We start from the raw sequence: 54,790 nt of genomic DNA, 5'->3' as shown, positions 1-54,790 counted from the left end.
GCCGAGGAAGATCAGGCCCACCGCGAACCAGCCGGGGATGTCGGCGAGCAGCACGCTGAACAGCGCGACCGAGCCGTCGCCGGGCAGCCCCAGCCCCACGAACGCCAGGCCGAACAGGCCCATCACGAAGATCATCGGCGCGCTCAGAAGGCCCCCGAGCAGGAAGCCCAGGGCCACGGCGCGGTTGCTCTGGGCGGCGTAGACCCGTTGCCAGTTGCCCTGGTAGAAGAGCCCGGTCAGCATCACGGCCAAAAAGAAGGTGAGGCCCGCCTTGAGCCCGCCCAGGTCGGTGATGTCCAGCAGCTGAGGCGCCGTCGCCTCGATGCCGGCGAGGGTGGGGCCAACGCCGCCGGCGGCCTGCCAGCCGACGATCAGCAGCACGGCGAGCAGCGGCAGGATCACGACCATCTGCACCTTGTCGGTGAAGATCGAGGCGCGCAGGCCGCCGTAGAGGGTGTAGAGCAGGGTGGCGGCCATCACCACCGAGCTGGTCGCCCAGAGCGGCACCGGCGCCAGCAGCCCGACCATCTTGGCGATGGCGGTGATCCCCGCGGCCAGGGAGATGAACAGGTAGAACAGCATGATCACCAGGGTGAAGGCGTACATGGGGCGCCCGTAGCGGCTCATCACGAACTCGGTGAGCGAGTGGCCGCCCGGCGAGAGCTCGCGTAGGCGCCGCCCCAGCGGGATCATCACCAGCCGCGGGGCCAGTGAGCCGAGCGCATAGCCGGCGATGGCGCCCAGCCCGCCCCAGGTGGCCGCCTGGGCGGGGCCGAACAGGATCCAGGTGCCCAGCGTCGAGGCCATCAGGGTCAGCACCGTGGCGGTGGCGCCCTGGCTGTTGCGGGCGATGATGAAGTCCTCGAGGCTCTCGGTGTGGCGGCGCGCGTAGAGCATGCCCGGTACGGCAAACAGTGCCGCGAAGGCGATGAGCCACCAGAAGGCATGAGTGGTCGGCAGCATGACGTTCTCCCTAGCATGGAATGGCCCGGGCGCGATGCCGAGCGTCGCTACGAGAGGACGCAGTTGCGTTGGGTGAGAAGCGTGGCCGGATGGCACTTCCTTCCCTTCGCCGGCATGATCCGGATCAGGTTCGAAGGGTTACCGGTCGTGCCGTCGAGGCACGGGGCCGGAATCTCAGTCCGCGAGGACTCCCCCAGGAATGCGCTCCAGCCTAGAGACCCGGCGTCACGGGGTCAACACGGCCCGCGACGCCCGAGTGAACGATGAGCATGCGAACTGTCATGCCGGTGGCGTAAGATGGAAGGTCGCGACGGGGCGCGCAGGCACCGGTTGCTGCGTGAGGTTCGGATCGAGCGGCGGCTCGAACTGCCACGTGAGCGGCGGCTTGAATTGCGCCGTGCCGCCCCCATCTCAGCGCCCCGTGTGCCGGGCCGCGAGCGGTGTTTTTTCCGGCGCGTGCCGGCATGGCACCCCATTCATCTTCTGTACGGGATCTTTCATGGCCGAACCGGCTCTCTCCATCCGTGGGTTGACCAAGGTCTACGGCAATGGCTTCGAGGCCCTCAAGGGCATCGACCTCGACGTCGCCCAGGGCGACTTCTATGCCCTGCTGGGCCCCAACGGCGCCGGCAAGTCAACCACCCTGGGCGTGGTCTGCTCGCTGGTGCAGAAGACCGCAGGAAAGGTCTCGATCTTCGGCATCGACATCGACACCGACTTCGCCCGGGCCAAGTACCACCTCGGCGTGGTGCCCCAGGAGTTCAACTTCAGCCAGTTCGAGAGGGTCATCGACATCGTGCTGGCCCAGGCGGGCTACTACGGCATGTCGCGGCGCGAGGCGATGCCCCGCGCGGAGGAGCTGCTGCGCGATCTGGCCCTCTGGGACAAGCGCAACGGCAGCGCGCGGATGCTCTCCGGCGGCATGAAGCGCCGGCTGATGATCGCCCGCGCCCTGATGCACCGCCCGAAGCTGTTGATCCTCGACGAGCCCACCGCCGGCGTGGACATCGAGCTGCGCCGCAGCATGTGGGAGTACATGCGCCGCATCAACCGGGAGGAGGGCACCACCATCATCCTCACCACCCACTACCTCGAGGAAGCCGAGAGCCTCTGTCGCCGCGTGGGCATCATCAACCACGGCGAGATCATCCGCGACACCAGCGTGCGCGAGCTGCTCGCCGAGCTCGACACCGAGACCTTCCTGCTCGATCTCGCCCATCCGGTGGAGGCGGCCCCCGAGGTCGAGGGCTTCGAGATCAGCCGGGTGGACGACGCCCAGCTGGCGGTGGTGGTGCACCGCGGCCAGCGCCTCAACGACGTCTTTTCGGCTCTCAGCGAGCAGGGCATGCAGGTGATGTCGATGCGCAACCGCGCCAATCGCCTGGAGGAGATGTTCGTCTCCATGGTGGAGGACGGCCAGCAGAAGGAAGCGCACACATGAATCCCAAGCAGATCGCCATCGCCCTCTGGACCCTGGTGGTCAAGGAGATCAAGCGCTTCACGCGGATCTGGCCGCAGACCCTGCTGCCGCCGTCGATCACCATGACGATGTACTTCATCATCTTCGGCAACCTGATCGGCTCGCGGATCGGCGAGATGGACGGCTACAGCTACATGGACTTCATCGTCCCCGGGCTGATCATGATGGCGGTGATCACCAACAGCTACTCCAACGTGGCATCATCCTTCTTCTCCAACAAGTTCCAGCGCTCCATCGAGGAGATGATGGTCTCGCCGATGCCCAACTGGGTGATCCTGTCCGGCTTCGTGCTGGGCGGCATGGCCCGCGGCCTCGGCGTGGGGCTGATCGTCACCGGGGTGTCGCTGTTCTTCACCCGCATCGAGATGGCCCATCCGCTGCTGACGGTCTTCGTGGTGGTGCTCACCTCGGCGCTGTTCGCCATCGGCGGCTTCATCAACGCCCTGCTGGGCAAGAAGTTCGACGACATCTCCATCGTGCCGACCTTCGTGCTGACGCCGCTGACCTACCTGGGTGGCGTCTTCTACTCGATCTCGCTGCTGCCGGACTTCTGGCAGGGCGTCTCGATGCTCAATCCCATCCTCTACATGGTCAACGTCTTCCGCTACGGCTTCCTCGGGGTCTCCGACATCCCGGTGGGCTGGGCGCTGGCGGCCGTGCTGGCCTTCATCAGCGTGCTGTATGGCGTGGCGCTGTGGATGCTGAAGCATGGCAAGGGCATCAGGAGCTGACATGACCCAACACCGACCCGACACCCTCGAGCACGCCCCGCTGGGGCGCGACTCCGCCTATCCCGAGCACTACGACGCCGGGCTGCTCTATCCCATCCCCCGGGCCGCCAATCGTGCGCCGCTGGGGATCGAGGAGGGCGCCTTGCCCTTCGTCGGCGAGGACGAGTGGCACGCCTTCGAGCTCTCGTGGCTCAACGCCCGGGGCAAGCCGCTGGTCGCCGTGGCGCGCTTTCGCCTGCCGGCCGAGTCGCCCTACCTGATCGAGTCCAAGTCCTGGAAGCTCTACCTCAACGGCTTCAACCAGACCCGCTTCGAGAGCCGCCAGGCGGTGATCGACACCCTGCTGCGCGACCTGGCCCAGGCGGCCGGCGCGCCGGTTGCGGTCGAGCTGCTCGGCCTGGACGACGCCGCCCTCGCGGTGAAGCGCCTGCCCGGCGAGTGCCTGGACGACCTGGACATCGAGGTGACCGACTACACCCCGAGCGCCGAGCACCTGGCGGTGGGGGAGGAGATCGTCGAGGAGACGCTCTACTCCCACCTGCTCAAGTCCAACTGCCCGGTTACCGGCCAGCCCGACTGGGGCAGCGTGCTGATCCGCTACCGCGGCCCCAAGCTCGACCGCGAGGGGCTGCTGCGCTACCTGATCGGCTATCGCCAGCACCAGGACTTCCACGAGCACTGCGTGGAGCACATCTTCACCGACCTGATGGCCCGCGCCCGGCCCGAGCGGCTGCTGGTGCTGGCGCGCTACGTGCGCCGCGGCGGGCTCGACATCAGCCCCTGGCGCGCCACCCCCGGTGAGCGGCCGCCCGAGCCGCTGCGCCTCTCTCGGCAATAAGGTCGTGCGGCCATAAGGGACGCGCGGCAGTGAGGGAGGAGGCGGGCGCCCGGCACGACAGGCGCCCGGGCAGCTGATAGAGTGACGAGAAAGATTCTCGTCTGAAAAACCCAAGGAGAGACTCAATGGACGCGCTGACGCTGCTGCACGAACGCAGCTCCATGGGCAAGCTGATGGGCCCGCCGCCGAGCCCCGAGCAGCTCGAGGCGATCTACCGGGCGGCCCTGCGGGCGCCGGATCACAAGGAGCTGCGCCCCTGGCGCTTCATCGAGTTCTCCGGCGAGGGCCTCTCGCGCCTCGGCGAGCTGTTCGCCGAGGCTGAGTTCCGCGAGGATCCCCACGCCAGTGACGCCACCCTCAACGCGGCCCGCAAGAAGCCGCTGCGTGCGCCGATGATCATCGCGGTGATCGCCAAGGTCACCCCGGACGAGCCCAAGGTGCCGAAGATCGAGCAGGTGATATCCGCCGGCTGTGCCGCCCACGGCATCCTGCTCGCGGCCCACGCCCAGGGGCTCGGCGCCATGTGGCGCAGCGGCAAGTACGCCTTCGATCCCACCGTGCGCAAGGGGCTGGGGCTCGCCGAGGACGACGAGGTGGTGGCCTTCCTGTATCTGGGCACCATGGGCGGGCGCCACAAGCCGCTGCCCGAGCACGACATCGACGCCTTCGTCGAGCGCTGGGACTGAGCCCATGCGCGAGATCGGCGTTCCCCACCCGCGTTTGCCGCTGCCCGCCGCCGGCGGCGAGGACGACATGGCCGCCTTCCTCATCTGGCTGGGCGACGCGATCCCCATGGTGGGGGCGCTCGGCATCCGCGAGATGACCCGCGACGACGAGCGCCTCACCTGGCGGCTCGCGCTCACGCCCAACCTCAACGACAAGGGCACCGGCTTCGGCGGCGCGCTCGCCGCCCAGACGACCCTGCTCGGCTGGTGCTGGACCACGCTCTGGCTGCGCCGTCGCGGCCTCGCCCGGGACGTGGTGGTGGCCGAGGCCACCCAGCGCTTCCTGGCGCCCGTGACCGGCGACTACCGCCTGGTCTGCGAGCCCGAGGTGGGCGACGGCCCCGCGAGCCTCGCCGAGCGGCTGGCGCAGCGCGGCAAGGGGCGCATCGCCCTGGTCCAGCGGCTCTGGTGCGGCGACACCCTCTGCCTGGAGGCCCGGGGCGACTACGCGGTGCTGCCCGAGACCTGAGCCGGGTCGCGTGGAAAGGGCGAAAACGGCTTGCATTCGCGGACTTAAGTCGTTAGTATATGCGCCGTTCTTGAGCAAAAGGCCACGCGCCACAGCTTTGGAACCACAATGCGGAGGGGTGTCCGAGTGGTCGAAGGAGCACGCCTGGAAAGTGTGTAAGTCGAAAGGCTTCGAGGGTTCGAATCCCTCCCCCTCCGCCACGAATATCGAAAAAGCCGCTGAGCAATCAGCGGCTTTTTTATTTCGTGCCGTGCTCCAGCCCATACCTCAGTCCATGTCTTGCATCTGGCTTCCCTTGATCCCTTCAGGACTCCGCTGGACACATCGATCCTGTGACCAAACCCTTGAAGTCCTCTTCCGAGGCTCTCTCCGCCGTGCATTTTTGGCGTTGCGATTCATGCTGCCAGTGGCTCACTGGCGCCGGAAAATGACCCATGCGACGCCGTAAAGCGGGAGACCGATCAGGACCAGTGCCAGGACATGCGGCCAGAGAATGTCGAGCCCCGTGCCCTTGAGAAAGATCCCCAGGGTGATGTCCAGGTAATGGCGCAGTGGGCTGGCCAGTGATGCTGCCTGCAGCAGGCGCGGCATGCTCTCCACCGGCACGAGGGTCCCGGACAGGAACATCAGCGGAAACAGGCCGAAGAAGGTCAACAGCAGCGCCTGTTGCAGCGTGCGGCTGATGGCGGCGACGAGGACGCCGAGCCCGATGGCACTGATCAGGAACAGGGCGGTGAGGCAGAAGAACAGCGCCAGGCTGCCTCGTACGGGAACGCCGAACCAGCCGACCAGCGCGAGGCTCGGGAAAAGTGCCACCAGCCCGACCAGCAGGGTCGGTAGCGTCTTGGCGAAGAACAGCTCCTCGGTGCGCACGGGCGTGACCATCAGTTGTTCGATGGTGCCGGCCTCCTTTTCTCGGACGATCGATGCCGCCGGATGGGCGACGCCGACCATCAGTCCCGCCAGGGTGATCATCGATAGCACCACGAAACTGACATTTGTCACCCCGGGGTTGTACCAGGTTCGCAGGTGGGGAATCACCCCTGGTGCTGGCGTCTCGGGCAAGGCGGCCCATTGACGCTGGAACGCTTCCACCGTCTGCAGCGCATAGCCCCGTGCCACGGCGGCGGTATTGGCATTGCTGCCATCCACCAGCAGTTGCAGTTGTTGTTCGCTGCCTTCCAGCAGATGGCGGGCGAAGCCTTCACCTATCACCAGCACCGCGCGCGCCTGTCCACGCTCCAGGTATCCGGTCACGGCTGCTGGATCATCCAGCTGTGCCACCAGGCGGAAATCGCCGCTCTCCGTGAAGGCCCGGACCAGCTCGCGGCTCGCCGGCGAGTGATCGGCATCGGCAACTACCAGCGGCAGGTCTTGCATGTCGAGTGACAACGCATAGGCGCAGATGACGACCTCGACGGTGTAGAGCCAGAGGATCAAAAACAGCACCACCCGGTCCCGGGTAAACTGAATCAACTCCTTGTGAAGCAGGCTCGGCAGGCGCATCAGGCCACCCTCTTCTTGAGTCGCCACGCGGCCAGCACGAGGATCAGCAGGGTATAGAGCGCCACGACGGCGATGCTGGGCCACAGGACCTCGACCCCGACGCCCTTCAGGACCACGCCCCGGGCGATATCGACGAAGTAACGGCCAGGAAAGAGCAGCGTGTACAGCTGCAGCAGGTAGGGCATGGTGAAGATCGGGAACAGCAGGCCGGAGAACAGGAAGGAGGGCATCAGGGTGATGATCAGGACGGCCAGCATGGCCGCCAGCTGGGTGCGGGTCACCGCGGAAACCAGCAGCCCGATGCCCAGGGTGCAGAGCACGTACAGCAGGGACACCGCCAGCAGGACGCCGGGGCTGCCGTGGAACGGCACCCCGAACCACAGGAGTCCCGCGGCGATCACCATGGCCATCTGCAGACAGGCGATGACGCCGTAGGGTACCAGCTTGCCGCAGAGAAATTGGGCGGCGGAGAGTGGCGAAGCATAGATCTGCTGGATCGTGCCGGTTTCCTTTTCGCGCACCAGGGCGAGTGCCGTGAGCAGCGGTGGAAACGCCATCAGGATGACGGCATACAGGGCGGGCACCACGGTGTGGACGCTGCTCAGCGAGGGGTTGAACCAGATGCGGGTATCCAGGGATAGCAGCGTGGAGCCTTCCTGCCGCTGGAAGCCTCTGGCGATAGCCATCGCCCGTTGGCTCACGAGCGTCGCCGTGGCCGAATAACTGCCATCCACCACCAGTTGTACCGGACTCGCCTCGCCCCGATACAGCCGGCGCTGGAAGCCTGAGGGGATGACCAGAACCAGCCGAGCCTCGCCCTCCTGCAGCGTCCTCTCCACCTCCCGGTGGTGCTGCAGGCTGGCCGACAGGCGGAACGTGTCGCTGGCGGTGAAGGCCTGTTGCAGCTGGCGGCTGGCGGGGCTGTGGTCCTCGTCCAGCACGCCCAGAGCTATGTCATCGACATCGAGGGTGATGGCGTAGCCGAACAGCAAGAGCATGATCAAGGGCATCAGCAGGGCCACGCCGAGAGTGATCGGATCACGCAACACTTCCCGTGCTTCCTTGGTCGCCACGGCGGCGATGCGCTTGAGCTTCATGCCGGTCGCCTCTGCTGGCGCTCGATACCGGCCATGAACACGGCCTCCATGTCGGCATCGTTCGGCAGGTTCAGTGTCAGGCGCAGCTGGGCCGGGGTATCGAGGGCGATCAGCCGGCCCTGGTGCATCAGCCCCAGCCGGTGACAGTAGTTGGCCTCCTCCAGATAATGGGTAGTGACGAACACGGTCATGCCGTGTGCGGCCAGGGCCAGGATCAGGTGCCAGAAGCGCTGTCGACTGAGGGGGTCGATCCCCGAGGTGGGTTCGTCCAGGAACAGCACCGCCGGTCCGTGCAGGATGCTGCAGGCCAGTGCCAGGCGTTCACGCACCGCCGCCGACAACGTGTGCACACGCCGCTCTTCCAGCCCCGACAGACGGGTCATGTGGCTGGCCCAGTCGATGGCCAGGCGTCGCTGTCGCCCCGCCAATCCGTAAACACCGGCAAAGAATGTCAGGTTCTCGGCCACCGAGAGGTCCGGGTACAGAGAGAAGTGCTGAGACATGTAGCCGAGGCGACCGCGGAGATCACGGTGCGACTCGGTCACCGACAGGTCGCCGATCCAGGCCTGCCCTGCGGTTGGCGTCTGCAGGCCGCACAGCAGCCGGATCAGGCTGGTCTTGCCGGCGCCATTGGGGCCCAGCCAGCCGACCACCTCGCACGGTGGCACCCGAAACGACACCTCGTCCACGGCCACGACGTCTCCGAAGCGAAGGCCCAGATGTTCGGCGCGAACCTCCACGCCGGTCGTGGTGAAGGCCGGAGGCATCATGGGGGGCCTGTCCGCGGGCGCGGCAAGGGGCGACAGGGCGATGAACGCCTCCTCGAGGTTAGGCTCGACCGCCATGAGCTGGCCCAGCTCGTCGAGATGCGCCTGGGCCGTCTCGGAGACGTCATGACCGGGGGAGAACTGGATGCGCAGTCGGTCCGCCAGGCGTTGCAGGCTCGTGACGCCGGGCCATGACCTGACGAAACCCTCCGCCTCGTCGAGACGAGGCGTCGTCAGTTGGTAGATGGGGCCGGCCACGCGTCGACGTAACCTGTCGGGAGTGTCGACCGCAAGCAGTCGCCCCTCGTAGAGAAACCCCAGTCGGTCGCAACGCTCCGCCTCGTCCATGTAGGGAGTGCTGATGACGACCGTGTTGCCCTCATCCCGGTGTCGACGCAGCAGACGCCAGAGATCCCGGCGAGAGAGAGGGTCCACGCCCAGGCTGAGTTCATCGAGTAACAGCAAGGCGGGCGCATGGATGAGCGCCGCACACAGCGACAGCTTCTTGCGCATGCCGCCCGAGAGCTGGCCCGCCCGGCGATGCCGGAAATCCCCCAGGCCGGCCATGGCCAGCAGTTCCTGGCTGCGAAGGCGAAAGTCAGCGGGGGTGACGTCACGGATGCGGGCGGCGAACTGCAGGTTCTCGATCACGCTGAGCCGGTCGTAGAGAGAGAATCCCTGGGTCATGTAACCGACACGCCCATTGACCTGCGCCGCGTCGCGGCGGGTATCGAAACCGAACACCCTGAGCTGTCCCTCACTGGGCTCCAGGATCGCTGTCATCATTTGCATCAGGGTGGTCTTGCCGGCCCCATCGGGGCCCAGCAGGCCGAAGATCTCCCCGTCCCGCACCTCCAGATCGATATCCGCCACGACCCGGCGTCCGGCGAATCGGCGCCCCACGCCGTCGGCATGGATCACCGTCGTCATGGGGGCACGACCAGGGCATCGGGCCAGGGCGCCTCGTCCTGCCAGCGGATCCAGGCATCGGCCGGCATGCCGGGCTTGAGGATGCCGTCGGGGTTGGCAAGCTGGAGGGTCACGCCGAACACGGTGCGTGCACGTTCCTCCGGCAGGTGGACATCGCGTGGGGTGAACTGGGCCTCGCTGTCGATGGCGGCGACCTCGGCCTCGAAGTAACGATCGGGAAAGGCATCGACACGAACGCGGGCGGGCGCGCGGAGGCGCACCTTGCCGAGCGAGCGCTCGTCGATGTAGAGCTTGAGTCGTGGGCGCGCCAGGTCGACCAGCACGGCCACGGTCTGTCCCGGGGTGACCACCTCGCCGACTTCGATGGCCTTGGTCAGCACGGTGGCCTCGAGGGGGCTGCGCAGCACGGTCTTGCTACGCCGATAGGTCAACTGAGCCCGACGCTGCTGAAGGGCGGTGAGGTTGGCAATGGCCTCGGCGCGTTGGGCCGTCAGGATATCGACCTCGCCCTGTGCCTCGCGCCGACGATCTTCGCTGCGTTCCAGTTGCTGCTGGGGAAGGCTGCCGCTCCGGCGCAGCCTGCGGGATCGTTCCAGGTCGGTCTCGGCGTTGGCGAGATGGTGGTGCGCCGTGTCGAGCATGGCCTCGACCCGTGCTACGGCATGTTCGGCGGCGGCCAGGCGGGCCGCCAGTTCGGCCTCCTCCAGCCGCAGGAGGTGATCGTCGAGGCGAACCAGTTCGCTCCCCTTGTCCACCGGATGCCCCTCGCGCAGCCGGCTGTTCACCACTCGGCCCGAGAGCTCGGCGGCAAGCCTCACTTCGGTGGCTTCGATACGCCCGCTGGCATAGAGGAACCCCGGTGTCGGCTCCGGGGGGCGCCACGCGAGATAGCCAAGATAGCTTCCGGCCGCCAGAAGCATGATGGCCACCAGGGTCCACCCTGTATGCTTCATCTCACCTCCCGTGACCCTCGCCGGCGGGCCCTGTGCTGGCCACCCTCTGAGGGTCCTTCGCCAGGCTTGCCACGTGGCGGATGTCTGCTGTTCGCGAGGGCGCCACTCTCGCTTCCCCCGATCCTAATACTAGCGTCCCCCTCGCTGTGGTCATGGCGTGATGCAGGGACACGCCACTGCCAACTCGTACATCCCGCTCAAGCCGAGCATGGCCTGGAGCACGCCACCGCTCGGCAAGCCGAGCGGATCAAAGCCTCGCTTCAGTTACGGTGATGGACGAGCCGACGGACAGCCGTAAGCCCCCTTGAAGGCCATCTCGCACAGGCTGTCGCGTGTCGTGCCGGGTGCCACTGGCGCAGCGTCTCCGCGGTCCACGGATTGACGGCCAGGCGATTCCCGGGGCCGACAAGGGTCTCGTAGAGCGCCACGTCAAACATGACCAGGGGCAGCAGGGTGGGCCACTGCAGCACGAAGCCGATACCCTGAAGGGGGCCACACCTGAGCGGGTATCGGCTCAGTCATCCGGACCGTCTCCCGGCTTGCCAGGTCCCTTGTGGCCTCCATGCCCGCGGTGCATGAACAGGTGCATGAGCGGGCAGGCCAGCACGACCAGCCAGGGCAGGGCGCCCAGCAGGTGCACTTGGTGCTCCTCCCAGAGCAGGAAGGCCATTATCGCCAGCGCAATGGCCACCATCAGCCAGAGGGTGCCCTTGCTCGGTTTTCGGTCCAGCCAGCGGTTGTTGTCGACCATGATCAGATCCTCATCCGACGCAGACGCAGTGAATTCATGACCACCGACAGCGAATACGCGCTCATCGCGAAGGCGATTTCAATGACGCTGCAGATCGCGCCTGCGTTGCTCATATTCCTCGCGGTCGATCTCGCCCCGGGCGTAGCGTTCTTGCAGAAGCTCCAGAGCGGTTGGCCGCTGGCGCGCGGCCTCGCTCCGGTCTCGGGTCAGGCTGCGCACCAGCAAAACGGCCAAGGCAATGACGGCGCCCCAGAACAGCACCATCATGAGTCCGCCGAAGAGCATGTGCCCCCAGCCGAAACTCTCCATATGCGCCATCATGTCGCCCCACATGGTCGGATCTCCTTTCATGTTGAATTATCCTGCCCTGATCTCAGGCTAAGACCTGTGGGTAACCCAAGGGTCAAGCAAGTTGGAGGGGGAAGCCGCGGCTCTTGATCCTGGTCAGCTTTCGGCCTCTTCGGTGACATGACATCAACGCCGCACGCCGGCGTTGAGGCGTCACTCCATGTTCGTGAAGCCCCCGGCTCATCGTGAGTATTGCGTGAGATATTCGCGAGCTTCCGCCTCTCTCCCCAGCGAGGGTCGCCGCCGATGGCCAGGTCATCGCCATCCGTCCGGCACCCTCAGCCGATCGTGGCCAGGGCCGGGAACCAGTCCACCAGGATGCTGGAGAGACGGGTGAGCGTCCCCGAGACGATCAGCAAGCCCATGAGGATAAGCACCACGCCGGCGATCGGTCGGGCATAGGCACTCCACTTGCCGAGACGGCCCCGATAGTGGCTGAACCTGTTGAGCAGCAGGGTGCTGGCCAGGAAGGGCAGGGCCAGCCCCAGGGAGTAGGTCGCCAGGTAGAGCATGCCGGCCTGGGCATTGGCGGTGGTCGAGGTGGCCATCAGGATAGCGCCCAGGATCGGGCCGATGCAGGGCGTCCAGCCGATGGCGAAGGAGATGCCGAAGAAGGTCGCCGCCATGGGGGAGCCCCCTCTCAGCTCGGGCGACCATTGAAAGCTGCGCTGCAGGACGGGCAGCCGGAACACGCCCGTCATGAATAGGCCGAGCACGATGACGATGCTGCCGGTGATCCAGTTGAGCTCCTGGCGATAACCGCGCAGCAGTTGGCCGATGCTGGTGACCCCCAGGCCCATCAGGATGAACACCACACTGAAGCCGAAGACGAAGAAGGTGCTCAGCAGCAACGCTTCGAAGCGCCGATCCGCCTTGCCGGCACTGCCGCCAGTGACCACCGACAGATAGGCGGGCAGCAAGGGCAGGGTGCAGGGCGAGAAGAACGACAGCAGCCCACCGACGAGGGCGCCGATCAAGCCGATAGAGGAGAGCGTTTCCACTGAGCTTCTCCCTGGGTGAAATGAAGGGAATGGCTATCGGCCGGCGATCGTCAGGGGTGCCGGCCTGGGTGCGGAAGCGGACTTCGTGGTCACCTACTCATGGGTCAATCGGGACGTGATGCCTCGAGAGATATCTGGTGACCGATGCCCCCCAGCTCCAGGGTCTGCAACACCTCGAGGGAATCCGGGGCGAGGATCCACAGGTGGGGTGCTGCGCTGCGCGGCTGGTGATCAGCACTCGCCCATCGGTGGGCACCACGGTGAGATGGTAAGGGGCCGGAGACAGCTCGGCGCTGTGTCGTGTGCCGTCCTCGAGGGAGATCCTGACGAGGCGGTTGTCGCCCTGACTCGTGGCATAGAGTCTCTGTCCATCCGGACTCAGGTCGATGCCGTGAGGTGCCGCGCCGATCTCGTATTCATCGGCCACACTCCCTGTCGCAAGATCCACCGCCAGGGCGTTCCCCCCGGTAGCATCGTTGACGTACAGGGATTGGCCGTCCTTCGAGAGCACCATGTGTTCCGGACTCCCGCCGACGCGCATGTTGCGCCGCACGAACCAGTGCTGAGGATCCACCTCGCTGATGGTGCCGTTACCGGCGTTGCTGACCAGTATGCTCCCCCCTTCCTCGTGCTGAACCAGGTAGTTCGGATTCGGCCCCGTGGCCAGGGAGGCGATGACCCGGCCGCTATCCAGTGACACCACGCTGATGCCGCCGCCGGCGGGATGGGTCGCGACGACGTGGCGGCCATCACCTGTCACCAGCACATGATGCACGGGCCCTGGCACCTCCAGGGTCCTGACGAGGCGGCTCGTGGCCGTGTCGACGACGTAGAGCAGGCCGGTCCTCGCTTTCTCCGGGGAGGCCGCTGCGCCATCGCCATGGTGGGCCGCGTGCTCGTCTTCCGTCACTCCCTCGGGCCGGGCGATCTCGCTGCCGGGCTCATGAGGGGTGAGACTGCCGAGGATGAGCTGCTCACCGTCGGGCGTGAGGGCGGAGCCGTGCGAGTTCATCGTGCCAGACACGGTGGAGATCACCTGGTGACGCTCCAGGTCGATGATGCCCACGGCATCTGCCGCTCCCATCGGCACGAATGCCCGGTCGCCGGTCGCCAGGGCGGCCGTCGAGGCGCCGAGGGCGATGCCGGCCACGAGACAAGCCAGCCACGGCCTCTGCAGACAGTCTTTCATGAGGTCCATTTCCTGAGTGTTGAGGCCCCTGAGGGGCGTGGGCGAACGTCAGCAGACGGTCGGGGCGCATGGAAAATGAATAGAGCGGTCAATGGCAGCTCCATGGCTCCTTGCTGGCATTGTCCTTGATGTTCTGGTCGACGAACCGGTAATGGTCTTCCTTGAAACGCGTCCACCAGCCATGACTGATCTCGATGGCCTGCCGGGCGAGGATCGCCTCGATATGGTCGATACACAGCCGCGACGCATCATAGGCCATGCTGAGCTTGCGCTTGTCGGTGTCATAGGTGACTCGCTCGAGCCCATACAGCGCATCGATCTTTCCCACGGCGACGCGCAAAGCCTCCTCATCGCAGGGCTCGAGCTTCAACTTGCGCGTCACCAAGTTGACCTCGGAGACGCCGAGACGGTGTTCGTTCTTTGACATACGAAACTCTCCCTTCTGCCATTTCGTCCTGCACGGGTAGATCCTCGTCTGGTGGAAGTGCGGAGCAATGTCCGTCACCGACACCGAGCTGATCGCCATGGCGATGCCGATCTATCCCCCTCGGCCCAGGGCATCCTTGATGCCGTCGCCGGCCCTCGGCTTCCGGCGATACCTGGCCGCTGGCAAGCCGCCGATTTGCTCGAAGCCTAACGCCCTTGGGTAACGCAAAGGTCAAGCGAGCGGGGAGCCCCAGGGGTGTGGATAGCTACGAACCTTGATCGACGTCATGCAATGCCCGGCTCCTTGAAACTCACCCATAGCCTGGGTGGCAAAGCTGAACCAGCACTGAATGGGCGGAGCCTGTTTGAGGCGTCATGCGCATCTCGATCAGGCATGACGGGTTACGCGTCCCGGCACCCCATGATTGACGGTTCAAGCAGGGCGCCGGGCGGAACTGAGACCCGGCTACCCGAGATGCAGCCAGCGCCTTAGGGTCGCGCGATAGCGCGCCGGCGCCGCCTTCCAGGCCAGGGGGAGCAGGGTGATGGTGCCGAGCGCGAGCACCGTGAGGCCCGCGCGGCGCAGATCGCTGGAGGCGAGCTCGTCACCGAAATGCGCCAGCAGGAAGCTCGCCGGAATGATCCCGAGCAGTGTCGCGACGGCAAAGCGCCAGGCCTTGAGGGGGGTGAGACCGGCCGCGTAGCTGACGACGTCGAAGGACAGGAACGGCATCAGCCGGGTCGCGAACACCGCGACCATCAGGGCATTCTGAGAGCCGATGAAACGGTGTAGCAGGTTCGGAGTAGGGCGCACGCCCAACCAGGTCCTCAGGGCGTCATACCCCATCAGGCGGGCAATGGAGAAGGCGATTAGCGCCCCTGCGCCTGAGCCGATTGCGACATAGAGCGTCCCCCAGGCATGGCCATAGGCGGCCCCGGCGGCAAGTGCGATCGGCGCGCTGGGGATCGGGCTAATGACGATGGCCAGGGTCATCAGGCCAATGACCAAGACCGGCCCCAGTGGGCCAAGCCGCATGACCGCCTCCTCGAGGGTGTTGCCCGTCAACAGGGTTTCAAGCGTTCCTGTGCGCCACAGCAACAGGGCGGTGGCAAGGAAGGCGACAAGCAGCCCCACGCCACACAGGAGGCGCCGCTTGGAGGCTTGGGGTAAGCGGGGAGGGACGTCTTCCTTGCGCTCCTGCTGTCTGGCCATGTTTACCAATCCCGATCTCCTGAGCCTGGTTGCTGTACCCACTCGGCTGCCATGAGAATCACGCGCCGCCGGTCGGCGGCTGCCACCGCAACGCTGCAGGACCCGTGGTGATCGGCCGGTGGTCTCCGGTCGAACAGCCTTGACCGGGGGCTTCTCGGCCCGACGTCCGCGACCCCATGAGACAGGCTCCTCCAGGAGTTGGGCCATGACTTGCTGGCATCGTCGCTGGAATTGGCAAAAGGCGAGTGCTCGATAGCAACGTTATCAGTTGTATTGAACCATTGGCATGGTGCGTATCGACGTAGGCCTGGCCAGCAGCCTATCGAGGTGGCCTCGCCAGCGGGCAGGATTAACGGTGTGCGCTAGCTGCCGCTGGTTTGCTTGCCTCCCCGCACTAGCCGACCTTAGTCGATCATTTTCTAATCAAGGAATGACAGCGGTTAGGCCTTTCTGTACCGTCAAGCTAAGTGACATTAGCGAAAGGAAGCGCTTGTGATGTCAGTTATCCATTCGGTGGCTTACCTGCAAGAGCATCGCGGCTCATGCATTCCGGCTGCCCATGATGCTCTTCAGAGAGAGACACACATCCTCCGAGGGTGATCCGGCTGCTCGTGCATGGCGAGCGGCGCATCAAGCGCGTGCAGCGCGTGGCCGGCGGCGCCTTGCTGCTGATCAGCGACAACCCGCGCTACGAGAAGGAATTGATCAAGCCGCAGGATATGAAGGATGTAGAGATCCTGGGGCGGTGTGAGATACGGATTGGACGGGTTTCGTGACTGTAAAACTGCATTCCTGTAAGGACAGGAGGCTGTAAGCGCGGCGCTTGCTCGACGTGCTCAATAAGAAAGCCCGCAAAGGGTACGACAACACAGACGCAAGGGAGACAGCCATGGAAGGACTGATTTTCTGGGTGCTGGCCGGTGCCGTTCTTGTCTTTATGATCCGGCGCACCAAACGCAAGGCGCGGGAGGCCGAGGCGGACTCTAAGCGGCGAAAGGAGGCGACCCTCCAGCACATCCAGGACGAAAACCGGCGCGCATCCCGCAGTGCCATCGCCCCTCACGACTGGAAGCGGAAAGCCAAGAAGGCGAAGTCCAAGGCGAGGGATGTAGATGTTGAGTACACACTTCGGGCCTCCTCCGAAGAAGGCGAGCCTTACAAAAATGCTTTCAGATCATCCGTTTCCTCAACTCAAGCCCCCTACCTTTCTGGCACATCGGCCCTTTCCGTGGATGGCCGGTTGCGCTTTATCTATGAAGACGCCAATGGCAACACATCGGCCCGTGAAGTATCAGATTTCTCGGATGATGGCGTTTACATCGAAGGTTTCTGTCACAGCAGGCGAGCAGTTCGGACGTTCCGACGTGACCGTGTCGTAGAGTACCTTGAGGGCGAAGAGCTTCTGGTACCGATGATTGATCCCGATGATATTGTCGATGAGCCCTTTGCTGATCGCCCTGGCATGGAAATTTTGTTCACTGGTTTCAGTGAAGACGAGCGATTTGACCTTGAATCAGATGCCGAGGAAGCGGGGCTCGTCGTGCGGAAAACAGTGACGAAGAATTTAATGTTCGTGTGTGCCGGTCCGCGTGCTGGTTCTACAAAGTTGGCAAAGGCGCGAGAGCAAGGGTGCACGTTATTGGATAAACCACAACTCAAGCGAATGCTGTTGACAGGTGAGTTGCCTGATCAAATAGCTTGAAAGAAAAGAGTTTTAGTCGGTCCTGTTTATTAATCTGTTCTGTGTAAGTTAATGGTTTTTCTATAATGGCTAAGTTTGTTCGTATAAGAGATTTAAAAAATATTGATAAGCTGGACTTTGAGGTTCCTTCTCCAGGTGTATACTTACTGTCAGGGACAAATGGTGCCGGAAAGACCTCGTTGCTTGCCTGTCTAAGGCGTATTGGTTTTAGAAATGCCTTTGCCAAACATTTTCCTGTCTCTGAGCAGTCTGATAAGCTGGATGATTTTTCTAAAGCCAGGATAATTTATGAGGTCAATGGGCGGAAGGTTAAATATTCGCATGCTGGACAACGCTGGGTGCCTCAGCCGAAGCGAAACAGTAATGTACTTAGCGCGTTTGGTTTTTCTTCAGTAATATATGTGGGAGCTACAGCTGATAGGATAACTCCTCGGCCTGAAGACTTTGACACGAGGCGAATCAGGGGAGTGGGGCAAGATATTAAAGATGCTGCGAATAGTATATTTGAGACTGAAAGGTTTGATGGGCTTAGATATATAAATTTGACCAGAGGCTCAGCGAATCAGGCTTTTGTATTAAAGCGGGGTTCTGGGAATGCGAGTGAATATTTTTCTGAGAAAAACTTCAGTCTTGGAGAGCTTTGTGTCATAAAGTTGCTTCGGCAATTAAGTTCATGTGACCAGGGAGCCCTCGTGTTAATTGATGAGATTGAGCTTGCCTTGCATCCTAGGGCACAAGTTAATCTTTTTAATTATGTTAAGCAGGTTGCTGATGACAAAGGGCTTACTGTTGTTTTTTCTACTCATTCAGTTAGCCTTATCAAAACTGCTGATAGGCGCCAGATATTACATCTGGCAAAAAATGGGAGTGGCGTTGAGTTGATAAGTAGCTGTTTTCCCACATATGCAATTGGGGATATGGCCCTAGATGAGGAGAGCTTGCCTGATAAGATTGTTTTTACAGAAGATGATGCGGCGGCATCGATAGCTAGGGTTTTTGTAAAGGCATATAATTTATCTAGGTATGCTGGTCAATCTTACTACCCGACAGTCCATGTTGTTCCAATTGGTGGTTTTCTCTCCGTCATCAGGTTTTTAGATAGTAGTGATGCCCTTCTGCCCAGGATGACGCAAGCCAGCGCCTTACTAGATGCCGATGTTAAAGATGAAACCCTAGCAGAGCTAAGGAGAAGTCAGAGTCATGAAAGGCTGCAAGAGTTTCAACGTCAGCAGAGAAGAACCTTTTTCCTCCCTTTTACCCCCGAGTGTTCTATGGTGGAGTTTTTGAGGGACTTTCAAGATCAAGCTCGTCAGCTATTGAGAGATGAGTTTCAAGATCATAGGCTTGGGATTCCGAATTGCTTTGGGCGAGTTCCGATGCAGCCTGGAGGAGAGCAGAGGCGCCTTGCAAAGGATGCGATGAAAGATTTTTTTGCTGCTTTCTCGGCAAATTTGGCTGATATGGGAGAGAGAGAGTTTCAGAAGAAGTTTTATGAGATTTTTGCGAAATGGTATTTTGATAATAACCGAGGCCAAGTGATGCAGCTTATTGGACGGACCCTCAATTAAATTATGTGCGGCCGCTTCGCTCTATATAGCCCACACCCCACGCTCTCCAAGGCCCTGCGCCTATCGCTGGAGTCGGGAGAGCTGACGCCACGCTACAACGTGGCGCCGGGCACCTGGATCACCGCAGTGCGCCATTCCAGCGATTACGCGCCGCTGGTGATGGACGAGGTGTGGTGGGGCTATCGGCCGTACTGGGCGAAGGAAAAGGCGCCCGAGCCCATCAATGCCACCGTCGAGAAGGTGGCCACCTCCAACTACATCAAAGGGGCGTTCGCCCATCACCGCTGCCTGGTGCCGGCGGATGGCTGGTACGAGTGGCTGCCGGTAGACGGGAAGAAGCAGCCGCATTTCCTGTTCCGCGAGGATCGCGAGCCGATCTGGCTGGCGGGTATCTGGAGCGAGCGACCGGACGGCAAGCCCGGCTGCGCCATCCTCACCGAGCCGGCTCGCGGCGTGGCGGCCGAGATCCATCCGCGCATGCTGCTGGCCCTGGACGCCGAGAGTCTCGCGCCCTGGCTCGATCCCCATCTGACCGACCGCGCGACGATCCGCCACGTCGTCCATCATCTGTCTGCCGAGCGAATCACCCACTGGCCCGTGAGCACGCGGGTGAACAAGCCGACCAATGACGATGCCGGCTTGATAGAAGCCTTCGTATAGCAAAGCATAAGGGAGGTTCCTTTGCCCAACAGTCGAGAATCAGCTCTAATATTATATGTTATTATTTTGCTGGCTTTTTCTTGCTGCAAGAGAGAGATTAGGGAATCTTTGGTAGCTGTTGTTAAGTCATTTTTTGCCAAGAAACTGGTTCCTATATGGCTGGCCTGTTTGCTTTATTTTATGGTTGCGTTGGTTTTTCTAAAAAGTTCGGGTTTTGGGATTTCTCCTTGGTGACAGGTTCCATTTTTTGGTTTTTTGGTACTATCGTGACAGTTGGGAAAGTGGTGTCTGTCACTGAAGGTGTTCCTCGAATTCTGTCATTTTTGAAATGGCAGGTTGTACTGTTTTTCACCTTGACGTTTTTGATGGACTTTTATCCTTTGTCCTTCTTTTGGGAAGTTCTGATCTTGCCCGTGCTGGCTTTCGTTGCATGCTTGGTGGCGGTCGCGGAGAGGGATGAACGCTTTACTGGTAAGCCTGGCCATACCTTTGTTTTGTGGTTGCAGGCATCCATGATTTATTTTGTTTTTGGTGCTTCTATTCTTGGTCTGGTTTTTAACTATGAAAAGCTTTTAAGTCTGGAAGGCCTGCGTAGCTTCTTGATGGTTCCTGTTTTATCGCTTCTTTTTCTTCCTTTGTTAAGCTTTATGTCTGTCTACGCTAGGTATGATAGGGTTTTTCCTGTTTATAGTGTTTATTTGGGAGAGGAGGTGAGTTGGAGGTTAAAGCTCAAAACTTTTGTTAGGATACGCTTTGATTATCAAATGCTAGACGATTGGCGTAAGCACGCGAATAGAGTTTTTACTCTGTCTAGTATTAATTCAGAAGGGGATGTTGTTGCTCACTTGGATGAGTTTATTGCTTATCGGAGAGAATGTTCGTCATAAAAATAGGTGCAGTTAAGAATACTATGCCTTTGCTTTAGGCAACTCCCGCCACTGCGTCGCCCACCGCTGCGTGCGGTGCGCGCAGCGCAGGTGCCAGGCGGCGTTTTGGCGCGGCACGCCCAGGCGTACCGTGCCCTTGCCTATCTTCTCGTCGAGCTCGTCTAGGGTGGCCATGAGTTGGTGGTCGTGTTCGCGCTGGGTTTCCCGATCGGGCGTGTCGAGCAGCGAGAGCTGCTGGTGGTTGGCGTCGGTGGCTCGGGCAAGGCTCGCGTTCATCGGTTTGATCGTGTTCCCAACACAACGGCATATGAGAAAATCCCCCGACCCCTGAACAAATCCCACGAAGCAAGGCCCCTCCTGTGAGCCACCAGCCCCCCTCCATGAAGTCGCTGATCGCGTTCGAGGCCACCGCGCGCCTGGGTTCGATGACGGCGGCGGCGGATGCCGAGCGCACCAGCCAGCCGACCATCTCCCAGCGCATCCGGGCGCTGGAGGAGCGCGTCGGGCTGCCGCTGTTCGATCGCCAGGGCGGGCGGCTGGTGCTGAACGCCCAGGGCGAGCGCTTCTATCGGGAGGTGGCGCCGGGCCTCAAGTCGGTGCGCGAGGCCTGCGAGCGGGTGATGCAAGAGGGGCGGCGGCCGTCGCCCTCGGTGGTGATCGCGGCCGGCTCCGGCTTCACGCACCTCTGGCTGCTGCCGCGCCTGCCGGCGCTCAAGCGGGCCTTTCCGGAGGTCACCTTCCAGCTGATGCCGATCGATCGCGCCGACGACCCGGAGCTGCAGGCCGCCGACATCGCCATCCGCTTCGGGCCCCGAACGCCGCATACCGAGGCGCGCCTGGTGGCCAGCGAGGCGGTCTTCCCGGTATGCAGCCCGGCCTATGCCGAGCAGCACGGCCTGACCGAGACGCTGACCTCGGAAGTGCTGCCCGACCTCGCGCTGCTGCACCAGGACATCAAGGACCCGCGCTGGCTCGACTGGGCGCAGTGGTGCCACACCGCCGGGCTGAGCCTGGCGCCCCGCGACGACGTCTTCGCCTACTACAACTACGCGCTGCTGCTGAATGCCGCGCTGGCCCACCAGGGCGTGGCGCTCGGCTGGTCGATCCTCGTCGAGGAGCACCTGGCGAACGGTCAGCTGGTCGCGCTGGGTCCGCGGGTCACGCGGCGCGACTACGGCTACTGGCTCAGCGTCAAGCACCACCGCAGCGCGGTGCTCGAGCCGATCGGCGACTGGCTGATCGAGGCGGTCCACCGCCGCCGGCCCGACGTCCAGGCCTCCCGGGCCCACGACGCGACGGCGGGCTGAGCCTCACCCCTCGGGCTCGGCCAGGGCCTCGCGCACCACCCCCAGGAAGCCCGCCACCAGGCGCCGCTCGCTCTGCTGACGCAGGCAGACCAGGGTCTCGATCATGCAGTGGCCGCTGTCCTCGATGGCGAGTCGGTGCATGCCGGGATGATGGCCGGCCTCGGCCGCCGAGACGATCCCCACGCCGAGCCCCGCCGCCACCAGCTCGAAGACGGCCTCGCGTCCCTCGGCCTCGATGGCCGGCGTGAGCGCCATGCCCGCCGCGCGCAGCTCCGCCTCCAGGGCCTGGCGGGTCATGGAGCCGCGTTCGCGCAGCACCAGCGGGGCCCGGGCGAGGTCGGCCAGGCGGATCGCGCGCCAGCGGGCCCAGGGGTGGTCCGCGGGCACGAAGGCGATCAGCGGGGCGCGACTCAGCTCCACCGTCAGCAGGCGCGGATCCTCCACCGTGCGGCCCAGCACGGCGAAGTCGGCGCGGTGCTCGAACAGCCGGGAGAGGGCCGCGTCGGTGTTGCCGGTCATCAGCTGGAAGCGCACCCCGGGGTGGCGCGCCTGGAAGCGGGCGATGAAGCGCCGCACGTGCATCGGCGAGTCCACCGCCAGGGTGAGCTTGCCCGACTGCAGGTCCCGGGCGCCGGCCAGCAGCGCCTCGGCCTCGTCGGCGGCGGAGAACAGCCGCTGGGTGATGCCGAGCAGCCGCTCGCCGAGGTCGGTGAGTTCCACCGAGCGCCGGCTGCGGCGCAGCAGGCTGACGCCGAAGCGCTCCTCCAGCTTGCGCACCTGATCGGAGACCGCCGGCTGGCTGAGGCAGAGGCGCTCCGCGGCCCGGGTGAAGCTGCCGTGGACGGCCACCGCATGGAAGGCGCGCAGCTGCGCGTGGGAGAGGGACATGGTTTCACTATAAGTTCAGCTTGTATCAAAGATACGTTAAATCGATTTTATCTATGGTCAAGCGGCTGGTCTGATGGGCGTCACTTCCCTCTAGTCATCCGGAGCCGCCCATGTCCCTCGCCACCGCCACGCGACCCGTCGATGCGCCCGGCCAGGACGCCCCCTACCTGCTGACCCCCGGCCCCCTGACCACCAGCGATACCATCAAGGCCGCCATGCTCCACGACTGGGGCTCCTGGGACGACGACTTCAATCGCCTGACCGCCGAGATTTGCGCGCAGCTGCTCGAGATGGCCGGCGCCTCGGATGAGGCCTACGCCTGCGTGCCCCTGCAGGGCAGCGGCACCTTCGCCGTGGAGGCGGCGCTGGCCACCGCCATCGATCGCCACGGCAAGGCCCTGGTGCTGGCCAATGGCGCCTACGGCCAGCGCGCCGCCAGGATCCTCGAGGTCCTGGGCCGCGAGCACGTGGTGCTCGACAAGGGCGACTACCTCCCGCCCCGGGGCGAGGAGGTGGCGGCATGGCTCGATGCCGACCCCGAGATCACCGATGTCTTCCTGGTCCACTGCGAGACGAGTTCCGGCATCCTCAACCCGCTGGCCGAGATCGCGGAGGTGGTCAAGGCCCGGGGCAAGGGGCTGATCGTCGACGCCATGAGCTCCTTCGGCGCGGTGCCGCTGAGCGTCGAGGCGGTGCCCGTCGACGTCCTGGTCTCCTCGGCCAACAAGTGCCTAGAGGGGGTGCCGGGCTTCGGCTTCGTGATTCTGCGCCGCGATCTGCTCGAGGCCAGCGCCGGCCGCGCCCACTCGCTGAGCCTCGATCTCTTCGAGCAGTGGCGCTACATGGAGCGCACCGGCCAGTGGCGCTTCACTCCGCCGACCCACGTGGTCGCCGCCTTCCATACGGCGCTGGCCGAGCACCGCGCCGAGGGCGGGGTGGCGGGGCGCCTGGCCCGCTACACCCGCAGCCGCGAGCGGCTGGTGGCCGGCATGCGCGAGCTGGGTTTCGCGACCCTGCTCGAGGACCGCTGGCTGTCGCCGATCATCACCACCTTCGTAAGCCCCGGCCATCCCGCCTTCGACTTCGGTCGCTTCTACGCCGAGCTCAAGGCGCGGGGCTTCGTCATCTATCCGGGCAAGCTGACCGAGGCCGAGAGCTTTCGCATCGGCTGCATTGGTCGCCTGGATGTCGCGGTGGTCGAGCGCCTGCTCGATGCGGTGCGCGAGGCGCTGGCCGCCATGGGCGTCGACGACGGCCGTCCGGCGGCCTGAGCCGCTTATTTCCAACCGAAAACACGCCACTCTTCTCTGAAACACGCCACCTTCCCGACAACAACGAGGAACGCTCCATGCACTACCACGCCCCCGACCGCCTGCAGGCCGCGATTCACGACTGGGCCGGCACCGTGGTGGACTTCGGCTCCTTCGCGCCGACCCAGATCTTCGTCGATGCCTTCGCCGAGTTCGGCGTCGCGCTCAGCCTGGAGGAGGCCCGCGGCCCCATGGGCATGGGCAAGTGGGATCACATCCGCGCCCTGTGCGATCTCCCCGAGATCGCCGCGCGCTGCGCCGAGGTGTTCGGCCATGCGCCCACCGATGCCGACGTGACCGCCATCTATGAGCGCTTCATGCCGCTGCAGGTCGAGAAGATCCCCGAGCACTCGGCGCTGATCCCCGGCGCCATCGAGGCGATCGCCGCCATGCGCGCGCAGGGCATGAAGATCGGCTCCTGCTCCGGCTATCCGGCCGTGGTGATGAAGCGGGTCGTGGAGATGGCGGCGCAGCACGGCTACGAGGCCGACCACGTGGTGGCTTCCGACGAGGTGCCCAACGGCCGCCCGCATCCGGCCCAGGCGCTGGCCAGCGTCATCGCGCTCGGCATTGAGGACGTGGCCGCCTGCGTGAAGATCGACGACACCACCCCGGGCATCCTCGAGGGGCGCTGCGCGGGCATGTGGACGGTGGGCCTGACCTGCTCGGGCAACGCCCTGGGCCTGACCCTCGAGGCGTTCCGAGCGCTCTCGCCCGAGGCCCTCGCCGAGGGGCGCGCCCGGGTCGCCCGGCAGTTCGAGGCCTCGCGGCCCCACTACCTGATCGACACCATCGCCGACCTGCCGGGGGTGATCGACGACATCAACGCCCGGCTGGCCCGAGGCGAGATGCCCCAGGCCTGCTGAGCGGGAAGGCGTCTGGATAAGCGCAACGACCGGGCCCAGGCCCGGTCGTTGCGTTGGGGAGCATGGCGGGACGCGCGTCGGGAAAGCGTGCCAGGGAGGGGAGAGCGGGCGCCGCGAAGGCGCCCGTCGTCTCGGTTAGGCCGCTCAGAGCTCCAGCGGGTACTCCGTGCCGATCACCGCCGGGTCGAAGGGCGTGCGCGAGAAGACGCGGCGCAGCATCGGCTCGAAGTGCTCGAGGGGCGGGGTGGGGTAGTCCGGGTCGAAGGCGGCCTGGTCGTAGTGCTCGCAGAAGTCGACGCAGCTCTGGTAGCAGGGATGGTCCCGGTAGCGGTCGCGCTCGTTCGGATCCTTGCCGAAGTGGTGGGCGAAGTAGTAGGTCTGGAAGAGTCCGTGGTGGTGGACCACCCAGGTCACCTCGCCGCGCACGTAGGGGCGGATGATCGAGGCGGCGAGCTGAGAGTGGTTGTAGGGCGCCAGATCGTCGCCCAGGTCGTGCAGCAGGGCGCCGACGATCATGTCCTCGTCGGCGCCGTCGGCCTCGGCGCGGGCCGCCGACTGCAGCGAGTGCTCCAGCCGCGTCACCTGGTAGCCGCTCAGGCTGTGCTCCAGCCCGCGCAGCGCGTCCAGCAGGCGATCCACCAGCCCCTCGTTGAACTGCGCCTCCAGCCCCTCGAGGAAGATGTACTCTTCCCGGGTGCCGTCCTTCATCTGGCGAAATGCGACCTGTTCCATTCAGGCGACCTCCTCGATCGATTCACGGTGTTTCAAAAGACTGGCGAAGCGCTCCCGCGGGCCGTCGCTGTCGAGATAGCAGCCCTGCAGGTGGCGACGCCCCTCGTTGCTGTCGTAGCTGGTGCGCCCGTGCAGCACCCGGCTGTTGTCGAAGAGCATCAGCTCGCCGGCTCCCAGGGCGAAGCGCCGCTCATAGGCGGGGTCCGAGAACAGCTCGCCGAGGCGCTGCCGGGCGGCGTGGAAGACACGGGTCTCGGCGTCGGAGAGCAGCGGCAGGGCGTCGAGGCGCGGGCTGTAGTGCACCCCGGTCGGGTGGCCGTCGTCGTCGGTCTGGATCATGGCGCGGTGGGTGACGAGCTCGGTGCCCGCATCGACGAAGCGGAAGCGCACCGGGGTGCTCTTGAGCAGCGCATAGCCCTCGGGGGACTCGTGGCGCAGCCGCTCGAGCACCTTGAGGCTGTCGGCCAGGGTCGAGAGCCCGCCCTGGGTCTCGTTGATCAGGCAGTGAAGCAGCTGGATGCCCGGCACCGGCGTGCGGTAGGGGTTGTCGGTGTGCGGGCCCAGCGCCACGCTGCGATAGGCCAGGTCGTTGCCGCTCGGCCGCGAGTAGACCTCGAAGTAGCGGCCGAAGTTGGTCTCCTTGACGTAGCCGAAGTGGCGGCCGACCTCGAGGATGCGCTCGGGGTCGGTGGGCACGCCCGTGAGCACCAGGTGGCCCAGGCGCAGGTAGGCGTCCAGGGCGGCGCGGAAGTAGGCCGGCTCGTCGCGCACCCGGGTCCAGTCGAAGCGCACGCGCGCCGGGTCCAGGCCGGCGTCCCAGGGCTCGGCGGCCGGGAAGGTGGCGGTGTCGTCCAGCTCGTCGGCCAGCACGCGCAGGTCATAGGTCTCGCGGTGGCCGTCGCTGAAGGCGAGCGCCGCGTGGTGCTCGTCGATGCGGGTGACCTCGGTCAGCGTCAGCACCGTGTCGATGGCGTGGGAGTCGAACAGGCGCTGCTGGGTCATCGGCTCCAGCTGGTCGGGCGACTGGGTGCGCTCGCGCAGCCACAGCGGGCTGAGCTCCCGGGTGGCGTCGCCGTCCTCGAGGACCACCGAGGGCGGCTGCTCGTGAAGGATGAATGCGGGGCGAGTGGGCATGACGGGCATCCTCGTATGGCGTCGATCATCGGGCTTTCGATCGCCGGCATGGTGGGCGTTGTGCCGCCCGCGGGGTAGGGCCGCGGACTTATCGCTCACCATGCATTTTTCTTATTCCCCTCGCCATGACCGGGATCGCTTGGCCCTACCGCGCCTCACTCCTTGTCGCCGGCGAAGAGATCGCCCAGGTTCTCGTCGCTGCCTCTCAGCCCGAAGGTGGCGCGGGGCGGATCGAAATCCTCCCGCTCGCCGATCACCTCCCCGCGGGTCGAGATGACGATGCTGCGTCGCTCCGCGTAGCAGTAGTGGTAGCGCTGGATCTCGCCCCAGGTGACCAGCCTGCCGCCGCTCTCCTGCCAGTGATCACGGGCTTTCAGGCAGGCTGCCGCCAGGCGCTCCGCCCAGGGCAGTCGCCAGAAACCGAGGGGAAACGTCCGTCGCCGGAAGTGCTCGGTGAAGGCCATGGCGAAGATCGGCGTGCCGGGGCCGCGCACGTAGTCGGTATCGGCGAACAGCCAGTGGCGAAAGGCCGCGCGGTCCTCGGCCAGCCGCTCTAGCACGGCCTCGATGGCGGGTCCGGCATCGGCCTCGGCAATGCCCACGCAGCGACAGAGCGCCTCGAGAAAGCCGCGTTCGCCGTAGCGACTATCGCGATGCTCTCGCTCCAGCCCCAGGTAGGGCCCTTCGCGAAGCCGCTGGTAGTGCGCCAGGGCGTCGGTGTCGTGTGGGGCGTAGCCGAGATGGGCGAGCACGTCCTCCGGGCGCAGGTGCTGGGTGCGCAGCTGCAGTTCCTGTATCAGGTCCATGGTCACGCCCTCCCTGCCGGCTGGTGGTGGGGCCGTGGTGCGCCTGACCGGTGCCGATCTCCGCGCTGCGCCTCGAGGATGGCGTCGTTGCGCAGCTCCGGGCGCACGATGTCGTCCTCGGCGAGCAGGGCGGCCAGCGTGTGACGGCGGGTGACGGCAGCGGCGGCCGGGGTCTGAGTGGTGGTAGTGCGGTGGGTCATGATCGTCTCCGTTTCCCCTGACATTGGACAGGATGGTTCGGCCAGCGCCGACCCAGGGGAGAGGAGTCGCACGCCGCTTTAGCTGCATTTCTATTCCGCCCGCAAGTTGGTGCTTAAATCGGCGGCGGCCCGGGGGCCAGGCAACAAAAAACCCGCTTTGCATGGGCTAAAGCGGGCCTTCGGCGGCGCTTTAGCGGCATTTGTAGAGCGCCCGCAAGCTGGTGATCAAATCGGCGCTGACGCCAGCATAGGCCGCGCCGGGCTTGGATGTAAAGCGCTGACGTGGCCCAGGGGCCTCGGAACAGCCTGCCGCCAGGGGCCCTGCGACGGCGGCACGCGGCCGCTCCGGATATCGATTATCACGTTAACGATTAGCAGGGGTAGCCAGCACTCGGAGGTTGCTAGTAAACTGGTCTAATCATAGGCCCGGTCGAGTCGCCCGCCGAGGCGCCGACCCCAGATTCGACCCATCGAAGAGGACGTTGCCGCATGGCGTACGAGACCCTGCTGACCCCGACCCGCCTGGGCAGCCTGACGCTGCCCAATCGCATCCTGATGGCACCGCTGACCCGGGCCCGCACGCCCGACAGCGTTCCGGGCGAGCTGCAAGAGGCCTACTACGGCCAGCGCGCCGGCGCCGGCCTGATCATCAGCGAGGCGACCAACATCTCGCCCACGGCCAGGGGCTACGTCTATACCCCCGGCATCTGGACCGACGCGCAGGAGGCCGGCTGGAAGGGCGTCGTGGAGGCCGTGCACGCCAAGGGCGGGCGCATGGCCCTGCAGCTGTGGCACGTGGGGCGCGTCTCCCACGAGATGGTGCAGCCCGACGGCCAGGCGCCGGTGGCGCCGAGCGCCCTGAAGGGCGAGGGCGCCCAGTGCTTCGTCGAGTTTCCGGATGGCAGCGCCGGTCGCCACGAGACCAGCACCCCGCGGGCGCTCGAGACCGACGAGATCCCCGGCATCGTCGAGGACTACCGCCAGGCGGCGATCCGCGCCAAGCGGGCGGGCTTCGACATGGTCGAGGTGCACGCCGCCAACGCCTACCTGCTCAACCAGTTCCTGGCCACCGGCACCAACCGGCGCACGGACCGCTACGGCGGCTCGATCGAGAACCGCGCCCGCTTCCCGCTGGAGGTGGTCGATGCGGTGGCCGAGGTGTTCGGCCCCGCGCGCACCGGCATTCGCCTGACCCCCTTCATCGAGATCTTCGGCCTGACCGACGACGAGCCCGAAGAAATGGCCTTCTACCTGATGGAAGAGCTCTCCCGGCGTGGGCTGGCCTACGTGCACGTCAACGAGCCCGACTGGGCCGGCGGCGACGTCAAGTTCAGCGACGACTTCCGTCGCGCCCTGCGCGAGCGCTTCAGCGGCAGCCTGATCTTCTGCGGCCACTACGACGCCGAGCGTGCCCAGCGGATCATCGACGACGGGATCGCCGATGCGGTGGCCATCGGCCGCTCCTACATCGCCAACCCGGATCTGGTCGAGCGCTTCCGCGTCGACGCCCCGCTCAACGAGCCGAACCCCGATACCTTCTACGGCGGCGACGAGACGGGCTACACCGACTATCCGTTCCTGGACAACGGCTACGATCGTCACGGCTGATCGCCCCGCTTTGCGATGTTCCATGCTTTGCTGTTTGGCCCCCTCGATGAGGGGGCCTTTTTTGTGGGCCGTTGGGAGGGATCGGTGAGGGGCGATTCGCGAAGGGCCCTTAGCGCGGGGCGGACGGCCCCAGGAAGCGGGTCTCGCGCTCGATCGCCAGTGCCGAGTCGCGGGCGGCGACGCGCAGCGTGACGGGGTGGCTCGGCCGGGCCAGGGCCTCGGGGTCGGCCTCGAGGGCGATGCGCCAGCGCTGGGTGGCGTTCGCGGCCACCTCCATGACGTCGGGGCCGACCAGGGACAGCGCCGGCAGGCCGGTCGCCTCCAGGCGGAAGCGATGCGCCCGGTCGTCCTGGTTGCGCAGGGTCAGGGTGTAGTGGTTGACGACGCTTCCCTCCGCGACCTGGGTGAAGAGCCGCTGGCGGTCGCGTTCGATCTCGAACTGCAGGGGCGTGCGCTCGATCATGAACGCCACCATCAGGGCGACCATCACCACCAGGCCGGCGGCGTAGCCGACCAGCTGGGGACGCAGGATCCGCGAGGCCCGGCCGGCCAGGGCGTGCTCGGTGGTGTAGCGCACCAGGCCTCGCGGCTTGCCGAGGCGCTCCATGACGTCGTCGCAGGCATCGATGCAGGCGGCACAGCCGATGCACGCATACTGCAGGCCGTCGCGGATGTCGATGCCGGTGGGGCAGACCTGCACGCAGAGCTCGCAGTCGATGCAGTCGCCCGCCGGCGCCTGCTGGCCGTCGGCCTTGTGCCGGCGCTCGCGGCGCGGCTCGCCCCGGGCGGCATCGTAGGAGACGATCAGGGTGTCGGCGTCGAACATCACCGACTGGAAGCGGGCGTAGGGGCACATGTGCAGGCACACCTGCTCGCGCAGCCAGCCCGCGTTGAGGTAGGTGAACAGCGTGAAGAAGCCGATCCAGAGCAGCGCCCAGGGGCCGGCGTCGAGGCTCGCCAGGTCGACGACCAGGTCGCGGATCGGCGTGAAGTAGCCGACAAAGGTCAGGCCGGTGACGAAGGCGATAGTAAGCCAGGCGCTATGCTTGGCGGCCTTGCGCCACAGCACGTCGAGGCGTCGGGGTGCGCGGTCGCGGCGCATCCGCCGGTGTCGTGGCCCCTCGAGGCGATGCTCGAACCACAGGAACAGGAAGGTCCAGACGCTCTGCGGGCAGGCGTAGCCGCACCAGACGCGCCCGGCGAGCATGGTGATCAGGAAGAGGCCGAAGGCGCAGACGATCAGCAGCCAGGCCAGCAGGATGAAGTCCTGGGGGTAGAAGGTGGCGCTGAAGAGGTGGAACTCGCGGCTCGGCAGGTCGAACCAGACGAGGGGGCGATCGCCCCAGCGGAGCCAGGGCAGCGCGAGGTAGAGCGCCATCAGTGCCCAGTTCGCGCGGCGGCGCAGGCGCTGGAAGACGCCCTGGACCTCGCGCACGTAGAGGCGTGAGCGTGGGGCGGGCCTCGCCGGCGGCGGGGTGTCGGCGGGGTCGTGCCGACCGACCCCGGTCTCGGGCGCCAGGTCGTGCAGGGGGATGCGTTGGGTCATGTCGATATCCGGAAGAGGGCAGGCGGACGATGGCCGCACTATGCGCGCGGGGTGCGGCGCATAACAGACTCAGATGGCCGACAAAAAACCGGATCAGATGCTCGCCGTCCGCCGTGTCACAAGGCTTTGCGCTGTGCGGCGGCGTCTGCGATCGAGCGGGGCTGTTTTCGCGACGAGCCCCCCGGCTGGGGTATGCTGACGGCCCCGCGATGCGCCGGACACCCTTCCGATGAAGCGTTACGAACAGTTCGCCGACACGATTGCGACCCTCATCCGCCAGGGAGTGCTGGCGCCCGGGGAGCGCATCCCCTCGGTGCGCCAGGCCAGCCGGCACCACGGCATCAGCCCCTCGACCGTGTTCCAGGCTTACTACCTGCTGGAGCGCCGGGGGCTGATTCGGGCGCGGCCCCGCTCGGGCTATTTCGTGCGCGAGCAGGCCCGGCGCCTGATGGAGGAGCCCCGGGTCTGGGGGCAGCGGGCGGATCCCGCCGAGGTGGACGTCAGCGAGCTGGTCTTCTCGGTGCTCGAGTCGCTTCAGGACACCCGCACGGTGCCCTTCGGCTCGGCCTTCCCGAGCCCCGAGCTCTTCCCCCTGGCGCGCCTGGCGAGCAGCATGGCGCGCGGGCTGCGCGAGCTGTCGCCCCACGCGGTGATCGCCGACATGACCGCCGGCCATCCCGACCTCTGCCGCCAGATCGCCCTGCGCTACATGCTCGGCGGCATGCAGCTGCCCCTGGAGGAGCTGGTGATCACCAACGGCGCCATGGAGGCGCTGAACCTGGGGCTGCAGTGCGTGACCCAGCCAGGCGACCTGGTGGCCATCGAGGCGCCGGCCTTCTACGCCAGCCTCCAGGTGCTCGAGCGCCTCGAGCTGAAGGCGGTGGAGATCCCGGTGCATCCGCGCGAGGGCATCGACCTCGACATCCTCGAGGCGCGCCTGGCGACGCTGCCCATCAAGGCCTGCTGGTTCATGAGCCACCTCCAGAACCCCCAGGGCGCGAGCCTCGACGACGCGCGCAAGCGTCGCCTCTATGGGCTGCTGAAGCGGCACCAGGTGCCCATGCTTGAGGATGACGCCTACGCCGAGCTCTATTTCGGCAGCACGCCGCCGACGCCCGTGAAGGCGCTCGACGACGCAGGCCTGGTGATGCACTGCGGCTCCTTCTCGAAGTGCCTGGCGCCGGGCTACCGCGTCGGCTGGGTGGCGGGCGGGCGCTTCGCCGCGGCGATCTCGCGCCTCAAGCTGATGACCACCCTCTCGCCGTCGATCCCGGCCCAGGCAGCCATCGCCGACTACCTCCAGCGCGGCGGCTTCGATCGCCACCTGCGCACGCTGCGCCATGCCCTGGAGGCGCAGCAGGCCGCCATGCTGGCCTCCGCCGATCGCCACTTTCCCGCCGGCACCCGCATCACCCGGCCCGAGGGTGGCTACTTCCTGTGGGTCGAGTTTCCGGAGCGGGTCGACTCGCTGCGCCTGTTCCGCATGGCGCTGGACCAGGGCGTCAGCCTGGCCCCGGGGCCCATCTTCTCGGCCACCCAGGGCTTTCGCCACTGCGCGCGCCTGAGCTACGGACACCCGTGGACGCCGCGCAGCGAGCGGGCCATGGAGACGCTGGGGCGGCTGCTCGCCTCGTTCTGATCCCATTCGGCGCCCTAGACGAGACGATGCCAGCCGGCGGGCGCCGGCTGGCATCGTGGCGATTCCCGCATGGCCCCGAGGGTCGGGGCCCGGCGAGGGCTCAGCTGCCCGTCGCCTCCCGAGCCGGGGAGAGGCCGCTCGGCATCAGGGCCAGGTCGCGGGTCGCCTGGTGGCGCTCCTGAAGGCGCTGGCGCGCCTGCATCATGGCCGTGGAGTCGCCGAGCATGCCGCCGGTGTAGGTCGCAAGGTCGGTCATGGTCATCGGCGCGGCGTAGGAGATCGTCGCCTCGTTGAGGCTCAGGGCGCGCTCCGTGGCGGGATCGGCCTGGGCGGTACCGGCGAGCAGGGCCGTGGCCAGCATCAGGCCGGCAAGGGACTTGGACAGCATGGTAAACCTCCCGCAATTAGCGATAGGGGAACTGACGTGAACGGGCTTAGTTGAACGGGCTTAGTTGAACGGGCTTAGGTGAACGCGCTTGTATGAGCTCGCTGGCGTGAATCGACCCTGACGGGCCGATCCACGCCGGCGCGCATCAGTTGCCGCGGTAGGTGGAGTAGCCGTACGGGCTCAGCAGCAGCGGCACGTGGTAGTGCTGCTCGGTGTTCTCGACCTGGAAGGGCACCGGGATCTCCGGGAAGAAGGTGGCGGTGTCGTGCTCGGCGAACCACTCGCCGGTCTCGAAGGTCACGCGGTAGACGCCCGCCTCGAAGGCCGCGTCCTCGGGGTAGAGGGCGTTGATGCGGCCGGCCTCGTCGGTGGTCGCGGTGGCCAGGGACTCCCAGCCCGCGTCGGTGCGACGCTCGAGCTCGACCTCGACGCCCGGCGATGGCTGGCCGCTCTGGATGTTGAGCACGTGCACGCTCAGCGGGTTGTCGGCGGCCATGGCGGTGGCGGCGGCGCTGCTGAGGGCGATACCGGCGGCGACGGAAGTGAGGATCTTCTTCATGGATGACTCCTTTGGGGTGGTGTCGATACCGTGCGGGACACGGTGGTCGTGGGTCGGTCGAAACGGAGGGCGTGACGGCGGCGAGGCCGGCTCGCCGGCTTACCGGGCGGCGCTGGCCTCGGGCAGCACGTCCTCGATGGCGCTGAGGGCGCAGCCCTCGTCGATGGCCGAGCCGCCGGCGCCGGCCACGCCCAGGGCGCCGATCACCTCGCCGTCGACGGTAAGCGGCACGCCGCCGCCGAGCAGCAGCAGCTCGTCCAGGGTGTTCAGGTTGGCCGACTCGGGATCGTCCCGGGCGATCCGGGAGAGCGCGCGGCTGCTGGTGCCGGTCGAGAGCGAGGTGAAGGCCTTGCGCTGGGCGGCCACGGTGTTGTGCGGGCCGATGTTGTCGTCGCGCTGCAGGGCCACCAGGTTGCCGCCGCGGTCGACGGCCGCCACCACGGCGGTGCGGTCGTCGGCATGGCAGGCCTCGAGGGTGGCGTCGACCAGGCGATTGGCCAGCTCCAGCGACAGGTTCTGCTGCGTCAGGCCCACGCCGGTGTCGGCGAGGACGCTGCCGGCCAGCATGGCGGCGCCGAGCAGGGGCAGGCGAGCCAGTCGTGATCTCATGAGAACCTCCTGATGAAGTGACGAGGCCATCCTGACACCCTGGCCTCGTCAAACCCCTGACGGCAGGATTACAGCTTTGTAATGGGCAAGGGGGCCGGGCCCGGCTACCCTGTGCCGATTTCGCGGAGGGGCGGTATGCGTATCCTGGTGGTGGAGGACGAACAGAAGACCGCCGACTACCTGTGCAAGGGGCTCAGCGAGTCGGGGTATCGCGTCGAGGTGGCCCGCGACGGCTATGACGCCCAGCACCTGATCGAGGAGGGCGAGTTCGACCTGATCATCCTCGACGTGATGCTGCCGGGGCTGGACGGCTGGCAGCTGCTGCGGCTGATCCGCCGCCGCAGCCAGGTGCCGGTGCTCTTCCTGACCGCCCGCGACGCGGTGGAGTATCGCGTCAAGGGCCTCGAGCTCGGCGCCGACGACTACCTGGTCAAGCCCTTCTCCTTCGTCGAGCTGCTGGCCCGAGTGCGTACCCTGCTGCGCCGCGGGCCGCCCCGGGAGACCGAGCACTTTCGCGTGGCCGACCTGGAGATGGACGTGCTGCGCCGCCGGGTGACCCGCCAGGGCGAGCGCATCGCGCTGACCAACAAGGAGTTCGCGCTGCTGGAGCTGTTCCTCGACCGCGAGGGAGAGGTGCTGTCGCGCACCTACATCGCCTCGCGGGTCTGGCAGATGAACTTCGACAGCGACACCAACGTGGTCGAGGTGGCCGTGCGCCGGCTGCGCGCCAAGGTCGACGACCCCTACCCCCACAAGCTGATCCACACCGAGCGCGGTATGGGCTACGTGCTGGAGGACCGCGCCTGATGCCGGTGCTCAACTCCCTGGCGACGCGCCTGTCGCTGCTGTTCGCCCTGGTCAGTGTGCTGCTGCTGGGCAGCATCGGCGCCTACCTCTATCACTCGCTGCACCGGGAGATCGCCTGGCGCGACGACCAGATGCTGCGCGGGCGCCTGGAGCGCATGGAGGCGCTGCTCGACGACGGCGAGAGCGTCGCCGCCCTGCGTGAACGCCCCCAGCTCTACGCCAACATGCTGGGCAACCGCGACAGCCTGCTGTGGATCCTCGATCCCCGGGGTAAGGTGCTGATCGAGGTCAACCCGGGGAACCTGGCGGTACCCACGCTGCCGGCGAGTCGGGAGGTGCGTCTCGACGACGTGGCCGGGGCGGTGCCGGCGCGCCTGGCCTGGCAGACCCTCGAGCAGGACGGGCGGCCGCTGACGCTGGTCGCCGGCAAGCTGCTCGACGAGCGCCGGCAGATGCTTTCGGCCTACCGGCTGCGGCTGTGGCTGGCGCTGGCCACCGGCGCGCTGCTCGCCTTCCTGCTGGGGTGGGGGGTGAGCCGCCGGGGGCTTGGACCGCTGCGCCGCCTGGCCGAGCAGGCCAACCGCATCGATGTGCGCCACCTCGATCGGCGCCTGAACGACGCGGGCGAGACCGAGGAGATCGGCGCCCTGAGCCTGGGGCTCAACCGGATGCTCGATCGCCTGGAGGAGGGCTTCTTCCAGCTCGCCCGCTACTCCGCGGACATGGCCCACGAGATGCGCACGCCGCTGACCAACCTGCTGGGGCAGACGCAGCACACCCTGCGCCGGGAGCGCAGCGCCGAGGAGTACCGGCAGGTGCTGGAGTCGAACATCGAGGAGTACGAGCGGCTGTCACGCATGATCGACAGCATGCTGCTGCTGGCGCGTACCGAGAACCCCTCCAAGGAGATCCCCCGCGAGGCGGTCGACCTGGGCCTGCTGGTCGAGCAGCTCTGCGAGTATTTCGAGGGCATGGCGGAAGAGGACGGGCGCGAACTGATCCATCACGCGAGCGGCAGCGTGGTGGCCAGCTGCGAGCTGCTGCGCCGGGCGCTGGCCAACCTGCTGGCCAATGCCCTGCGCCACGGCAGAAGCGGCACGCCGATCCGCATCACTACCGCGACCACCGCGGAGCGGGTCGAGCTGCGGGTGCAGAACCAGGGCGACGTCATCGCGCCCGATGACCTCTCGCGGGTGTTCGAGCGCTTCTATCGCTGTGACCCGGCGCGCACCGGCTCGGTGGATTCCGGGGGGCTGGGGCTTGCCATCGTGCGCTCGATCGCCCAGTGGCACGGCGGCGAGGTCGGCGTCGAGAGCGACGCCGAGCGCGGCACCACCTTCACCCTGTCGCTGCCGAGGGTCAGTCGCGACGCGGCGGCACCACCACCACCGGCACGTGGGAGCGCTTGATCACCCCCTTGGTGATCTTGCCCGCGTAGCTCGTCGAGAAGCTGCGCTTGTTGGACGCCATCACGATCATGTCGCTGCCGCGGCGATGGGCGTAGTCGGTGATCACCACCGCCGGATAGCCCTCCAGCACGCTGCGCTTCATCTCGCGGGCGCCGAAGGCCTCCCGCAGCTCGGAGTGGCCGGCCCAGAAGGTCTCGATCTTCTCGTCCAGCACGGCGCTGGCCTCCTTGAGACGCTGCGCCCGCAGGGTCTCGAGGATCTCCCGATCCGGGATGTTGACCCGCAGGGTGTTGACCACGTCGTCGGACAGCGACTTGACCGCGTGCAGCACCTCGAGCTCCGCGCCGGTGGCCACCGCCAGCCCCACCGCATGCGCCAGCACCGGATTGCAGTCGATCTTCAGCCCCACACAGCACAGGATGCGACGGATACCATGGCTCATCATGCCTCCTTCGACGGCGCGGCATCGGGGGCCGCGTCGCGCGATCAGTGATAGTCAGCACTTCCTAGCTTATCGCACTGGCCCCCTGGCGCCGAACGTCGGGGGGTGCGTCAGATCGTCGGGGGGCGGTCGTGCATCAGCCGCCACAGGGTCTCGAGCGAGCTGGACTCGACGTCGGGCTGGCGGTAGCAGGCCACGACCAGTTTCGGCCCGCCCAGGGTGTCCAGCAGCGAGGTCAGCCGGCCGGCGATCAGGTCCTCCTCGATCAGGCCGTGGGGCAGCCAGCCGATCCCCAGCCCCGACAGGGTCAACTCGCGGATGCCGATGGTGAACGAGGTCTCGCAGACCAGCTCGGTATCGAAGCGGCGCTGCAGGTCGAGCATATAGGGGCTCGCCAGCACCCCGCCGAGGAAGCTGTCCGGCTCGTAGCCGATCAGCGGCAGGTGTGACCGGCCCTCGAGATCGAACAGCGGCTGCCCCTGCTGGTTCGCGGCGCAGACCGGGATCAGCTGCTCCACGCCCAGCGGCACGCGCTCGATCTCCTCGCGATCGAGGAACAGCGGTGCCCCCTCGAGCTCGCTGCACAGCAGCAGGTCGGCCTCGCCGCGCTGAAAGTTGCGGATGCAGTCGCTGCGATCCGACGAGCGCACCTGCAGGCGCGCCTCGGGGGCGCGCCGCCGGAAGTGGCGCAGCAGCCGGGGCAGGTAGCTCACGGTGAGGGTGTGCTGGGTGGTCAGGATCGCCCGGGGACCGTGCTTAGCGTCCGCGCGGATGCGGCTGCGCATGGCGTAGAGGCGTGCCAGCCAGTCGCGCATCGACGGCTCGTAGGTCCGCGCGTGGGGCGTGAGGGCGAGGCGCGGCGAGTGGCGATCGATCAGCTCGACCCCCAGCCACTCCTCGAGCTGGCGGATGCGTCGCGAGAAGGCCGGCTGGGTGACGTGGCGCACCTCGGCGGCCTGGGAGAAGGTGCCTGCCTCGATCAAAGCAAGAAAATCTTCAATCCATTCGATTTTCATAACAATTTTCCGGGAGGCAGTACAGGAAAAGACAAATCTGTGGTGTATGCAAAAAAGTAACCGCTCACGAGCATCTTGGCATTGGTCCGCGTCGGTGCGCTCGTATTAGCTTTGAGACAGACCGGTCGGTGGCGAACGGTGACTCGCCGGCCCGTTGACCGTCTCATTTCGAGAGCACGCTTATGCCACAACAAATTACCCGCCTGGAGGCTCGTATGCACCTTTCCCGTTTTCCCCGTGTCCGCCTCGGCCACATGCCGACGCCGCTCGAGCCGATGGACAACCTGAGCCGTCTGCTGGGTGGCCCGCGCCTGTGGATCAAGCGCGATGACTGCACCGGCCTCTCCACCGGCGGCAACAAGACCCGCAAGCTCGAGTTCCTGATGGCCGATGCCCTGGAGAAGGGCGCCGACACCATCATCACCCAGGGCGCGACCCAGTCGAACCACGCCCGCCAGACCGTCGCGGCGGCCTGCAAGCTGGGCCTCAAGTGCCACATCCTGCTCGAGGATCGCACCGGCAGCCACGACCCGGCCTACAACTACAACGGCAACGTCTTCCTCGACCAGCTGCACGGCGCCAGCGTCGAGAAGCGCCCCGGCGGCGCCGACATGGCGGCCGAGATGGAGGCCCTGGCCGAGACCCTGAAGGCCGATGGCAAGACCCCCTACATCATTCCCGGCGGCGGCTCCAACGAGATCGGCGCCCTGGGCTACGTCAACGCCGCCCTGGAGCTGCTCGCCCAGGCCAACGACATGGGCCTGCAGATCGACCACCTGGTGCACGCCACCGGCAGCGCCGGCACCCAGGCCGGCCTCGTCACGGGCCTGGCCGCCTGCAACGCCGGCATCCCGGTGCTCGGCGTCGGCGTGCGCGCGCCCAAGGACAAGCAGGAGGCCAACGTCTTCGCGCTGGCTCAGAAGACCGAGGCCAAGCTCGGCCTCTCCGGCGTGGTCTCCCGCGAGGACGTCGTGGCCAACTGCGACTACGTGGGCGAGGGCTACGGCATCCCCACCGAGAGCATGGTCGAGGCCGTCACCCTGCTGGCGCGCCACGAGGGCATCCTGCTCGATCCGGTCTACTCCGGCAAAGGCATGGCGGGCCTGATCGACCTGATCCGCAAGGGCCACTTCAAGGCCGGCGAGAACGTGGTGTTCCTGCACACCGGCGGCAGCGTCGCGCTGTTCGGCTACCCGGATGCCTTCGGCTTCCCCGACTACCAGGCGTGACGGCCGGCCCCCGGCCCTCGCCGGGCCGTGTGGGGCCGCGTCGTCGTCCCCGGGGTGCGCCCCGGGGGATTCATCAGAGATTTGAGCCGTTAGCGCCATTGCGGAGTAGACAATGACAATTCGACATCTCAAGCAGGCGGAGGGCGCCGAGGGCGTCGCCGCCGAGGATCAACGGGTCACCGCCGCGGTGCGCCAGATGCTCGACGACATTCGCGAGCGGGGCGAGCCGGCCGTGCGCGAGTACGCCGAGAAGTTCGATGGCTGGACCGGCGACTTCGTGCTCAGCGACGAGAAGCGCCAGCGCCTGATCGACAGCGTGCCGCAGTCGGTGAAGGACGACATCGACTTCGCCCATCGCCAGATCCGCCGCTTCGCCGAGGCGCAGCGCGACAGCCTGACCTCCTTCGAGATCGAGACCGAGCCCGGCGTGCTGCTCGGCCAGCGGGTGCTGCCGGTCGACTGCGCCGGCTGCTACATCCCCGGCGGCCGCTATGCCCACGCCGCCTCGGCGCTGATGAGCGTGGCGACCGCCAAGGCGGCCGGCGTGCCCCACGTGGTGGCCTGCTCCCCGCCCCGCGGCGACAGCATCAACCCGGCGGTGGTCTACGCGCTGCACGTGGCCGGCGCCGACATGATCCTCGAGATGGGCGGCGTGCACGCCATGGCGAGCATGGCCTTCGGCCTGTTCGGCGGGCGCGAGGCCGACATCCTGGTCGGTCCGGGCAACGCCTACGTGGCCGAGGCCAAGCGCCTGCTGTTCGGCCAGGTCGGCATCGACGTCTTCGCCGGCCCGACCGAATCGGCGGTGATCGCCGACGACTCCGCCGATCCGATGACCATCGCCGTCGACCTGGTCTCCCAGGCCGAGCACGGCACCAACTCGCCGGTGTGGCTGTTCACCACCAGCGAGGCGCTGGGCCGGAAGGTCATCGAGCTGGTGCCCAAGGTCGCCGACGACATGCCCAACGCCGACGTCATCCACGCCGCCTGGCGCGACCACGGCGAGGTGATCCTGGGCGACACCCGCGAGGAGGTCGTCGAGGTGAGCGATCGCTACGCCTGCGAGCACCTGCAGGTGCTGTGCGAGGACCTCGACTGGTGGAAGGAGCACCTGCGCAACTACGGCTCGCTGTTCCTCGGCGAGGGCAGCACCGTCACCCATGGCGACAAGTGCTCGGGCACCAACCACATCCTGCCGACCAAGCGCGCCGGTCGCTACAGCGGTGGCCTGAACGTGCACAAGTTCATGAAGGTACTGACCACCCAGCAGCTCAGCGAGGAGGCCAACCGGACCTTCAGCGCCGTGGGCTCGCGCATCTCCCGCGTCGAGGGCATGGAAGGGCACGCCCGGGCCTGCGACTGGCGCCTGACCAAGTACTTCCCCGACGAGCAGTGGGATTTCCCCGTCCATCACCAGCAGCGTTACTGAGGTAGGTCCCATGCGCCGTTTCTCGAAATCCTTTACCCAGCAGGAGCCGATCGCCGAGGAGGCGATCGAGGCCGCGGTGGAGGTCATGCGCACCGGCCGCCTGCATCGCTACAACCTGGTCGAGGGCGAGAAGGGCGCGACCGCCTTGCTGGAACAGGAGTTCGCGGCGAGCCTGGGCGTGCCCTACGTGCTGGCCTGCGCCTCCGGTGGCTATGCGCTGCAGCTGGCGCTGCGCGCTTGCGGGCTTGAGCGCGGCGAGGCGGTGCTGTGCAACGCCTTCACGCTCTCGCCGGTGCCGGGCAGCATCCACGCCGCGGGCGGCGAGGCCGTGCTGGTGGACATTCAGGAGGACACCACCGTCGATCCCGATGATCTGGCCGCCGCGGCCAAGGAGAGCGGCGCGCGCTTCTTCCTGCTCTCGCACATGCGCGGCCACATCGGCGACATGAACGCCATCGTGGCGGTCTGCGAGGCCCACGGCATCACCCTGATCGAGGACTGCGCCCATACCATGGGGGCCCGCTACGACGGCCGGCCCAGCGGCACCTTCGGCAAGGTGGGCTGCTTCAGCACCCAGACCTACAAGCACCTCAACTCCGGCGAGGGGGGGCTTCTGAGCACCGACGACCCCGAGGTGATGCGCCGTGCGGTGATCATGTCGGGTTCCTACATGCTCTACGACCGTCACCTGGCGGCCCCGCCGGCCGATACCTTCGCCGAGACCCGGCTGGTGACGCCCAACATGAGCGGGCGGATGGACAACCTGCGCGCGGCGATCCTGCGCCCGCAGCTGGCCGAGCTCGCCTCGCGCCAGCGTCGCTGGAACGCGCTCTACCGCCGCCTCGAGGGCGCGCTGGCCGAGATGGCCCCGGTCGAGACGATTCCGCGGCCCGCGCGGGAGGACTTCGTCGGCAGCTCGATCCAGTTCCGGCTGCCGTCGCTCTCCCATGACGCGATCGCCCGGTTCATCGCCGGCTGCGAGGCGCGGGGCATCCCGCTCAAGTGGTACGGCAAGCCCCAGCCCGAGGACTACACCAGCCGCTACGACAGCTGGGGCTACCTGACCGAGACGCGCCCGCTGCCCAACGCCGACCGGATCCTCGCCACGCTGTGCGACCTGAGGCTGCCGTTGACCTTCGACGAACACGACTGCGACGACATCGCCGAGCTGCTCGGCGATGCCCTGGCGCAGGCCACCGACACGACTACCCGCGGGTAGTGCGTACGTTGCGTACGCAGTAGCAGCACCCACCCGATGAAGAATGGAGTGACAACAATGTTCAAGAAAACTCTCTTGGCTTCCGCCGTGCTGGCCACGCTGACCACCCAGGCCGTCCAGGCCGAGACCTTCAAGGTCGGCATGGGCGATCCCATGGATTCCGACCAGGGGGCCCTGGCGCAGCGCTTCGAGGAGCTGGTCGAGTCGCTCTCCGGCGGCGAGATGCAGGTCGAGCTGTTCCCCGGCGGCCAGCTCGGCTCCGAGACCGGCATGATCCAGGACACCCGCATCGGCAAGCTCGACTTCGCCCTGGTGGGCGTGGGCAACCTGACGCCGTATGCGCCGCGCCTCGGCGCCCTGACCATGCCCTACGCGATCCGCAGCCACGCCGACGCGGTCAAGGCCACCACCGGCCCGCTGGCGGATCGCTGGAACGCCATCGCCGAAGAGGAAGCCGGCGTGCACATCGTCAGCTGGCTCTATTCCAACTTCCGCTACCTGACCAACTCCCAGCGCCCGGTGACCACCCTCGAGGACATCGAGGGGCTCAAGGTGCGGGTGCCGCAGAACGAGCTGATGCTCGCCACCTACGAGGCCTGGGGCGCCAGCCCGATCAGCATGTCCTGGCCGGAGGTCTTCACCGGCCTGCAGCAGGGCGTGATCGACGGTCAGGACAACCCCTACATCGTCAACTACACGATGAAGTTCCAGGAGGTGCAGGACTACCTCACCGAGATCCACTACCAGTACTCCCTGCAGCCCATCGTGATGGGCGTGCGGACCTACGAGAAGCTCTCCGACGAGGAGCGCGAGATCATCGATCGGGCCGGCCTCGAGGCGCAGCTCTACGCGCTGCAGTTCCAGCTGACCGAGGCCTCCAAGGCCCGCGCCGGCATGGAGGCCGAAGGGGTCGAGGTCTCGACCCTCGAGGACGAGGAAGAGTGGGTACGCATCGCCAAGGAGCAGGTCTGGCCGGAGTTCTATGACGAGATCGGCGGGCAGGAAGCCTTCGAGGAAATGCAGAAGGCCCTGGGGCACTGAGTGAGGTCGGGCCGGGCGACGCCGCGTCGCCCGGCCCTCGACGCTTCTCGCACTCCCACCGGGGAAGGAGGCTTACGTGTTAGACAAGCTCAATCATATCGAGGATTACGCCTGCCGCTTCCTGCTCGGGTTGTTCGTCGTGCTGCTGTTCGCGCAGGTGGTGATGCGCGTGACGCTGGGCATCGGCATGGCCTGGATCGAGGAACTGGCGCGCTACGCGTTCGTCTGGTTCGTGTTCCTGGGGGCGGCCCATGCGGCCCACCTGGGGGCCCATAACCGCCTGCAGACCCACATCAAGATGATGCCCAGGCGCGTCGCCAACACCCTGCTGCTGCTGGTCGACCTGGTCTGGGTGGGCTTCTGCCTGGTGCTGGCCTGGAAGAGCCTGGACCTGATCGGGCTGCTGCTGGAGTTTCCCTACGACTCGCCGGCCCTGGGCTGGTCGCTGGCCTACGTCTATTTCGTGTTCCCCATCGCCTTCGTGCTGATGGCCTTTCGCGTGCTGCAGGTGCAGTACCTGAAGCTGGTCAAGGGCATCGAACCCGGCGACGTGGAGCAGCAGGAAGTCAGCAAGATTACCGAGGGGGAGTCCAACACCACCGGCGACTCCTCTTCTAACGGCAAGGGGTAAGCCTGATGGCCGCAACGGTTCTTTTTTCCATGTTCGGGGCGCTGCTGTTTCTCGGTGCGCCCATCGTGGTGGCCCTCGGGGTCGCCTCCATGGCGGTCTACGTCCTCAGCGGCGATGATCTCAGCTCGCTGATCGAGCTGGCCTTTTCCGCCATCAACTCGTTTCCGCTCATGGCGCTGCCCTCGTTCATCCTGGCCGGCGCCCTGATGGGCGACGCCGGCATCGCCCGGCGCCTGATCCATATCGCCGAGGAGCTGGCCGGGCCCGCCGCCGGCGGCCTGGGTGCCGCCGCGGTGATGGCCTGCATGTTCTTCGGCGCGATCTCGGGCTCGGGGCCGGCGACCACCGCCGCGGTGGGCATGCTGGTGATACCGGCGATGATCGAGCGCGGCTACGGGCGCAGCTACCCGGCGGCGATCACCGCCACCGCCGGCGGGCTCGGGGTGGTGATCCCGCCCAGCATGCCGCTGGTGATCTACGGCGTGACCGCCAACGAGTCCATCTCGGCGCTGTTCATGGCCGGGGTCTTTCCCGGCATCATGCTCGGCGTGGGCCTGATCGTGGCCAACTACATCACCGCCAAGCGCAACGGCTACCAGACCGAGGGCACGGGCTACGACAAGAAGCGCATCTTCAAGGTCCTGAAGGACGGCTTCTGGTCGATCATGGCGCCGGTGGTGATCCTCGGCGGCATCTACTCCGGGATGTTCACGCCCACCGAGGCCGCGGTGGTCTCCATCTTCTACGCCCTGTTCGTCGGCATCTTCATCCACAAGGAGTCGTCGCTGCGCGGCCTCAACGAGGCCTTCCAGAGCACCACCTGGCTGACCGGACGGGTGCTGATCATCATGTTCACCGCCACCGCCTTCGGCCGCATCCTGGTCGAGAACCACATCCCGGCGATGATCGCCCAGGGCATCCTCGAGATCACCGACAGCCTGTGGCTGGTCTGGATCCTGGTGATCGGCTTCCTGCTGATCGTCGGCATGTTCATCGAGATCCTCGCGACCATCATGATCGTCACCCCGGTGCTGCTGCCGGTGATGGTGGAGCTGGGCGTCGATCCGATCCACTTCGGGATCGTGCTGGTGGTGAGCCTCGGCATCGGCTTCTCCACGCCGCCGCTCGGGGAGAACATGTTCATCAGCTCGAGCATCGCCAACGTCTCCATCGAGCGCATCTCGGTGCGCGCCATTCCGCTGGTCGGCTCCATGGTGGTGATCGACCTCATCCTGGCGTTCTTCCCCCAGATCACCCTGTGGCTGCCCACGGTGCTGGGCTTCTGATCCCCCATAAGAGGCAAACGATGACGATGCACGACCGCGACCGCCCGTCCTCCCCCCGCGACCCGCACACCATGGTCGGCGTGCTGGGGGGCATGGGGCCCGATGCCACCGTGACCTTCATGCAGCGGGTGATCGACGCCACGCCCGCCGAGGACGACATCGACCACGTGCACCTGCTGGTGGACAACAACCCCAAGGTGCCGTCGCGGATCAAGGCGCTGATCGACGGCGACGGCGAGAACCCGGGGCCGGCGATCGCCGAGATGGCGCGGCGCCTCGAGCGGGCCGGCGCCGCCTTCCTGGTGATGCCGTGCAACACCGCCCACTACTACTGGCAGGATGCCCAGGACGCCGTCGACATCCCGGTCTGGCACATCGTCGAGCGGACCCTGGACAGCGTCGCCCGCACCGTCCCCGGGGCGCGGGTCGGCCTGCTCTGCTCGCCGGCGCTGCGCAAGATCGGCCTCTACGAGGGCTTCGTCGAGGCGCGCGGCCTGTCGCTGGTCTACCCCGAGGACGAGGCCGCGGTGCTCGAGGTGATCCGCGCCGTCAAGCGCGGGGAGGGGCGTCACCCCGACACCCTGGCGGCCTTCGCCCGGGCCGCCGACGACCTCAAGGCGCGCGGGGCGGACGTGCTGGTGCTGGCCTGCACCGAGCTCTCGGTCATCGACGACGCACTCGACGGCTCGCTGCCGGTCGTGGACAGCGTCCGGGTGCTGGCCGAACAGGTGGTGACCGCCGCCGAGGGCGTCGAGGCCGTCACGCCCTGATCGTTTCGCCCGGGTCGTCATGACCGGGCGTCGACGGCCGGGCCATCACGCCCGGCCGTCCCGACCATCCGGTCCGAGCGGGGCTCGGGCCCCGTTTTCCCGCTTCGCCGGGCCGTGTCGTCCCCGCCCACTGCGGCGGGGAGGGGCGACGCGCGTCCGTCGGGCGGCTTCAGGAGACTCGCGACATGAAAACCACGCTCTTCGATACGCCACTCGCCGAGCGGGTCGGCAGGGCTCGGCCCATCGGCCGCGGCCTGCTGGTGTGCGTCACCATCGCGCTGGCCACCACCTTCATCGCCGACCACTACGGGGGCCCGACGCTGCTCTACGCCCTGCTGTTCGGCATGTCGCTGCACTTCCTGAGCGAGGAGGGGCGCTGCCGCGAGGGCATCGAGTTCGCCGCGCGCACCGTGCTGCGCCTCGGCGTGGCCCTGCTGGGGGCGCGCATGACCCTCGCCCAGGTCGGCGACCTGGGGATCGGCCCCGTGCTGACCGTGGTGGCGGCCGTGGCGCTGGTCATCGCCATGGGCTCGGTGCTGGCCCGGGTGCTCGGCCTGGAGCGCGACCTGGGGCTTCTGACCGGCGGCGCCGTCGCCATCTGCGGCGCCTCGGCGGCGCTCGCCCTGTCGGCGGTGATGCCGCGCCACGACAACCACGAGCGCAACACCATCCTCACCGTGGTCGGGGTGACCACGCTCTCGACCATGGCGATGGTGATCTACCCGCTGATCGCCGGGGCCCTGGAGCTCGCCAACGGCCAGGCGGGGATCTTCCTCGGCGGCACCATCCACGACGTGGCCCAGGTGGTGGGCGCCGGCTACATGATCTCGGAGGAGACCGGCGACATCTCGACCCTGGTCAAGCTGGTGCGGGTGGCGATGCTGGTGCCGGCGGTGATGGTCTTCATGTGGCTGTTCCGGGCCTCGCGCCGAGAGGAGGGGGCGGCGGCCAAGGTGCCGATGCTGCCGGGCTTTTTGGTGGGCTTCGTGGTACTGGTGCTGGTCAACAGCCTGGGGCTGATTCCCGAGGCGGTGAACGAGGGGATGTCGACCCTCTCCCGCTGGTGCCTGGTCACCGCCATCGCCGCCCTCGGCATCAAGACCTCCTTCCAGAAGCTCGCGGTGGTGGGCTGGAAGCCGGTGATCCTGATGGCCCTGGAGACCCTCTTCCTGCTTGTCGTGGTGCTCGGCGTGGTGATGGTCGCCGGCCTCGGCACCTGATCGCCCGGGCGACGGCCCGCGGCCCGGACCCCCGATAGGTTCGAACCACCAACGAGAAGCGGCCAGTCGGCATTCGTCGACTGGTCGCTTTCGTGTGTGGGGGAGGGAAGGCGGACGGGAGAGGGCGCGATCGATGAATCGTTCATCGTCGGCTTGATTTTATAGACGCTCGGTCTATATTGATTGTCATGACCAACGCGACCACCAAACCCCGCCGCGGCCGGCCCCCCAGGGTGCCCCGCGATGACCCGGATACCCGGGCGGCGCTGATCCGCAGCGGCACCGAGGTGCTGACCGAACAGGGCTTCACCGCCTCGGGCATCGACGGCATCCTCAAGCGCGTCGGCGTGCCCAAGGGCTCGTTCTACTACTACTTCGACAGCAAGGAGGCGTTCGGGCGTGCCGTGATGGAGCACTACGGCGCCTACTTCGCGAAGAAGCTGGAGCGTCACCTGGAGGACGCGTCGCGTCCGCCGCTGTCGCGTATCGAGGCCTTCGTCGCCGATGCCCGCGACGGCATGGCCCGCCACGACTTCCGCCGCGGCTGCCTGGTCGGCAACCTCGGTCAGGAGGCCGGCGGCCTGCCGGAGGGGTATCGCGACTGGCTGCGGGCGACCCTCGACGACTGGCAGCGGCGCCTGGCGCGCTGTCTCGAGGAGGCGCAGGCGACCGGCGAACTCGCCGAGCACGCCGACGTCGAGCGGCTCGCCGAGGCCTTCTGGATCGGCTGGGAGGGGGCCGTGATGCGGGCGCGACTCGAGCGCCGGGCGCGGCCCCTGGAGGTCTTTATCACCACGTACATGGAGGGGCTGCCCCGCTAGGGGCGTCGCTTCATGCCATTCGATAGACGCTCGGTCTATAAGTGTTCAACAACACGAGGTGCACGATGTTCAAGGCCATTCTGATCGACAATAACGACGACGGGCAGCGGGTCGCGGTGGAGACGCTGGACGAGGCCCGCCTGCCGGAGGGCGACGTCACGGTGCGGGTCGACTGCAGCACCCTCAACTACAAGGATGCCCTGGCGATCACCGGCAAGGGGCCGGTGGTGCGCCAGTTCCCCATGGTGCCGGGGATCGACCTGGCGGGCACGGTCGAGCACTCCACGGCTGATGCCTACCAGGCGGGCGACGCCGTGCTGCTCAACGGCTGGGGCGTGGGCGAGAAGCACTGGGGGGGCCTGGCCGAGAAGGCGCGGCTGGACAGCCGCTGGCTGATTCCCCAGCCCGCGGCCTTCACGGCCCACCAGGCCATGGCCATCGGCACCGCCGGCTACACCGCCATGCTCTCGGTGATGGCGCTGGAGCGCCAAGGCGTGACGCCGGAGCAGGGCGAGGTGCTGGTGACCGGCGCCAACGGCGGCGTGGGCAGCTACGCCATCGCGCTGCTCGCTCGACTCGGCTACCGGGTCGTGGCCTCCACCGGTCGCCTCGAGGAGGCGGACTACCTCAAGGGGCTCGGCGCCGAGTCGGTGATCGACCGCGCCGAGCTCTCCGAGCCTGGTCGTCCGCTGGCCAAGGAACGCTGGGCGGGGGCGGTCGACTCGGTGGGTAGCCACACCCTGGCCAACGTGCTGGCTTCGACCCGCTACGGCGGCGCCGTGGCGGCGTGCGGGTTGGCCCAGGGCATGGACCTGCCGGCCAGCGTCGCGCCCTTCATCCTGCGCGGCGTGACGCTTTGCGGCATCGACAGCGTGATGCGCCCCTACGCCGATCGCGTCGAGGCCTGGCGCCGGCTCGGCGAGCTGCTCGCGCCCGAACAGCTCGACGCCATCACCCGCACCATCGGGCTGGACGAGGCGATCGACACGGCGAGCGAGCTGCTGGCCGGCCGGGTCCGCGGGCGCGTGGTGGTCGACATGGCCCGCTGACACCGAGCCGGGCGATCGACGGGGGCACGCCGGCGGCGTGCCCCTTTTGCGTCCGGACGCCGTGCGCTTTCTGATACGCTTGCCGAGGTCACCGATCGTCGCCGAGGAGTCGTCATGAGGGCCGCCAGCCGCCTGGAGAAACGCAACGTCGCCATCCTGGTCGCGGGCCAGACGCTCTACATGGTTGCCACCATCACCGTGATGACCCTGAGCGGGGTGGTGGGCCACCGGCTGACGCCCGCGCCGGGGCTGGCGACGCTGCCCGTCGCCACGATGATGATCGGCACCCTGATCGCGACCCTGCCGGCCTCGCTCTACATGAAGCGGGTGGGGCGCCGGCGTGGCTTCATGGTCGGGGCGGCGCTCGGCGGCGTGCTCGGCGGGCTGGTGGCCTTCGCCGGCATCGCCCTCGCGCACTTCTGGCTGTTCTGCCTGGGCAACCTGCTGCTGGGCGGCTACCAGGGCTTCGCCATGTACTACCGCTTCGCCGCGGTCGACGTGACCCGCCCGGCCTTTCGCAGCCGGGCGATCTCCCTGGTGCTGGCCGGCGGCGTGGTGGCGGCCTTCCTCGGCCCCTGGAACGCCAGCCTGACCAACGACTGGATCGCCTCGGTGCCGGATGGCGGACCCTACCTGATGGTCGCCGGCCTGGCGCTGCTGGCGATGCTGGTCCTCGGCGGCCTGCGGGTGCCGGCCAGCGGCGAACCCGCGCCCGGCGAGATTGCCAGGCCGATGGCCGAGATCGGCGCCCAGGCGCGCTTCAAGGTCGCGCTGGTCGCCGCGGCCCTCGGCTATGCCATCATGGGCCTGGTGATGACCGCCACGCCGCTCGCCATGCGCGCTCGGGGGTTCGAGATGGGGCAGGTGGCGCTGGTCATGCAGTGGCACGTGCTCGGCATGTTCGCGCCCTCCTTCGTCACCGGCGGCCTGATCGCCCGCGTCGGCGTGACCCGTATCCTGCTGGTCGGCACCGCGATCCTCGCCGCCTCGAGCCTGCTGGCGGCCGCCGGTACCGGGCTCGGGCACTTCTGGGCGGCGCTGCTGCTGCTCGGCATCGGCTGGAACTTCCTGTTCATCGGCGGCAGCACCCTGCTCGCCAGCACCCATGGCGAGGCCGAACGCGGCAAGGTGCAGGGCATCAACGACCTGGTCATCTTCTCGCTGGTGGCGGCAGGCTCGTTGCTGTCGGGGAGCCTGCTACAGCAGCTGGGCTGGACCGCGCTCAACCTGGCCATGCTGGGGCCGATCGGGCTGGTGGTCGCGTTCACCGCCTGGCTGGCGCTCGGCGAGGCGCGTGTCCGTCGGGCCCCGCAGGGGCGGCGAGCGGTCGGGGACTAGGTCGGCGATCCGGGCGGCCGGGGGCGTGTCGTGCCCGATTGGGATATGCTGAGGGCGATGCCGAAGGCCTGGCAGATCATCCACCTCAGGGAGAGCCTCCATGTCGTTCCGTCCCCTCTTCGCCAGCCTGCTGCTGGTCACCCCGCTGCTGACCACGCCGCTCGCGGCCGTCGCCGCTGCCCCCAATATCGTGCCGGGGGAGTGGGAGTTCACCAGCACCACCGCCGTGGCCGGGGACCTGCCGATTCCCGATCAGACCGAGACCACCCGGGAGTGCATCGCCCAGGGCGACCTCGAGGACGAGTCGTTCAGTTTCATCGAGGAGGAGGAAGGCTGCGAGCTGCTCGACCACGAGGTCACGGTCGACGGCATGGACTACCGCATGGTGTGCCGGGCCGAGGGGGGAGAGGCGAGCATCGTCGGCCGCATGGACTTCCTCGGCGAGCGGGTCGAGGGCAACGTCGACATCCTGGTCGACTCCGCCGCGGGCGAGCTCAGCATGACCACCGCCGTGGAGGGCCGGCGCCTCGGCGACTGCTGAGCCGCGCGGGCAGCGCTCGCCACTCATGCCACTCCCGCCATCCCCCGCCGGCGACGCGTCGCTGACCGGATCCCCACGCCTCGACCGCTGCCGCCGAGTCCCGGCGGCAGCGCTTTTCCTCAGTGGGCGGCGGGCTCCTCGCCCATCTCGTCGGCCAGGCGCCGGGCAACATCGCCGGGCGAGCCGGTGCGCCGGGCCAGCAGGTCGTAGGCCACCGGCACCACGAAGAGGGTGAAGAGGGTGGCCGCGGCCAGGCCGCAGAGGATGACGGTGCCGATCACCAGGCGGGTCTCCGCGCCGGCGCCGCTGGAGACGATCAGCGGCACGGCGCCCGCCATGGTGGTCACCGCGGTCATCACGATGGGCCGCAGGCGGGTCACCGAGGCCTCCACCAGCGCCTCGTGGAAGGCCATGCCGCGATCGCGCAGCTGGTTGGCGAACTCCACGATCAGGATGCCGTTCTTGGCCGCCAGTCCCACCAGCATCACCAGCCCCACCTGACTGTAGATGTTCAGCGACTGCCCGGTGAGATAGAGCCCCAGCAGGGCGCCGCAGATCGCCAGCGGCACGGTGAGCATGATCACGAAGGGGTGCACGAAGCTCTCGAACTGCCCGGCGAGCACCAGGAAGACCACCAGGATGCCCAGCCCCAGCAGGAAAGCGGTGGCGCCGCTGGCCTCCTGGTAGTCCCGCGAGGCGCCCTTGACGTCGGTCTGGGCCGCGGGCGGCAGGATCTCGTCCACCGTCGCCTCGAGGTAGGCGAGCGCCTCGCCCAGCGGGTAGCCGTCCGCCAGGTTGGCCTCGATGGTGATCGCCCGGACCCGGTTGAAGCGGTTCAGGGTGCTGGGCCCGGCGAAGTCGTGGAGCGTCACCAGGCTCGCCAGGGGGATCAGCTCGCCGGAGCGGTCGGAGCGCACCCGGAGGCTCTCCAAGGAGCGGGGGCTCGGCCGGCTGCCGGGGACGCCCTCGAGGATGACGTCGTACTCCTGGCCGTCGTCCACGTACTGGGTCACGGTGCGCCCGCCCAGCAGGGTCTCCAGGGTGCGGCCGATCTCGCTGACTGTCACCCCCAGGGCGGCGGCACGGGTGTAGTCGATGTCGACGCGCAGCTGCGGCTGGTTCTCCTCGTAGTCGCTGTCGAGCCCGGTCAGGCGCGGATTGTGCTCGCGCAGGTGGGCCAGCAGGGTGTCGCGCCACTCGGCGAGCTGCTCATAGGTGCCGCCGCCGAGCACGAACTGCACCGGCTTCTCGACCCGCGAGCCGAAACCCTGGCGCATCACCGGGAAGGCCCGGATGCCGGGCAGGCCGGCGAGGCGGCCGCGAATCTCGTCCATGATCGTCCAGGCCGAGCGGCGCTCGGCCCAGTCGGCGAGGGTGACGATCACGAAGCCGCTGTTGAAGTTCTCGATGTTGCCCCAGCCCCGCGGCGCGCGCACCAGGATGCGCTCCACCTCGCCCTGCTCGGTCATCGGCAGCAGGCGGGTCTCGATCTCGTTCATGTAGTCGAGCATGTAGTCGTAGGTGGCGCCGGGCGGGCCGTTGACCAGCACGAAGAAGTTGCCGCGATCCTCCTTGGGGGTGTACTCGTTGGGCAGCTCGCCGTTGAGCCACACCATGGCGCCGACGATGCCGAGAAAGAGCGCCAGCACCAGCAGGCGCAGCCCCAGCACCCGCTCGAGCAGCCGACGATAGCCCCGGCGGGAGCGCTCCAGGCCCCACTGCACGGCGCGGGCCAGGCGGCCCTCGTGCATGTCGGCGCGGAGCAGCTTGGAGGCCATCATCGGCGTCAGGGTCAGCGCCAGCAGGCTCGAGAGGACCACCGCGGCGGCCAGGGTGAGGGCGAACTCCGAGAACAGCCGGCCGATGTCGCCCTGCAGGAAGCTCAGCGGCACGAACACCGCCACCAGCACCAGGGTGGTGGCGATCACCGCGAAGGCGATCTGGCGGGTGCCCCGGAAGGCCGCCACCAGCGGCGTCTCGCCGTGTTCCTGCATGCGCCGGTGGATGTTCTCCAGCACCACGATGGCGTCGTCGACGATCAGGCCGATGGCCAGCACCAGGGCCAGCAGGGTCAGCAGGTTGATGGTGAAGCCGAACGTCGCCAGCGCCGCGAAGGTGCCGACCAGGGCGATGGGCACGGTCACCGCCGGGATCAAGGTGGTGCGCAGGTTGCCGAGGAACAGGAAGATCGCCACCACCACCAGGCCCATGGCGATGAACAGCGTCTGCACCACCTGGCCGATGGCGCCGTCGACGAACACCGAGGCGTCGAAGTTCAGTGACAGCTCCATGCCCTCGGGCAGGGTCGATTGCAGGCGGTCCATCTCCGCCTGGGCGCCCTTGGAGATCTCCAGCACGTTGGCGGTGGACTGCTTCATCAGCCCCAGCCCCACCATCGGCACGCCGTTGCCACGAAAGACGGTACGCTCCTCCACGGCGCCGATCTCGACCCGGGCCACGTCGCCCAGGCGCACCAGGTAGCCGTCGGCGCCCTCGTCCAGCGCCAGCCGGCGGAAGTCCTCGGGGGTGGCGAAGCTTCTCGGCAGCCGCACGATGAACTGGCGCGACTCGGAGACCACGGCGCCGCCGGGCAGCTCGACGTTCTCGTCGCGCAGGACGTCCTCGACGTCGCCCACCGTGAGGCCGCGTGCCGCCAGGGCGTCGGCATCGAGCCAGACGCGCATGGCGTACTCGCGACCGCCGCCGACCCGCACCTGGGCGACGCCGGGCAGCACCGAGAAGCGATCCACCAGGTAGCGGTCGGCGTAGTCGGTGAGCTCGGCCACGTCGTAGCCGCCGCCGCTCAGCGAGAACCAGATCACCACCTCGGAGCTCGAGTCGGCCTTCTGCACCTCGGGCGGGTCGGCCTCCTCGGGCAGGTTGCCCCGGGCCCCGGAGATGCGGTCGCGGATGTCGTTGGCGGCGGCGTCGATGTCCAGGTCCAGGCCGAACTCCACGTTGATGCTGGAGCGGCCGTCCTCGCTGGAGGAGGAGATCACCTCGATGCCCGCCACCCCGGCGATGCGATCCTCCAGCACCTGGGTGACCCGGGTCTCGACGATGCTGGCCGAGGCGCCGGGGTAGCGGGTATCGATGGAGACCACCGGCGGATCGATGGCGGGGTACTCCTGGAGCGGCAGGCGCTCGAGTGCCAGCAGGCCGAAGGCGACGATCAGGGCGGCCATCACCACGGCCAGCACCGGGCGCTGGACGGAGAGGTCGGAGAGGCGCATCAGCCGTTCACCTCGGCGCCGTCGCGGCTGCGCCGCAGCAGCTGGGGCACGGTGGTGTCGTCGTCGAGGATGCCGAGCAGGCGGGTCGGCTGGCCGTCGCGGACCCGCTCGGTGCCGTGGGCGACCACCAGGTCATCCACGGCGAGTCCCTCGAGGATCTCCACCTCGCCCTCGCGGCGCGCGCCGATGCGCACCTGGCGCTCCTCGACCCGGTAGGCCTCCCCGTCGCTCTGGAGGGTCAGCACGAACTGGCGCTGCCCCTGGGGGATCAGCGCCGCCTCGGGAATCACCAGCGCCTCCCGGGGCGCACTCTCCAGGCGCACCTGCATCAGCATGCCGGGGCGCAGCGCGAGCTCGGGGTTGGCGAGCTCGGCGCGCACCGTGATGCTGCGGGTGACCGGGTCGATGCGCGTGCCGATGCTCGCGATCTCGCCGCGAAACGGGGTGTGGGGCAGGGCCGCGCTGGTCGCGGTCAGCGCGAGGCCCGGCGAGAGCTGCCCGAGGGCCCGCTCGGGCAGGGTGAAGTCGAGCTTCATGACGTCGAGCCGGTCGAGGGTGACGAGCTCGGTCCCGGGGGTCACCAGGGTGCCCACGCTGACGTTGCGAAAGCCCACGATGCCGCCGAAGGGCGCCTGGATGCGGGTGTCGGCGAGCCGGGCCTCCAGGGCCTGGATCTCCGCCTCGGCCTGGCGCAGCCGGGCCCGGGCGTCCTCCACGTCGGCGCGCGGCGCCAGGTTGCGGCTCTGCAGCTGGGCGAGCCGGTTGACGGCGTTGCGGCGCTCGTCGCGCAGCGCCTGGGCGACCCGCAGGTCGGCGCGCTGCTCGTCGTCGGCCAGGCGCACCAGCAGCTCGCCGGCCTCGACGCGCTCGCCGCCCTCGAAGGTCAGCTCGACGATGGTCTCGGTGACGGTGGCGGAGAGGGTCACGCTCTCGTCGGCACGCAGGGTGCCCAGCGCCGCCAGCGGATCGGACCAGGCGGCGAGGCTGGCGCGGGCGGCGATCACCGCGGTGGGCTGCTGGGCGGCCAGCAGCGGCGAGAGCACCAGCAGGGCCAGGCCGATCAGCAGGGTCAGGCGTGTTCGCGATGGGGTCATGGCGGGCTTCTTGTCGATGATCGATGAGCGGGTGCCCGTTCCGTCGGGCCCGTGACAGCCGATCGCTCGGCTTGGGGCGAGTGTGGCAGCAGAGTGTGGAAGCAATGCACAGGCGACTCGCTATCTTCTCAATGTACAATCCTTGTATAGAAATGGCCACCCGCCGGCGGTGGTCGGCGCCGGGCCGGCGGGCTGCTAGAATGCGCGGCCCGACTCGATGCCCTGCAGGAGACCCAGGCCGTGACGTATGACGTGGTAGTGATCGGCGCCGGCGCCGCCGGCCTGATGTGTGCGCTGACCGCCGGCTATGCCGGACGGCGAGTACTGGTGGTGGATCATGCCAACAAGGCCGGCAAGAAGATCCTGATGTCCGGCGGGGGACGCTGCAACTTCACCAACCTGGCCTCGGGGCCGGCCAA

At 67.1% G+C, this 54,790-nt stretch carries 55 protein-coding genes, 1 tRNA gene and 1 riboswitch (2 of these 57 cut by a window edge); of the genes, 31 read left to right on the top strand and 25 right to left on the bottom strand.

All coding sequences use genetic code 11. The features are described from left to right. A protein-coding gene (locus C9F13_RS03030; protein ID WP_108444745.1) for a sodium:solute symporter family transporter crosses the window boundary here: on the bottom strand, positions 1–963 show its 5' portion. It extends 480 nt beyond the left edge of the window; 963 of the gene's 1,443 nt are visible here — the first part of the coding sequence; it begins with the start codon at positions 961–963; the stop codon falls past the left edge of the window. Positions 964–1,047: 84 nt separating this feature from the next. Continuing rightward, positions 1,048–1,168, bottom strand: a riboswitch (TPP riboswitch). Positions 1,169–1,462: 294 nt separating this feature from the next. Here C9F13_RS03030 and C9F13_RS03025 point away from each other — a divergent pair. From C9F13_RS03025 to C9F13_RS03000, 6 genes are all read left to right on the top strand, one after another. Beyond that, positions 1,463–2,404 (top strand): ABC transporter ATP-binding protein, encoded by a 942-nt coding sequence (locus tag C9F13_RS03025; RefSeq protein WP_108444744.1) that lies wholly within the window; start codon positions 1,463–1,465, stop codon positions 2,402–2,404. After that, positions 2,401–3,174: an ABC transporter permease gene (locus tag C9F13_RS03020; protein ID WP_108444743.1), complete on the top strand. Its 774-nt coding sequence runs from the start codon at positions 2,401–2,403 to the stop codon at positions 3,172–3,174. The genes C9F13_RS03025 and C9F13_RS03020 overlap by 4 nt, the downstream gene beginning before the upstream one ends. Position 3,175: 1 nt before the next feature. Further along, positions 3,176–4,012 (top strand): NADPH-dependent 7-cyano-7-deazaguanine reductase QueF, encoded by an 837-nt coding sequence (gene queF / locus C9F13_RS03015; RefSeq protein ID WP_108444742.1) that lies wholly within the window; start codon positions 3,176–3,178, stop codon positions 4,010–4,012. A gap of 125 nt (positions 4,013–4,137) precedes the next feature. Then, positions 4,138–4,698: a nitroreductase family protein gene (locus C9F13_RS03010; RefSeq protein WP_108444741.1), complete on the top strand. Its 561-nt coding sequence runs from the start codon at positions 4,138–4,140 to the stop codon at positions 4,696–4,698. Between the two features lie 4 nt (positions 4,699–4,702). Further along, positions 4,703–5,206 carry a YiiD C-terminal domain-containing protein gene (locus tag C9F13_RS03005; RefSeq protein WP_108444740.1) on the top strand — a complete coding sequence of 168 codons (504 nt, stop codon included), beginning with the start codon at positions 4,703–4,705 and terminating at the stop codon, positions 5,204–5,206. A gap of 112 nt (positions 5,207–5,318) precedes the next feature. Then, positions 5,319–5,406, top strand: a tRNA-Ser gene (locus C9F13_RS03000). A gap of 211 nt (positions 5,407–5,617) precedes the next feature. Here the strand turns inward: C9F13_RS03000 and C9F13_RS02995 are convergent. The 10 genes from C9F13_RS02995 to C9F13_RS02950 form a co-directional block, all read right to left on the bottom strand. Continuing rightward, complete coding sequence (locus C9F13_RS02995) at positions 5,618–6,712, bottom strand: ABC transporter permease (protein ID WP_108444739.1); 1,095 nt, start codon at positions 6,710–6,712, stop codon at positions 5,618–5,620. Then, positions 6,712–7,809 (bottom strand): ABC transporter permease, encoded by a 1,098-nt coding sequence (locus tag C9F13_RS02990; RefSeq protein WP_108444738.1) that lies wholly within the window; start codon positions 7,807–7,809, stop codon positions 6,712–6,714. Before C9F13_RS02990 ends, C9F13_RS02995 begins: the two co-directional genes overlap by 1 nt. After that, positions 7,806–9,506, bottom strand: a complete 1,701-nt coding sequence (locus tag C9F13_RS02985; RefSeq protein WP_108444737.1) for an ATP-binding cassette domain-containing protein — start codon at positions 9,504–9,506, stop codon at positions 7,806–7,808. Before C9F13_RS02985 ends, C9F13_RS02990 begins: the two co-directional genes overlap by 4 nt. Beyond that, positions 9,503–10,459 carry an HlyD family secretion protein gene (locus tag C9F13_RS02980; protein WP_108444736.1) on the bottom strand — a complete coding sequence of 319 codons (957 nt, stop codon included), beginning with the start codon at positions 10,457–10,459 and terminating at the stop codon, positions 9,503–9,505. The genes C9F13_RS02985 and C9F13_RS02980 overlap by 4 nt, the downstream gene beginning before the upstream one ends. A gap of 514 nt (positions 10,460–10,973) precedes the next feature. Then, positions 10,974–11,210: a DUF2933 domain-containing protein gene (locus tag C9F13_RS02975; protein WP_108444735.1), complete on the bottom strand. Its 237-nt coding sequence runs from the start codon at positions 11,208–11,210 to the stop codon at positions 10,974–10,976. A gap of 78 nt (positions 11,211–11,288) precedes the next feature. Then, entirely contained in the window at positions 11,289–11,561 is a 273-nt protein-coding gene (locus C9F13_RS02970) for an SHOCT domain-containing protein (protein WP_211310890.1), read from the bottom strand. 275 nt (positions 11,562–11,836) lie between these two features. Further along, positions 11,837–12,559, bottom strand: a complete 723-nt coding sequence (locus tag C9F13_RS02965; protein ID WP_108444734.1) for a cytochrome c biogenesis CcdA family protein — start codon at positions 12,557–12,559, stop codon at positions 11,837–11,839. Between the two features lie 97 nt (positions 12,560–12,656). Then, a complete protein-coding gene (locus tag C9F13_RS02960; RefSeq protein WP_211310889.1) occupies positions 12,657–13,748 on the bottom strand; it encodes a YncE family protein in 1,092 nt (363 codons plus the stop codon). A gap of 88 nt (positions 13,749–13,836) precedes the next feature. Continuing rightward, complete coding sequence (locus C9F13_RS02955; protein ID WP_108445332.1) at positions 13,837–14,175, bottom strand: hypothetical protein; 339 nt, start codon at positions 14,173–14,175, stop codon at positions 13,837–13,839. Positions 14,176–14,640: 465 nt separating this feature from the next. Then, a complete protein-coding gene (locus C9F13_RS02950) occupies positions 14,641–15,387 on the bottom strand; it encodes a TVP38/TMEM64 family protein (protein ID WP_108445331.1) in 747 nt (248 codons plus the stop codon). A gap of 596 nt (positions 15,388–15,983) precedes the next feature. Here C9F13_RS02950 and C9F13_RS02945 point away from each other — a divergent pair. The 5 genes from C9F13_RS02945 (at position 15,984) to C9F13_RS17410 (ending at position 20,204) form a co-directional block, all read left to right on the top strand. Then, positions 15,984–16,163: a S24 family peptidase gene (locus tag C9F13_RS02945; protein WP_108444733.1), complete on the top strand. Its 180-nt coding sequence runs from the start codon at positions 15,984–15,986 to the stop codon at positions 16,161–16,163. A gap of 113 nt (positions 16,164–16,276) precedes the next feature. Continuing rightward, positions 16,277–17,089, top strand: a complete 813-nt coding sequence (locus tag C9F13_RS17415) for a WYL domain-containing protein (protein WP_157955156.1) — start codon at positions 16,277–16,279, stop codon at positions 17,087–17,089. Between the two features lie 65 nt (positions 17,090–17,154). Then, entirely contained in the window at positions 17,155–18,657 is a 1,503-nt protein-coding gene (locus C9F13_RS02940) for an ATP-dependent nuclease (RefSeq protein ID WP_108445330.1), read from the top strand. A 3-nt stretch (positions 18,658–18,660) separates the two neighbouring features. Further along, positions 18,661–19,317 (top strand): SOS response-associated peptidase, encoded by a 657-nt coding sequence (locus tag C9F13_RS02935; protein WP_108444732.1) that lies wholly within the window; start codon positions 18,661–18,663, stop codon positions 19,315–19,317. Between the two features lie 155 nt (positions 19,318–19,472). Then, a complete protein-coding gene (locus C9F13_RS17410; protein ID WP_157955155.1) occupies positions 19,473–20,204 on the top strand; it encodes a hypothetical protein in 732 nt (243 codons plus the stop codon). 21 nt (positions 20,205–20,225) lie between these two features. Here the strand turns inward: C9F13_RS17410 and C9F13_RS02930 are convergent, their stop codons facing one another. Continuing rightward, a complete protein-coding gene (locus C9F13_RS02930; protein ID WP_245888688.1) occupies positions 20,226–20,480 on the bottom strand; it encodes a DUF4113 domain-containing protein in 255 nt (84 codons plus the stop codon). A gap of 104 nt (positions 20,481–20,584) precedes the next feature. Between C9F13_RS02930 and C9F13_RS02925 the strand changes: the two genes are divergently transcribed. Further along, positions 20,585–21,511, top strand: coding sequence for a LysR substrate-binding domain-containing protein (locus C9F13_RS02925; RefSeq protein WP_108444731.1), 927 nt, complete (start codon positions 20,585–20,587; stop codon positions 21,509–21,511). A gap of 3 nt (positions 21,512–21,514) precedes the next feature. Here C9F13_RS02925 and C9F13_RS02920 read toward each other — a convergent pair whose 3' ends face one another. After that, positions 21,515–22,399 carry a LysR substrate-binding domain-containing protein gene (locus C9F13_RS02920; protein WP_108444730.1) on the bottom strand — a complete coding sequence of 295 codons (885 nt, stop codon included), beginning with the start codon at positions 22,397–22,399 and terminating at the stop codon, positions 21,515–21,517. A gap of 110 nt (positions 22,400–22,509) precedes the next feature. Between C9F13_RS02920 and C9F13_RS02915 the strand changes: the two genes are divergently transcribed. Together C9F13_RS02915 and phnX are read left to right on the top strand one after the other, a co-directional pair. Beyond that, complete coding sequence (locus tag C9F13_RS02915; RefSeq protein ID WP_108444729.1) at positions 22,510–23,670, top strand: 2-aminoethylphosphonate--pyruvate transaminase; 1,161 nt, start codon at positions 22,510–22,512, stop codon at positions 23,668–23,670. A gap of 77 nt (positions 23,671–23,747) precedes the next feature. Next, entirely contained in the window at positions 23,748–24,575 is an 828-nt protein-coding gene (gene phnX / locus C9F13_RS02910; protein ID WP_108444728.1) for a phosphonoacetaldehyde hydrolase, read from the top strand. Between the two features lie 144 nt (positions 24,576–24,719). Here the strand turns inward: phnX and C9F13_RS02905 are convergent, their stop codons facing one another. The 4 genes from C9F13_RS02905 to C9F13_RS02890 all read right to left on the bottom strand — a co-directional run bounded on the left by C9F13_RS02905 (position 24,720) and on the right by C9F13_RS02890 (position 27,447). Next, positions 24,720–25,307 (bottom strand): HD domain-containing protein, encoded by a 588-nt coding sequence (locus C9F13_RS02905; protein WP_108444727.1) that lies wholly within the window; start codon positions 25,305–25,307, stop codon positions 24,720–24,722. Beyond that, a complete protein-coding gene (locus C9F13_RS02900; protein WP_211310888.1) occupies positions 25,308–26,441 on the bottom strand; it encodes a TauD/TfdA family dioxygenase in 1,134 nt (377 codons plus the stop codon). A 155-nt stretch (positions 26,442–26,596) separates the two neighbouring features. Further along, positions 26,597–27,247 carry a hypothetical protein gene (locus C9F13_RS02895; RefSeq protein WP_108444725.1) on the bottom strand — a complete coding sequence of 217 codons (651 nt, stop codon included), beginning with the start codon at positions 27,245–27,247 and terminating at the stop codon, positions 26,597–26,599. Between the two features lie 2 nt (positions 27,248–27,249). Then, entirely contained in the window at positions 27,250–27,447 is a 198-nt protein-coding gene (locus tag C9F13_RS02890) for a hypothetical protein (protein WP_108444724.1), read from the bottom strand. Between the two features lie 489 nt (positions 27,448–27,936). Here C9F13_RS02890 and C9F13_RS02885 point away from each other — a divergent pair, with 489 nt between their 5' ends. After that, positions 27,937–29,055 carry an alkene reductase gene (locus C9F13_RS02885; RefSeq protein WP_108444723.1) on the top strand — a complete coding sequence of 373 codons (1,119 nt, stop codon included), beginning with the start codon at positions 27,937–27,939 and terminating at the stop codon, positions 29,053–29,055. A 109-nt stretch (positions 29,056–29,164) separates the two neighbouring features. Here the strand turns inward: C9F13_RS02885 and ccoG are convergent, their stop codons facing one another. After that, complete coding sequence (gene ccoG / locus C9F13_RS02880) at positions 29,165–30,601, bottom strand: cytochrome c oxidase accessory protein CcoG (protein ID WP_108444722.1); 1,437 nt, start codon at positions 30,599–30,601, stop codon at positions 29,165–29,167. A 229-nt stretch (positions 30,602–30,830) separates the two neighbouring features. On the opposite strand from ccoG, the gene mapR reads away from it, so the two are divergent. Further along, positions 30,831–32,240, top strand: a complete 1,410-nt coding sequence (gene mapR, locus C9F13_RS02875) for a GntR family transcriptional regulator MpaR (RefSeq protein WP_108444721.1) — start codon at positions 30,831–30,833, stop codon at positions 32,238–32,240. A 100-nt stretch (positions 32,241–32,340) separates the two neighbouring features. On the opposite strand, the gene C9F13_RS02870 is transcribed toward mapR, so the two are convergent. The 3 genes from C9F13_RS02870 to C9F13_RS02860 all read right to left on the bottom strand — a co-directional run bounded on the left by C9F13_RS02870 (position 32,341) and on the right by C9F13_RS02860 (position 33,796). Beyond that, on the bottom strand, positions 32,341–32,628 hold the full coding sequence (locus C9F13_RS02870; protein WP_108444720.1) for a hypothetical protein: 288 nt from the start codon (positions 32,626–32,628) through the stop codon (positions 32,341–32,343). 145 nt (positions 32,629–32,773) lie between these two features. Next, entirely contained in the window at positions 32,774–33,187 is a 414-nt protein-coding gene (gene uraH, locus C9F13_RS02865) for a hydroxyisourate hydrolase (RefSeq protein ID WP_108444719.1), read from the bottom strand. A 99-nt stretch (positions 33,188–33,286) separates the two neighbouring features. Then, complete coding sequence (locus C9F13_RS02860) at positions 33,287–33,796, bottom strand: GlcG/HbpS family heme-binding protein (protein ID WP_108444718.1); 510 nt, start codon at positions 33,794–33,796, stop codon at positions 33,287–33,289. Positions 33,797–33,931: 135 nt separating this feature from the next. Between C9F13_RS02860 and C9F13_RS02855 the strand changes: the two genes are divergently transcribed. After that, a complete protein-coding gene (locus C9F13_RS02855) occupies positions 33,932–34,603 on the top strand; it encodes a heavy metal response regulator transcription factor (RefSeq protein ID WP_108444717.1) in 672 nt (223 codons plus the stop codon). Then, positions 34,603–36,012 carry a heavy metal sensor histidine kinase gene (locus C9F13_RS02850; RefSeq protein WP_108444716.1) on the top strand — a complete coding sequence of 470 codons (1,410 nt, stop codon included), beginning with the start codon at positions 34,603–34,605 and terminating at the stop codon, positions 36,010–36,012. Before C9F13_RS02855 ends, C9F13_RS02850 begins: the two co-directional genes overlap by 1 nt. Here the strand turns inward: C9F13_RS02850 and C9F13_RS02845 are convergent. Both C9F13_RS02845 and C9F13_RS02840 read right to left on the bottom strand, forming a co-directional pair. Next, positions 35,963–36,454, bottom strand: coding sequence for a universal stress protein (locus C9F13_RS02845; protein WP_157955154.1), 492 nt, complete (start codon positions 36,452–36,454; stop codon positions 35,963–35,965). The two genes, C9F13_RS02850 and C9F13_RS02845, sit on opposite strands and share 50 nt — an antisense overlap. 110 nt (positions 36,455–36,564) lie before the next feature. After that, positions 36,565–37,470, bottom strand: a complete 906-nt coding sequence (locus C9F13_RS02840) for a LysR family transcriptional regulator (protein ID WP_108444714.1) — start codon at positions 37,468–37,470, stop codon at positions 36,565–36,567. Between the two features lie 215 nt (positions 37,471–37,685). Here C9F13_RS02840 and cuyA point away from each other — a divergent pair, with 215 nt between their 5' ends. From cuyA to C9F13_RS02780, 12 genes are all read left to right on the top strand, one after another. Next, positions 37,686–38,699, top strand: coding sequence for a D-cysteate sulfo-lyase (gene cuyA / locus C9F13_RS02835; protein ID WP_108444713.1), 1,014 nt, complete (start codon positions 37,686–37,688; stop codon positions 38,697–38,699). Between the two features lie 112 nt (positions 38,700–38,811). Next, positions 38,812–40,128 (top strand): histidinol dehydrogenase, encoded by a 1,317-nt coding sequence (gene hisD / locus C9F13_RS02830; protein ID WP_211310887.1) that lies wholly within the window; start codon positions 38,812–38,814, stop codon positions 40,126–40,128. A 10-nt stretch (positions 40,129–40,138) separates the two neighbouring features. Then, positions 40,139–41,347: a DegT/DnrJ/EryC1/StrS family aminotransferase gene (locus C9F13_RS02825; protein ID WP_108444712.1), complete on the top strand. Its 1,209-nt coding sequence runs from the start codon at positions 40,139–40,141 to the stop codon at positions 41,345–41,347. Positions 41,348–41,404: 57 nt separating this feature from the next. Further along, positions 41,405–42,388: a TRAP transporter substrate-binding protein gene (locus tag C9F13_RS02820; RefSeq protein WP_108444711.1), complete on the top strand. Its 984-nt coding sequence runs from the start codon at positions 41,405–41,407 to the stop codon at positions 42,386–42,388. 76 nt (positions 42,389–42,464) lie between these two features. After that, the gene (locus C9F13_RS02815; protein WP_211310886.1) at positions 42,465–43,019 is read left to right on the top strand and encodes a TRAP transporter small permease; all 555 of its coding nucleotides are present in this window, start codon (positions 42,465–42,467) and stop codon (positions 43,017–43,019) included. 5 nt (positions 43,020–43,024) lie between these two features. Then, entirely contained in the window at positions 43,025–44,305 is a 1,281-nt protein-coding gene (locus C9F13_RS02810) for a TRAP transporter large permease (protein WP_108444710.1), read from the top strand. Positions 44,306–44,325: 20 nt separating this feature from the next. Further along, the gene (gene cuyB, locus C9F13_RS02805; protein WP_211310885.1) at positions 44,326–45,075 is read left to right on the top strand and encodes a cysteate racemase; all 750 of its coding nucleotides are present in this window, start codon (positions 44,326–44,328) and stop codon (positions 45,073–45,075) included. A gap of 185 nt (positions 45,076–45,260) precedes the next feature. Beyond that, positions 45,261–46,295 carry a YeiH family protein gene (locus C9F13_RS02800; RefSeq protein ID WP_108444709.1) on the top strand — a complete coding sequence of 345 codons (1,035 nt, stop codon included), beginning with the start codon at positions 45,261–45,263 and terminating at the stop codon, positions 46,293–46,295. A 188-nt stretch (positions 46,296–46,483) separates the two neighbouring features. Next, positions 46,484–47,116 carry an acrylate utilization transcriptional regulator AcuR gene (gene acuR, locus C9F13_RS02795; protein ID WP_108444708.1) on the top strand — a complete coding sequence of 211 codons (633 nt, stop codon included), beginning with the start codon at positions 46,484–46,486 and terminating at the stop codon, positions 47,114–47,116. 65 nt (positions 47,117–47,181) lie between these two features. Next, positions 47,182–48,165: an acrylyl-CoA reductase (NADPH) gene (acuI, locus tag C9F13_RS02790; RefSeq protein WP_108444707.1), complete on the top strand. Its 984-nt coding sequence runs from the start codon at positions 47,182–47,184 to the stop codon at positions 48,163–48,165. Positions 48,166–48,279: 114 nt separating this feature from the next. After that, entirely contained in the window at positions 48,280–49,503 is a 1,224-nt protein-coding gene (locus C9F13_RS02785) for an MFS transporter (protein WP_108444706.1), read from the top strand. A gap of 100 nt (positions 49,504–49,603) precedes the next feature. Beyond that, positions 49,604–50,044, top strand: coding sequence for a DUF3617 domain-containing protein (locus C9F13_RS02780; protein ID WP_108444705.1), 441 nt, complete (start codon positions 49,604–49,606; stop codon positions 50,042–50,044). Between the two features lie 119 nt (positions 50,045–50,163). On the opposite strand, the gene C9F13_RS02775 is transcribed toward C9F13_RS02780, so the two are convergent. Together C9F13_RS02775 and C9F13_RS02770 are read right to left on the bottom strand one after the other, a co-directional pair. Continuing rightward, the gene (locus C9F13_RS02775; protein WP_108444704.1) at positions 50,164–53,277 is read right to left on the bottom strand and encodes an efflux RND transporter permease subunit; all 3,114 of its coding nucleotides are present in this window, start codon (positions 53,275–53,277) and stop codon (positions 50,164–50,166) included. Continuing rightward, entirely contained in the window at positions 53,277–54,371 is a 1,095-nt protein-coding gene (locus tag C9F13_RS02770) for an efflux RND transporter periplasmic adaptor subunit (RefSeq protein ID WP_108444703.1), read from the bottom strand. The genes C9F13_RS02775 and C9F13_RS02770 overlap by 1 nt, the downstream gene beginning before the upstream one ends. Before the next feature lie 240 nt (positions 54,372–54,611). On the opposite strand from C9F13_RS02770, the gene C9F13_RS02765 reads away from it, so the two are divergent. After that, positions 54,612–54,790, top strand: partial view of a BaiN/RdsA family NAD(P)/FAD-dependent oxidoreductase gene (locus C9F13_RS02765; RefSeq protein WP_108444702.1) — the beginning only. Its footprint extends 997 nt past the window's final position; 179 of the gene's 1,176 nt are visible here — the first part of the coding sequence; the start codon lies at positions 54,612–54,614; the stop codon falls past the right edge of the window.

The sequence above is a fragment of the Halomonas denitrificans genome (genome assembly GCF_003056305.1).
Taxonomy (GTDB): Bacteria; Pseudomonadota; Gammaproteobacteria; order Pseudomonadales; family Halomonadaceae; genus Halomonas; species Halomonas denitrificans.
Note: the sequence above shows the minus strand (reverse complement) of the source record. Positions and strands in the feature narration are given on the sequence as shown.

Bases quoted from the DNA above. Each gene is read 5' to 3' on its own strand.
- C9F13_RS03025 (WP_108444744.1), top strand. From the start codon at position 1,463: ATGGCCGAACCGGCTCTCTCCATCCGTGGGTTGACCAAGGTCTACGGC.
- C9F13_RS03020 (WP_108444743.1), top strand. From the start codon at position 2,401: ATGAATCCCAAGCAGATCGCCATCGCCCTCTGGACCCTGGTGGTCAAG.
- queF (WP_108444742.1), top strand. From the start codon at position 3,176: ATGACCCAACACCGACCCGACACCCTCGAGCACGCCCCGCTGGGGCGC.
- C9F13_RS03010 (WP_108444741.1), top strand. From the start codon at position 4,138: ATGGACGCGCTGACGCTGCTGCACGAACGCAGCTCCATGGGCAAGCTG.
- C9F13_RS03005 (WP_108444740.1), top strand. From the start codon at position 4,703: ATGCGCGAGATCGGCGTTCCCCACCCGCGTTTGCCGCTGCCCGCCGCC.
- C9F13_RS02995 (WP_108444739.1), bottom strand. From the start codon at position 6,712: ATGCGCCTGCCGAGCCTGCTTCACAAGGAGTTGATTCAGTTTACCCGG.
- C9F13_RS02990 (WP_108444738.1), bottom strand. From the start codon at position 7,809: ATGAAGCTCAAGCGCATCGCCGCCGTGGCGACCAAGGAAGCACGGGAA.
- C9F13_RS02985 (WP_108444737.1), bottom strand. From the start codon at position 9,506: ATGACGACGGTGATCCATGCCGACGGCGTGGGGCGCCGATTCGCCGGA.
- C9F13_RS02980 (WP_108444736.1), bottom strand. From the start codon at position 10,459: ATGAAGCATACAGGGTGGACCCTGGTGGCCATCATGCTTCTGGCGGCC.
- C9F13_RS02975 (WP_108444735.1), bottom strand. From the start codon at position 11,210: ATGGTCGACAACAACCGCTGGCTGGACCGAAAACCGAGCAAGGGCACC.
- C9F13_RS02970 (WP_211310890.1), bottom strand. From the start codon at position 11,561: ATGAAAGGAGATCCGACCATGTGGGGCGACATGATGGCGCATATGGAG.
- C9F13_RS02960 (WP_211310889.1), bottom strand. From the start codon at position 13,748: ATGAAAGACTGTCTGCAGAGGCCGTGGCTGGCTTGTCTCGTGGCCGGC.
- C9F13_RS02955 (WP_108445332.1), bottom strand. From the start codon at position 14,175: ATGTCAAAGAACGAACACCGTCTCGGCGTCTCCGAGGTCAACTTGGTG.
- C9F13_RS02950 (WP_108445331.1), bottom strand. From the start codon at position 15,387: ATGGCCAGACAGCAGGAGCGCAAGGAAGACGTCCCTCCCCGCTTACCC.
- C9F13_RS17415 (WP_157955156.1), top strand. From the start codon at position 16,277: ATGGAAGGACTGATTTTCTGGGTGCTGGCCGGTGCCGTTCTTGTCTTT.
- C9F13_RS02940 (WP_108445330.1), top strand. From the start codon at position 17,155: ATGGCTAAGTTTGTTCGTATAAGAGATTTAAAAAATATTGATAAGCTG.
- C9F13_RS02935 (WP_108444732.1), top strand. From the start codon at position 18,661: ATGTGCGGCCGCTTCGCTCTATATAGCCCACACCCCACGCTCTCCAAG.
- C9F13_RS17410 (WP_157955155.1), top strand. From the start codon at position 19,473: ATGGCTGGCCTGTTTGCTTTATTTTATGGTTGCGTTGGTTTTTCTAAA.
- C9F13_RS02930 (WP_245888688.1), bottom strand. From the start codon at position 20,480: ATGAACGCGAGCCTTGCCCGAGCCACCGACGCCAACCACCAGCAGCTC.
- C9F13_RS02925 (WP_108444731.1), top strand. From the start codon at position 20,585: ATGAAGTCGCTGATCGCGTTCGAGGCCACCGCGCGCCTGGGTTCGATG.
- C9F13_RS02920 (WP_108444730.1), bottom strand. From the start codon at position 22,399: ATGTCCCTCTCCCACGCGCAGCTGCGCGCCTTCCATGCGGTGGCCGTC.
- C9F13_RS02915 (WP_108444729.1), top strand. From the start codon at position 22,510: ATGTCCCTCGCCACCGCCACGCGACCCGTCGATGCGCCCGGCCAGGAC.
- phnX (WP_108444728.1), top strand. From the start codon at position 23,748: ATGCACTACCACGCCCCCGACCGCCTGCAGGCCGCGATTCACGACTGG.
- C9F13_RS02905 (WP_108444727.1), bottom strand. From the start codon at position 25,307: ATGGAACAGGTCGCATTTCGCCAGATGAAGGACGGCACCCGGGAAGAG.
- C9F13_RS02900 (WP_211310888.1), bottom strand. From the start codon at position 26,441: ATGCCCACTCGCCCCGCATTCATCCTTCACGAGCAGCCGCCCTCGGTG.
- C9F13_RS02895 (WP_108444725.1), bottom strand. From the start codon at position 27,247: ATGGACCTGATACAGGAACTGCAGCTGCGCACCCAGCACCTGCGCCCG.
- C9F13_RS02890 (WP_108444724.1), bottom strand. From the start codon at position 27,447: ATGACCCACCGCACTACCACCACTCAGACCCCGGCCGCCGCTGCCGTC.
- C9F13_RS02885 (WP_108444723.1), top strand. From the start codon at position 27,937: ATGGCGTACGAGACCCTGCTGACCCCGACCCGCCTGGGCAGCCTGACG.
- ccoG (WP_108444722.1), bottom strand. From the start codon at position 30,601: ATGACCCAACGCATCCCCCTGCACGACCTGGCGCCCGAGACCGGGGTC.
- mapR (WP_108444721.1), top strand. From the start codon at position 30,831: ATGAAGCGTTACGAACAGTTCGCCGACACGATTGCGACCCTCATCCGC.
- C9F13_RS02870 (WP_108444720.1), bottom strand. From the start codon at position 32,628: ATGCTGTCCAAGTCCCTTGCCGGCCTGATGCTGGCCACGGCCCTGCTC.
- uraH (WP_108444719.1), bottom strand. From the start codon at position 33,187: ATGAAGAAGATCCTCACTTCCGTCGCCGCCGGTATCGCCCTCAGCAGC.
- C9F13_RS02860 (WP_108444718.1), bottom strand. From the start codon at position 33,796: ATGAGATCACGACTGGCTCGCCTGCCCCTGCTCGGCGCCGCCATGCTG.
- C9F13_RS02855 (WP_108444717.1), top strand. From the start codon at position 33,932: ATGCGTATCCTGGTGGTGGAGGACGAACAGAAGACCGCCGACTACCTG.
- C9F13_RS02850 (WP_108444716.1), top strand. From the start codon at position 34,603: ATGCCGGTGCTCAACTCCCTGGCGACGCGCCTGTCGCTGCTGTTCGCC.
- C9F13_RS02845 (WP_157955154.1), bottom strand. From the start codon at position 36,454: ATGAGCCATGGTATCCGTCGCATCCTGTGCTGTGTGGGGCTGAAGATC.
- C9F13_RS02840 (WP_108444714.1), bottom strand. From the start codon at position 37,470: ATGAAAATCGAATGGATTGAAGATTTTCTTGCTTTGATCGAGGCAGGC.
- cuyA (WP_108444713.1), top strand. From the start codon at position 37,686: ATGCACCTTTCCCGTTTTCCCCGTGTCCGCCTCGGCCACATGCCGACG.
- hisD (WP_211310887.1), top strand. From the start codon at position 38,812: ATGACAATTCGACATCTCAAGCAGGCGGAGGGCGCCGAGGGCGTCGCC.
- C9F13_RS02825 (WP_108444712.1), top strand. From the start codon at position 40,139: ATGCGCCGTTTCTCGAAATCCTTTACCCAGCAGGAGCCGATCGCCGAG.
- C9F13_RS02820 (WP_108444711.1), top strand. From the start codon at position 41,405: ATGTTCAAGAAAACTCTCTTGGCTTCCGCCGTGCTGGCCACGCTGACC.
- C9F13_RS02810 (WP_108444710.1), top strand. From the start codon at position 43,025: ATGGCCGCAACGGTTCTTTTTTCCATGTTCGGGGCGCTGCTGTTTCTC.
- cuyB (WP_211310885.1), top strand. From the start codon at position 44,326: ATGACGATGCACGACCGCGACCGCCCGTCCTCCCCCCGCGACCCGCAC.
- C9F13_RS02800 (WP_108444709.1), top strand. From the start codon at position 45,261: ATGAAAACCACGCTCTTCGATACGCCACTCGCCGAGCGGGTCGGCAGG.
- acuR (WP_108444708.1), top strand. From the start codon at position 46,484: ATGACCAACGCGACCACCAAACCCCGCCGCGGCCGGCCCCCCAGGGTG.
- acuI (WP_108444707.1), top strand. From the start codon at position 47,182: ATGTTCAAGGCCATTCTGATCGACAATAACGACGACGGGCAGCGGGTC.
- C9F13_RS02785 (WP_108444706.1), top strand. From the start codon at position 48,280: ATGAGGGCCGCCAGCCGCCTGGAGAAACGCAACGTCGCCATCCTGGTC.
- C9F13_RS02780 (WP_108444705.1), top strand. From the start codon at position 49,604: ATGTCGTTCCGTCCCCTCTTCGCCAGCCTGCTGCTGGTCACCCCGCTG.
- C9F13_RS02775 (WP_108444704.1), bottom strand. From the start codon at position 53,277: ATGCGCCTCTCCGACCTCTCCGTCCAGCGCCCGGTGCTGGCCGTGGTG.
- C9F13_RS02770 (WP_108444703.1), bottom strand. From the start codon at position 54,371: ATGACCCCATCGCGAACACGCCTGACCCTGCTGATCGGCCTGGCCCTG.